This window comes from Massilibacterium senegalense, assembly GCF_001375675.1.
In the GTDB taxonomy this organism is placed as follows: Bacteria; Bacillota; Bacilli; order Bacillales; family Massilibacteriaceae; genus Massilibacterium; species Massilibacterium senegalense.
On sequence record NZ_LN831786.1, the window covers coordinates 1,333,261 to 1,390,931 of the forward strand.

At 35.2% G+C, this 57,671-nt stretch carries 55 protein-coding genes and 3 other annotated features (2 of these 58 only partly in view); of the genes, 8 read left to right on the plus strand and 47 right to left on the minus strand.

Features of this window, described 5'->3' with window-relative positions:
* The 3 genes from pheT to BN1372_RS10060 form a co-directional block, all read right to left on the minus strand.
* A protein-coding gene (gene pheT, locus BN1372_RS10050) for a phenylalanine--tRNA ligase subunit beta (protein ID WP_062199086.1) crosses the window boundary here: on the minus strand, window positions 1-2,350 show its 5' portion. 77 nt of this gene lie to the left of the window's left edge; the window shows 2,350 of its 2,427 coding nt (coding positions 1-2,350); it begins with the start codon at window positions 2,348-2,350; its stop codon lies off the left edge, out of view.
* A gap of 14 nt (window positions 2,351-2,364) precedes the next feature.
* The gene (gene pheS / locus BN1372_RS10055) at window positions 2,365-3,399 is read right to left on the minus strand and encodes a phenylalanine--tRNA ligase subunit alpha (protein ID WP_062199088.1); all 1,035 of its coding nucleotides are present in this window, start codon (window positions 3,397-3,399) and stop codon (window positions 2,365-2,367) included.
* 53 nt (window positions 3,400-3,452) lie between these two features.
* Window positions 3,453-3,675, minus strand: a binding site (T-box leader).
* Window positions 3,676-3,723: 48 nt separating this feature from the next.
* Window positions 3,724-4,479: a TrmH family RNA methyltransferase gene (locus BN1372_RS10060; protein ID WP_062199089.1), complete on the minus strand. Its 756-nt coding sequence runs from the start codon at window positions 4,477-4,479 to the stop codon at window positions 3,724-3,726.
* Window positions 4,480-4,598: 119 nt separating this feature from the next.
* On the opposite strand from BN1372_RS10060, the gene sspI reads away from it, so the two are divergent.
* Window positions 4,599-4,817, plus strand: coding sequence for a small acid-soluble spore protein SspI (gene sspI / locus BN1372_RS10065; RefSeq protein ID WP_062199092.1), 219 nt, complete (start codon window positions 4,599-4,601; stop codon window positions 4,815-4,817).
* Between the two features lie 85 nt (window positions 4,818-4,902).
* Here the strand turns inward: sspI and BN1372_RS10070 are convergent, their stop codons facing one another.
* From BN1372_RS10070 to BN1372_RS10200, 27 genes are all read right to left on the minus strand, one after another.
* Window positions 4,903-6,591: a methyl-accepting chemotaxis protein gene (locus BN1372_RS10070; RefSeq protein WP_062199094.1), complete on the minus strand. Its 1,689-nt coding sequence runs from the start codon at window positions 6,589-6,591 to the stop codon at window positions 4,903-4,905.
* 328 nt (window positions 6,592-6,919) lie between these two features.
* A complete protein-coding gene (locus BN1372_RS10075; RefSeq protein WP_062199096.1) occupies window positions 6,920-7,999 on the minus strand; it encodes a M42 family metallopeptidase in 1,080 nt (359 codons plus the stop codon).
* A 42-nt stretch (window positions 8,000-8,041) separates the two neighbouring features.
* The gene (gene panF / locus BN1372_RS10080) at window positions 8,042-9,511 is read right to left on the minus strand and encodes a sodium/pantothenate symporter (RefSeq protein ID WP_062199098.1); all 1,470 of its coding nucleotides are present in this window, start codon (window positions 9,509-9,511) and stop codon (window positions 8,042-8,044) included.
* Window positions 9,508-9,786 (minus strand): YhdT family protein, encoded by a 279-nt coding sequence (locus tag BN1372_RS10085; protein WP_062199101.1) that lies wholly within the window; start codon window positions 9,784-9,786, stop codon window positions 9,508-9,510. Before BN1372_RS10085 ends, panF begins: the two co-directional genes overlap by 4 nt.
* Before the next feature lie 14 nt (window positions 9,787-9,800).
* Window positions 9,801-10,286 (minus strand): dUTP diphosphatase, encoded by a 486-nt coding sequence (locus tag BN1372_RS10090; RefSeq protein WP_062199102.1) that lies wholly within the window; start codon window positions 10,284-10,286, stop codon window positions 9,801-9,803.
* A 113-nt stretch (window positions 10,287-10,399) separates the two neighbouring features.
* Entirely contained in the window at window positions 10,400-10,759 is a 360-nt protein-coding gene (gene rplT / locus BN1372_RS10095) for a 50S ribosomal protein L20 (RefSeq protein ID WP_062199105.1), read from the minus strand.
* Window positions 10,760-10,794: 35 nt separating this feature from the next.
* On the minus strand, window positions 10,795-10,998 hold the full coding sequence (gene rpmI, locus BN1372_RS10100; protein WP_062199106.1) for a 50S ribosomal protein L35: 204 nt from the start codon (window positions 10,996-10,998) through the stop codon (window positions 10,795-10,797).
* Between the two features lie 23 nt (window positions 10,999-11,021).
* Window positions 11,022-11,564: a translation initiation factor IF-3 gene (infC, locus tag BN1372_RS10105; protein WP_074018177.1), complete on the minus strand. Its 543-nt coding sequence runs from the start codon at window positions 11,562-11,564 to the stop codon at window positions 11,022-11,024.
* Between the two features lie 61 nt (window positions 11,565-11,625).
* Window positions 11,626-11,760, minus strand: a sequence feature (ribosomal protein L20 leader region).
* 57 nt (window positions 11,761-11,817) lie between these two features.
* Window positions 11,818-13,749, minus strand: a complete 1,932-nt coding sequence (gene thrS, locus BN1372_RS10110; protein ID WP_062199110.1) for a threonine--tRNA ligase — start codon at window positions 13,747-13,749, stop codon at window positions 11,818-11,820.
* A gap of 41 nt (window positions 13,750-13,790) precedes the next feature.
* Window positions 13,791-14,027 (minus strand) — a binding site (T-box leader).
* Between the two features lie 11 nt (window positions 14,028-14,038).
* The gene (gene ytxC, locus BN1372_RS10115; RefSeq protein ID WP_062199112.1) at window positions 14,039-14,926 is read right to left on the minus strand and encodes a sporulation protein YtxC; all 888 of its coding nucleotides are present in this window, start codon (window positions 14,924-14,926) and stop codon (window positions 14,039-14,041) included.
* A 104-nt stretch (window positions 14,927-15,030) separates the two neighbouring features.
* Complete coding sequence (gene mqnC / locus BN1372_RS10120; RefSeq protein ID WP_062199114.1) at window positions 15,031-16,140, minus strand: cyclic dehypoxanthinyl futalosine synthase; 1,110 nt, start codon at window positions 16,138-16,140, stop codon at window positions 15,031-15,033.
* 139 nt (window positions 16,141-16,279) lie between these two features.
* Window positions 16,280-17,218, minus strand: a complete 939-nt coding sequence (gene dnaI / locus BN1372_RS10125; protein ID WP_062199116.1) for a primosomal protein DnaI — start codon at window positions 17,216-17,218, stop codon at window positions 16,280-16,282.
* 39 nt (window positions 17,219-17,257) lie between these two features.
* Window positions 17,258-18,619 carry a replication initiation and membrane attachment family protein gene (locus BN1372_RS10130; protein WP_062199118.1) on the minus strand — a complete coding sequence of 454 codons (1,362 nt, stop codon included), beginning with the start codon at window positions 18,617-18,619 and terminating at the stop codon, window positions 17,258-17,260.
* 57 nt (window positions 18,620-18,676) lie between these two features.
* On the minus strand, window positions 18,677-19,138 hold the full coding sequence (gene nrdR, locus BN1372_RS10135) for a transcriptional regulator NrdR (RefSeq protein WP_062199120.1): 462 nt from the start codon (window positions 19,136-19,138) through the stop codon (window positions 18,677-18,679).
* Window positions 19,139-19,262: 124 nt separating this feature from the next.
* Window positions 19,263-19,646 (minus strand): adenosylmethionine decarboxylase, encoded by a 384-nt coding sequence (gene speD / locus BN1372_RS10140; protein ID WP_062199121.1) that lies wholly within the window; start codon window positions 19,644-19,646, stop codon window positions 19,263-19,265.
* Window positions 19,647-20,329: 683 nt separating this feature from the next.
* Window positions 20,330-21,355 (minus strand): glyceraldehyde-3-phosphate dehydrogenase, encoded by a 1,026-nt coding sequence (locus tag BN1372_RS10145; protein ID WP_062199123.1) that lies wholly within the window; start codon window positions 21,353-21,355, stop codon window positions 20,330-20,332.
* Between the two features lie 113 nt (window positions 21,356-21,468).
* The gene (gene coaE / locus BN1372_RS10150; protein WP_074018178.1) at window positions 21,469-22,077 is read right to left on the minus strand and encodes a dephospho-CoA kinase; all 609 of its coding nucleotides are present in this window, start codon (window positions 22,075-22,077) and stop codon (window positions 21,469-21,471) included.
* Window positions 22,078-22,095: 18 nt separating this feature from the next.
* Window positions 22,096-22,686, minus strand: a complete 591-nt coding sequence (gene ytaF / locus BN1372_RS10155; RefSeq protein WP_062199130.1) for a sporulation membrane protein YtaF — start codon at window positions 22,684-22,686, stop codon at window positions 22,096-22,098.
* Between the two features lie 62 nt (window positions 22,687-22,748).
* Window positions 22,749-23,579 (minus strand): DNA-formamidopyrimidine glycosylase, encoded by an 831-nt coding sequence (gene mutM / locus BN1372_RS10160; RefSeq protein ID WP_062199132.1) that lies wholly within the window; start codon window positions 23,577-23,579, stop codon window positions 22,749-22,751.
* A gap of 75 nt (window positions 23,580-23,654) precedes the next feature.
* Entirely contained in the window at window positions 23,655-26,291 is a 2,637-nt protein-coding gene (gene polA / locus BN1372_RS10165; protein WP_062199134.1) for a DNA polymerase I, read from the minus strand.
* Window positions 26,292-26,482: 191 nt separating this feature from the next.
* Window positions 26,483-28,246 carry a two-component system histidine kinase PnpS gene (pnpS, locus tag BN1372_RS10170; RefSeq protein WP_062199136.1) on the minus strand — a complete coding sequence of 588 codons (1,764 nt, stop codon included), beginning with the start codon at window positions 28,244-28,246 and terminating at the stop codon, window positions 26,483-26,485.
* 2 nt (window positions 28,247-28,248) lie between these two features.
* Entirely contained in the window at window positions 28,249-28,965 is a 717-nt protein-coding gene (locus tag BN1372_RS10175) for a response regulator transcription factor (protein WP_062199138.1), read from the minus strand.
* Window positions 28,966-29,113: 148 nt separating this feature from the next.
* Complete coding sequence (locus BN1372_RS10180; protein ID WP_062199140.1) at window positions 29,114-29,578, minus strand: hypothetical protein; 465 nt, start codon at window positions 29,576-29,578, stop codon at window positions 29,114-29,116.
* Window positions 29,579-29,678: 100 nt separating this feature from the next.
* Window positions 29,679-30,617: a malate dehydrogenase gene (mdh, locus tag BN1372_RS10185; protein ID WP_062199142.1), complete on the minus strand. Its 939-nt coding sequence runs from the start codon at window positions 30,615-30,617 to the stop codon at window positions 29,679-29,681.
* A gap of 34 nt (window positions 30,618-30,651) precedes the next feature.
* On the minus strand, window positions 30,652-31,923 hold the full coding sequence (gene icd / locus BN1372_RS10190) for an NADP-dependent isocitrate dehydrogenase (protein WP_062199144.1): 1,272 nt from the start codon (window positions 31,921-31,923) through the stop codon (window positions 30,652-30,654).
* Between the two features lie 122 nt (window positions 31,924-32,045).
* Entirely contained in the window at window positions 32,046-33,161 is a 1,116-nt protein-coding gene (gene citZ, locus BN1372_RS10195; protein WP_062199146.1) for a citrate synthase, read from the minus strand.
* Window positions 33,162-33,384: 223 nt separating this feature from the next.
* Entirely contained in the window at window positions 33,385-33,852 is a 468-nt protein-coding gene (locus tag BN1372_RS10200; RefSeq protein ID WP_062199148.1) for a DUF441 domain-containing protein, read from the minus strand.
* Between the two features lie 219 nt (window positions 33,853-34,071).
* Here BN1372_RS10200 and ytvI point away from each other — a divergent pair, with 219 nt between their 5' ends.
* Window positions 34,072-35,196, plus strand: coding sequence for a sporulation integral membrane protein YtvI (ytvI, locus tag BN1372_RS10205; RefSeq protein ID WP_062199150.1), 1,125 nt, complete (start codon window positions 34,072-34,074; stop codon window positions 35,194-35,196).
* 28 nt (window positions 35,197-35,224) lie between these two features.
* Here ytvI and BN1372_RS10210 read toward each other — a convergent pair whose 3' ends face one another.
* The 8 genes from BN1372_RS10210 to dnaE all read right to left on the minus strand — a co-directional run bounded on the left by BN1372_RS10210 (window position 35,225) and on the right by dnaE (window position 45,737).
* Window positions 35,225-35,623: an FxsA family protein gene (locus BN1372_RS10210; protein WP_062199151.1), complete on the minus strand. Its 399-nt coding sequence runs from the start codon at window positions 35,621-35,623 to the stop codon at window positions 35,225-35,227.
* Between the two features lie 2 nt (window positions 35,624-35,625).
* Window positions 35,626-36,042 (minus strand): acyl-CoA thioesterase, encoded by a 417-nt coding sequence (locus tag BN1372_RS10215; protein WP_062199154.1) that lies wholly within the window; start codon window positions 36,040-36,042, stop codon window positions 35,626-35,628.
* A 38-nt stretch (window positions 36,043-36,080) separates the two neighbouring features.
* The gene (gene pyk / locus BN1372_RS10220) at window positions 36,081-37,859 is read right to left on the minus strand and encodes a pyruvate kinase (protein ID WP_267902258.1); all 1,779 of its coding nucleotides are present in this window, start codon (window positions 37,857-37,859) and stop codon (window positions 36,081-36,083) included.
* Complete coding sequence (gene pfkA / locus BN1372_RS10225) at window positions 37,860-38,819, minus strand: 6-phosphofructokinase (protein WP_062199158.1); 960 nt, start codon at window positions 38,817-38,819, stop codon at window positions 37,860-37,862.
* A gap of 143 nt (window positions 38,820-38,962) precedes the next feature.
* Complete coding sequence (gene accA, locus BN1372_RS10230; RefSeq protein ID WP_062199160.1) at window positions 38,963-39,925, minus strand: acetyl-CoA carboxylase carboxyl transferase subunit alpha; 963 nt, start codon at window positions 39,923-39,925, stop codon at window positions 38,963-38,965.
* Entirely contained in the window at window positions 39,922-40,782 is an 861-nt protein-coding gene (gene accD, locus BN1372_RS10235; protein WP_062199161.1) for an acetyl-CoA carboxylase, carboxyltransferase subunit beta, read from the minus strand. The genes accA and accD overlap by 4 nt, the downstream gene beginning before the upstream one ends.
* Before the next feature lie 273 nt (window positions 40,783-41,055).
* Window positions 41,056-42,264 carry an NADP-dependent malic enzyme gene (locus BN1372_RS10240; protein WP_062201277.1) on the minus strand — a complete coding sequence of 403 codons (1,209 nt, stop codon included), beginning with the start codon at window positions 42,262-42,264 and terminating at the stop codon, window positions 41,056-41,058.
* Between the two features lie 146 nt (window positions 42,265-42,410).
* Window positions 42,411-45,737, minus strand: coding sequence for a DNA polymerase III subunit alpha (gene dnaE, locus BN1372_RS10245; protein ID WP_062199163.1), 3,327 nt, complete (start codon window positions 45,735-45,737; stop codon window positions 42,411-42,413).
* A 159-nt stretch (window positions 45,738-45,896) separates the two neighbouring features.
* On the opposite strand from dnaE, the gene BN1372_RS10250 reads away from it, so the two are divergent.
* Together BN1372_RS10250 and ytrI are read left to right on the plus strand one after the other, a co-directional pair.
* The gene (locus BN1372_RS10250) at window positions 45,897-46,208 is read left to right on the plus strand and encodes a YtrH family sporulation protein (RefSeq protein WP_062201279.1); all 312 of its coding nucleotides are present in this window, start codon (window positions 45,897-45,899) and stop codon (window positions 46,206-46,208) included.
* Between the two features lie 2 nt (window positions 46,209-46,210).
* Window positions 46,211-46,702: a sporulation membrane protein YtrI gene (ytrI, locus tag BN1372_RS10255; RefSeq protein ID WP_147515369.1), complete on the plus strand. Its 492-nt coding sequence runs from the start codon at window positions 46,211-46,213 to the stop codon at window positions 46,700-46,702.
* A 234-nt stretch (window positions 46,703-46,936) separates the two neighbouring features.
* Here ytrI and BN1372_RS10260 read toward each other — a convergent pair whose 3' ends face one another.
* The gene (locus BN1372_RS10260) at window positions 46,937-47,881 is read right to left on the minus strand and encodes a DHH family phosphoesterase (protein ID WP_062199167.1); all 945 of its coding nucleotides are present in this window, start codon (window positions 47,879-47,881) and stop codon (window positions 46,937-46,939) included.
* 124 nt (window positions 47,882-48,005) lie between these two features.
* On the opposite strand from BN1372_RS10260, the gene BN1372_RS10265 reads away from it, so the two are divergent.
* Window positions 48,006-48,311 (plus strand): YtpI family protein, encoded by a 306-nt coding sequence (locus BN1372_RS10265; protein WP_062199169.1) that lies wholly within the window; start codon window positions 48,006-48,008, stop codon window positions 48,309-48,311.
* Window positions 48,312-48,338: 27 nt separating this feature from the next.
* On the opposite strand, the gene BN1372_RS10270 is transcribed toward BN1372_RS10265, so the two are convergent.
* From BN1372_RS10270 to BN1372_RS10280, 3 genes are all read right to left on the minus strand, one after another.
* Window positions 48,339-49,646 (minus strand): DRTGG domain-containing protein, encoded by a 1,308-nt coding sequence (locus BN1372_RS10270; protein WP_062201282.1) that lies wholly within the window; start codon window positions 49,644-49,646, stop codon window positions 48,339-48,341.
* Between the two features lie 392 nt (window positions 49,647-50,038).
* Entirely contained in the window at window positions 50,039-50,827 is a 789-nt protein-coding gene (locus tag BN1372_RS10275; protein ID WP_062199171.1) for a DUF4097 family beta strand repeat-containing protein, read from the minus strand.
* 87 nt (window positions 50,828-50,914) lie between these two features.
* Window positions 50,915-51,598 (minus strand): metal-dependent hydrolase, encoded by a 684-nt coding sequence (locus BN1372_RS10280; RefSeq protein ID WP_062199173.1) that lies wholly within the window; start codon window positions 51,596-51,598, stop codon window positions 50,915-50,917.
* A gap of 225 nt (window positions 51,599-51,823) precedes the next feature.
* Here BN1372_RS10280 and BN1372_RS10285 point away from each other — a divergent pair, with 225 nt between their 5' ends.
* Window positions 51,824-52,918 (plus strand): M24 family metallopeptidase, encoded by a 1,095-nt coding sequence (locus BN1372_RS10285; RefSeq protein ID WP_062199174.1) that lies wholly within the window; start codon window positions 51,824-51,826, stop codon window positions 52,916-52,918.
* A gap of 752 nt (window positions 52,919-53,670) precedes the next feature.
* Here the strand turns inward: BN1372_RS10285 and BN1372_RS15695 are convergent.
* The 4 genes from BN1372_RS15695 to BN1372_RS10300 all read right to left on the minus strand — a co-directional run bounded on the left by BN1372_RS15695 (window position 53,671) and on the right by BN1372_RS10300 (window position 55,566).
* A complete protein-coding gene (locus tag BN1372_RS15695) occupies window positions 53,671-53,799 on the minus strand; it encodes a hypothetical protein (RefSeq protein WP_267902259.1) in 129 nt (42 codons plus the stop codon).
* A gap of 183 nt (window positions 53,800-53,982) precedes the next feature.
* On the minus strand, window positions 53,983-54,360 hold the full coding sequence (locus BN1372_RS10290; RefSeq protein ID WP_062199176.1) for a cryptochrome/photolyase family protein: 378 nt from the start codon (window positions 54,358-54,360) through the stop codon (window positions 53,983-53,985).
* A 40-nt stretch (window positions 54,361-54,400) separates the two neighbouring features.
* On the minus strand, window positions 54,401-54,760 hold the full coding sequence (locus BN1372_RS10295) for a hypothetical protein (protein ID WP_062199179.1): 360 nt from the start codon (window positions 54,758-54,760) through the stop codon (window positions 54,401-54,403).
* 41 nt (window positions 54,761-54,801) lie between these two features.
* Window positions 54,802-55,566, minus strand: coding sequence for an SDR family oxidoreductase (locus BN1372_RS10300; RefSeq protein ID WP_062199180.1), 765 nt, complete (start codon window positions 55,564-55,566; stop codon window positions 54,802-54,804).
* A 172-nt stretch (window positions 55,567-55,738) separates the two neighbouring features.
* Between BN1372_RS10300 and BN1372_RS10305 the strand changes: the two genes are divergently transcribed.
* Together BN1372_RS10305 and BN1372_RS10310 are read left to right on the plus strand one after the other, a co-directional pair.
* Window positions 55,739-56,188, plus strand: coding sequence for a universal stress protein (locus tag BN1372_RS10305; RefSeq protein ID WP_062199182.1), 450 nt, complete (start codon window positions 55,739-55,741; stop codon window positions 56,186-56,188).
* Window positions 56,189-56,307: 119 nt separating this feature from the next.
* Window positions 56,308-57,600: an ArnT family glycosyltransferase gene (locus BN1372_RS10310; RefSeq protein ID WP_074018179.1), complete on the plus strand. Its 1,293-nt coding sequence runs from the start codon at window positions 56,308-56,310 to the stop codon at window positions 57,598-57,600.
* Window positions 57,601-57,644: 44 nt separating this feature from the next.
* Here BN1372_RS10310 and arsC read toward each other — a convergent pair whose 3' ends face one another.
* Window positions 57,645-57,671, minus strand: the end of a protein-coding gene (gene arsC / locus BN1372_RS10315) for an arsenate reductase (thioredoxin) (protein ID WP_062199184.1). 390 nt of this gene lie beyond the right edge of the window; only the last 27 of its 417 coding nucleotides appear in the window; its start codon lies beyond the right edge, outside the window; its stop codon occupies window positions 57,645-57,647.

Here is a 57,671-nt window from a genome sequence, read left to right on the forward strand (position 1 = left end):
CTGTTAATGTACGTTCAGGGTCTAAGTATACGAGAGAAAATGCTAATGATTTTTTTCCATCTTCTAAATTCTCTCCTTCGTATACATCAAACAATTGCACATCGTGTAATAGCTTTCCGCCTGCTTCGATAATGACATCTTTGACTTCCCCTGCTACTACTTCTTTTCCAACTACTAACGCAATATCACGCGTAATAGATGGGTAACGTGGTAACAGTTGAAAACAAGTAGGTGCTACTTCTGTTTGAAGTAATGTCTCAAGATTTAATTCAAACACATATGCTTCTTTTACATCCAATTCTTTGGCGCGATTTGGATGAATAGCCCCAACAAATCCGATTTTTTCTCCGTCTAGTAATACTTTTGCTGTACGTCCTGGATGCATACCAACACGTTGTCCTTGAACAAATGAAATACGAGGTAATACACCAAGTTGATCAAAAAGGCCTTCTACTATTCCTTTTACGACATAAAAATCAACTGCTTTTTTCTCCCTTTGCCATAAGTTCACTTCATAAAGTCCGGTTAACACACCAGCTAATCGTTCTTGTTCTTTCGGTTGTTCTGTTAATTCTTTTTCTTTCGTTAAAAATACAGAACCCATTTCAAAAATAGCCACATTCTCCATTTGACGATTTACATTATATTTTACAACATCTAATAAATGTGGCACTAAGTTGATACGTAACGTGCTATGTTCTTCACTCATAGGCATCGATAAACGAACAGGCTCATATGGAGAAGATTCCTCTTGCCAGTCTCGAACTTTTTTCTCACTAGAAAGAGAATACGTAATGGCTTGGTATAATCCACAACCTTCTAAATAACGGCGAACAATGCGGCGATTTTTTTGGTAATCGGATAATTTTCCTGGTGTTGCCGTTTGAGTTGGTAATGTTTTCGGGATATTATCGTATCCGTATAAACGACCAACTTCTTCAATTAAATCTTCTACAATTGTACAATCTGGACGTCTTGTTGGCACTGTTACGATAAAACTTTCTCCATTTTGTTCATGTGAAAATTGCAAACGCTCAAAAATAGATTTGATTTCTTCTGTTTGAATGTCGGTTCCTAACACATCATTAATTTTTTCTGTTGTAATCGTAATCACATGCTCTTGTACTTGACGATGATCACTTGCTACAACACCTGCTAATACTTCTCCGCCAGCAAGTTGTTGAATTAATTGGCACGCACGTTTTGCAGCTTCTGTTACACGTACGATATCTAATCCTTTTTCAAAACGGGCACTTGATTCACTTCGTAAGCCTAGATCTTTCGAAGCATGACGCACAATTTGACTATTAAAGAGAGCAGATTCTAAAAGTACAGTCGTTGTCGTTGCTTGCACTTCCGATTCTTTTCCTCCCATTACCCCTGCAACAGCCATTGCTTTTTCGCCATTTGTAATCACAAGATGACCTGATTTTAACGTACGTTCTTCCCCGTCTAACGTTTGGATACTTTCTTCTTCTTTCGCATGACGAACAACTACTTCTTTCGAACCAAAACGGTCATAATCGAAAGCGTGAAGCGGTTGACCATATTCGAGCAATACATAGTTCGTAACGTCCACTACATTGTTAATAGGACGGATCCCACTTGCCATTAATCGAGTTTGTAACCAAAGTGGGGATGGCCCGATTTTTACATTTCGAATAATATGCGCACCATAGTACGGGCAATCTGCTTCATCTTCTACACGAACAGCAATATAATCAGATGTTTTTTCTTTTGCTTCTTGCACCGTTGGCTCTTGGAAAGTTGGTTTTTGTGCTAACACCGCTCCAACTTCATATCCTACCCCAATCATATTTAAACAGTCCGCACGGTTGGGGGTTAAATCAAAGTCTAAAATGGCATCATTTAAATTTAATAGTTCCATTGCATCTGTTCCTGGTGTCACTTCTTCTGGAAAAACAAAAATGCCTTCCGAATACTCTTTTGGTACTACTTTTCCTTCGATACCTAGTTCTTGTAACGAACAAATCATTCCTTCCGAAACTTGTCCACGAAGCTTTGCTCGTTTAATTTTTAAACCACCTGGAAGACGAGCACCTACTTTTGCCACAACAACTGTTTGTCCTGCTTGTACATTCGGTGCACCACAAACAATTTGTACTGGTTGTTCTTCCCCAATATCTACCGTAGTGACGTTTAATTTATCTGCATCAGGATGTTTTTCACAAGTCAAAACCTTCCCAACAACGATGCCCTTTAAATCCTGATTCAAGTATGTGACTCCGTCTACTTCAATTCCACTACGGGTTACTTTTTCTGCTAAATCATCTGCAGAAAGATTTGTTATATTTACAAATTCTTTTAACCAATTATATGAAACTAACACGCTAATTCCTCCTTTTATGCCCGTTTAAATTGTTTTAAAAAGCGTATGTCGTTCGTGTAAAAATGACGAATATCATGGATACCATATTTTAACATTGCAATCCGTTCTTGTCCCATTCCAAATGCAAATCCAGAATATTCATTTGGATCAAAACCTGCCATTTTTAATACATTTGGATGAACCATACCGCCACCTAATACTTCAATCCAGCCGCTTCCTTTACATACGTGACAACCATCCCCTCCGCAATGGAAACAAGAAATATCCATTTCAACAGACGGTTCTGTAAATGGGAAAAAGCTTGGACGTAAACGAATTTCCCGATCTTCTCCAAACATTTTCTTTGCAAACACATCTAATGTTCCTTTTAAATCACTCATTCGAATATTTTTATCAACTACTAATCCTTCGATTTGTGTAAATTGATGCGAATGTGTCGCATCATCCGTGTCACGACGATATACTTTTCCGGGACAAATAATACGAACTGGACCGACACCGTTATGTTTTTCCATTGTTCTCGCTTGTACTGGTGACGTGTGAGTACGCATTAATAATTCTTTTGTGATATAAAAAGAATCTTGCATATCACGTGCTGGATGGTCTTTCGGTAAGTTCAATGCTTCAAAGTTATAATGGTCTTGCTCTACTTCTGGACCTTCCGCTACTTCATATCCCATGCCAATAAAAAGATCTTCAATTTCTTCTACAACAGCCGTTAACGGATGAAAATTCCCTTGTTGTACAGGTCGACCTGGAAGTGTCACATCAATCGTTTCTGCTTTTAATTTCATTTCCACTTCTAATACTTCTAACTCTTTCCATTTTTCTTCTACTTTTTGTGCAATCGCGTTGCGTACTTCATTCGCTACTTGTCCAATAATTGGTCGCTCTTCTTTGGGAATTTTCCCCATTTGTTTCATCACATCCGTAATGGGGCCTTTTTTTCCTAAATACTCAACACGAATCGCTTGAATATCTTTCATCAATTTCGTTTGTTCTAACTTTTCTAGCGCTTCTTTTTGAAGCTCAAGCAAACGTTCTTTCATGGATAAATCCTCCTTTTTTATGTATCAGACAATAAAAAAGAGCCTCCTCCCTGGAAAGGGACGAAAGCTCGTGGTACCACCCTTTGTTAACAGCAACAATTATGCTGTTCACTTCATTCAGATAACGGTAAAGACCGGAACACTTTTTGCATCATGCTTTTTCAGTGTCAGCTCAGAAGCGAATTCGATAAACTCAACCAAAGAAATGCTTTCAGTCTATGACATTTCCTCCCTAATAGGCGAAATTTATGTACTACTCTTCCTCATCGCTTTCGATTTATTTGCATTTGTCACTATTATAGGAAATATAAAATAAACTTGCAACTACTCTTGCAAAGAATAAAGAAGAATTCCCGTTGCAACAGCAACATTTAACGATTCTGCTTTTCCAATAATCGGGATGTATAAATTTTTTGTCGTCACGTTCAGTAGCGATTCTTGCACTCCGCTCCCTTCATTCCCAACTAATAAAGCAAAAGATTCCTGTCTTTTTACTTCGCGGTAATCTATCCCATTTAAAAGAGAGGTCCCGTACACTGAAATACCTACTGCCGTTAAGGAAGAAATGACGTTTTCTAAAGGTGCGTACACTACTGGAAGATGAAAAAGAGAGCCTTGGGTCGCACGAATTACTTTATCATTATAAATATCCACTGTTCCATTATTTAAAATAACCGCATCTATCCCACTGGCATCTGCTGTACGAATAATCGTACCAATATTTCCTGGGTCTTGAACCTGATCCACTAACAAATATTTTTTTCCTTTTTCGAATACAACCTCATCATGTTGTATTTGACATACCGCGACAATCCCTTGTGGATGATCTAACGTAGAAATAGTCTTCATGACACCACTTGTTACTTCGATTATTTGAATCGTTTCTTCAACGGTGGGTAGTTGAATCCCTCTACCTTCTTCTATCCAAATTTCTAAAATCAATCTTCGATGCTTCATCGCTTCTTCAATTAAATGCATCCCTTCGATTAAAAATAGATGTTCTTTTTCGCGTCCCTTTTTTGTATGCAATTTTTTCAACTGTTTTACTCGTACGTTTTGTACCGATTCAATTCGTTTCATTTTTTATCCTCGCTTTTGGTATAACTTTACCCGTTTTTTTTATACTAATGAATATAGCGTTACTTTTCAATACATGTTGTTTTACGTATGACGATAAAAAAGATAAAGGAGCTATAACGATGAATTTTTCCTTACGACAAGCAGTCATTCAAAACTTACAAGGATCCAGCGCTTCTGATTTACATCATACCATTACGGACGCGATACAAAAAAATGAAGAAGTCACTTTACCAGGGCTAGGAGTATTATTTGAAATATTATGGAAAGAAAAAGACACTTCGGCTCGCCAGCAATGGTTAGCAACATTAGAACAATATTTTCAATCTAATCAACCATGATTCGCCTGCACCGCCAAACATTTTCTCCATTTTAAAAGCCTGCCTATAAGCGATTGTGACGTTCCCTTATTAGGCAGGCTTTTTTTTATTTAGTTTTAAATGTTTTTAATAACGTTTGAAGTTCGCCGGCAGTTTCTGATAACTCTTTTGCAAAATTCGTTATCTCATGCATGGCATCAATTCGTTGTTGAGCGGATTTCGCCACATTACTTACGCCTTCTCCTGTTTGTCTGGCCATTTTTTCTGTTTCATCCGATGATGCCGCTACTTCTTCACTTGTAGCAGAAATTTCTTCAATAGAAGCTGAGATATCTTCGATTTGACTAGAAATTTGTTCGATTTCATCCAGGATTTTTTTGAATGTATCTCCGGCAAACTGTACTACTTCAATTCCTTTTTCTACTTGCCCCATTTCAGTATCAGTTGCTTTCACTACTTCTGCTGTACTCGATTGAATTTCCATAATTAAATCAGACACTTGTTTTGTCGATGAAGCTGTTTGTTCTGCTAAATTTCGTACTTCATCCGCTACAACAGCAAATCCTTTTCCAGCTTCTCCGGCGCGAGCTGCTTCAATCGCAGCATTTAACGCCAATAAATTCGTTTGATTCGAAATTTCATCAATTACACTAATAATATTTCCAATTTCTTTTGAATTTTCACCTAATTGCTTGACGAGATTACTAGTTTTCGAAACAGAATGATGGATTTCATTCATTTGCACAACTGCTTTTTCTACCGTTTTATTTCCTTCTGTGACGTTTTGACTAGCTTGTCTAGCAAAATCAGCTACAGTTGTAGAAGATTCCGCTATTCTACTTACACCAATTGCCATATCTTCCATCGCAGTTGCCGCTTCGATTACTCCATTAACCGCTTGCGTCGTCAATTGTTGTACGTTATCTAATACATCTGCACCTTGTTCAGTAGATAAAGCAATTTCACTTGCACCGTTACTTACTTGTACAGAGGAAGTCGCCACATGATTTGCACTCGTTTGTACTTTATGTACTAAATCTAGTAAATTATGTTTCATTTGATTAAAGGCTTCCGCTAATTCTGTTAATTCATCTTTCGTATTAATCACAATATCTTCTTCCGTTAAGTCTCCATCTGCAATTCGCGAAGCACTATCTCGCATTTGTTTGATTGGAGAAGATAATTTATTTCCGTAAAAAATAGCCATAATAAATCCAACAATAGTAGCAATAACGACAATAACAAATGTTAAAATAATTAGTCGAGTAGCGGAATCACTAATATCAGCACTTTTTTGATTTGTTAAAGTGGTTTGTAAATCTTGTAGCGCTTGTCCTTTTTGTTGTAATAACACATCTACATCACGAATTTCTTCGTCTGTTTTCGCTATTCCAACAGCATCATTGTTTTTCGTAGCAGTAATCATTTCTTCTGAAATCTTATCTAATTCCTCTTTTGCAGCAACGATATCATCTAGTAGTTTTTTCCCTTCAACAGTCGATGCTTTACTTTGAATTTGAGAAAATAAATCTTCGTATCGCTTAGTTGCATCATTGTATGCATCCAAGTAAACTTGATTTTTGCTCATCGCGTACCCACGTAGCGCTTTTTGTTCGCGATTGAGCTGATTGAACATCTCCTTCACATCAGCCATTATTTCCATGTCATTTTTCACAAGTTGGGAATAGTTTTTGTCTGCTGCAATAAGTGCAGTAGCCGCAATTCCGACTGTAACAACCATTAAAACAATCATTACAGTAAAAGCGACAATTAATTTTCCTTTAACCGTCTTCATCCTTTTCATCCTTCCTATTTAACAAATTTCTGTTTCATCCCAAAGTAACATTTCCCTATTTAAAAAGTATTAGTCCTATTCTTCATAAAATATTCTAAAAATTAGTTATTTATACAATTCTTTTTATGCCTATATTCTGTTTTAACCTATAAAATACTCGTTCATCTTACCTTTTGCAAATTTAAGTAATCGATATTTTTTTTGTTTTATACACAATATCGTATTTTAATACTTATATTACCATTATTTAAAAGGTATTTATAAGCAAAAAACAGTAAAAAAGACTCACCTACAAATTTAAGTAAGTAAGTCTTTCTCTCTATTATGCTTAAAAAACGATGTTTTCGTATGTTTGTCTGTCTAACCGTTTAATGACTTCTACTACTAATTTTACTGCATGTTCAAAATCATCGCGATGAATCATCGTTGTATGCGTATGTAAGTATCGCGTTGCAATCGTAATCGATAACGCAGGTACTCCGTTTGCAGTTAAATGAATACTACCTGAATCTGTTCCGCCTCGGGCAACAGAATCTAATTGATACGGGATTCCTTCTTCATCTGCTACTTGTAAAACGAAATCACGAAGGCCAGTATGAGGAACCATTGATGCATCATAAATAATAATTTGCGGTCCTTCTCCTAATTTCGATAAAGCATCTTTTGCAGTTACGCCTGGTGTATCTCCTGGAATACCAGTATCAACAGCAAAACCGATATCTGGTTGAATCGCATAAGCAGCTGTCTTTGCCCCGCGAAGTCCAACTTCTTCTTGTACTGTCCCAACTCCGTACACCGTATTAGCATGTGGCACATCTTTTAATTGTTTTAATACTTCGATTGCAATCGCACAACCAATTCGATTGTCAAACGCTTTACACATTAACATTTTTTCATTGTTCATTACGGTAAATTCACTATATGGAACAATTTGACACCCTGGTTTTACTCCCCATTCATATGCCTCTTCTTTATTAGATGCAGCGATATCAATATACATATCTTTAATATCCGTTGGTTTTTTACGGCTTTCTGGTGTTAAAATATGCGGCGGTTTAGAACCAATTACTCCGACAACATCGCCTTTTTCTGTTACGATTGTGACACGTTGAGCTAACATTACTTGTTCCCACCAGCCACCAACTGTTTGGAAGCGAACAAAACCTTGATCATCTACTTGTGTAACCATAAAGCCCACTTCATCTAAATGACCAGCCACCATAATTTTTGGTCCAGCTTCATCTGTTCCGTTTTGTTTAGCAATTAAGCTTCCTAAACGGTCTGTTGTCATTTCATCCGCGTATGGTGCAATATAACGTTTCATTACATCACGCACTTCATGTTCAAAGCCAGATGTTCCTTTCGCTTCCGTTAATTCCTTTAACATTTTTAATGTTTCATCCATCATAACTCCCTCACTTTCCTATACTAATTATTATTCTACTATATTTTATGATACATACCAAAACTTTTCGATTATCCGTTCTTGTTGCTCTTTCATTTTATGACTCGTCAATAAACTAATCGTCACATACGCAACGAAAGAGAATAAAATAGCTGGGACGACTGGGTGCATACCTAATGGACGAGGATAATACAAACTTAATAAAATAAAACTTAACACCCCTACGAGCATTGAGGCAATCGCTCCGTATTTATTTCCCCTTTTCCAATATAGTCCAAGTACAATTGGCCAAATAAATGCTGCCTCAAGTCCACCAAAAGAATATAAGTTTAACCAAATTAATAAATTAGGCGGTTGTAAAACGAAGAAAAATACAGCTAAACCTAAAATAGCGGTAATTATCATCGTAATATGTTTGATTTGTCGATCTGAAATATCTGGTTTAATGTAACTAATATATACATCTTTTATAATAGTAGAACTAATCATTAACAACAAGGAACTAACAGTCGACATAATAGCAGCCATGGGAGCAGCTAGTACGATTCCCGCTAACCAATCTGGTAATACTTTTAACGTAATAAGCGGCATTACTGTATCTCCGACTTCAATTCCCGGCATAATCGCACGAGCAAAAACACCTATTAGATGCATACCAAGCATAATAAATCCAATCATCACCGTTCCGATAATAATAGCTTGATGCATCGCTTTAGAATCTTTATACGTCATCGCTTTTACGACCACTTGTGGTACACCAACGACACCTATTCCAACTAAAATCCAGAAAGATGAAACAAATGCCTTTGATAATGTACCATCAGCTCCAAATGGCGTAATTAAATTAGGATTTTCTTGTTTTAACGTATCTACAATGGATTCTATGCCACCACCAGCATAAACAACCGCAACAAAAATAATGATTGTACCAAAAAACATAATAATTCCTTGAATTAAATCTGTAATCGCAACTGCTCGAAACCCACCAATGGTCACATACACTAAAACAGCTAATACAAAAATAAATAAACTAACTTGATACGGTAAATTGGTAATCGATTCAATAAGGCGACCACCACCAATCCATTGTGCTGCCATCGCGGCAAATAAAAATAATACAATACTAATAGCCGATAAAATAACCACCCATTTGCTTTCATAACGAGCTTTTAAAAAATCAATAATCGTGACTGCTTCAATTTTTCGGGCAACAATCGCAAATTTTTTTCCTAATACACTTAATGTAAAATAACCTGTCACTAGTTGTGTCATCGAAAGTAGCACCCATCCAAGCCCGACTGTATAAGCGGTACCAGGACCACCGATAAAACTAGAAGCACTACTAAATGTTGTAACAATCGTCATCGCCAATAATAAGCCACCTAATTCACGACCACCAAGAAAATATTCTTGCAAAAATTGCGGCGCTTTTTTAACATGACGCGAGGCATAAATTCCAACGGCAAACATCGCTAGTAAATAAATGATAAGTGGAACAATGACACCAACATTCATTTTTTATCGCCTCCTTCTTCGAATGGAACCTCTTTAAAAAATAATTTCACCACCACTGTAACGATGAAAGAAAAAACGATAAAACCAACTACACAACTATAAAAAAACCAATCTGGTAATCCAAAAATATACGTATAATCTTCTACTTTTCGTTCTCCTAACCCATATCCAAAACCATACCACCATACGAAATTGGCGATTGCTAAAACAATCCCAATCATTGCTTCTTTATTTGCTACTTTATAACGGGGATCTATTCGTTTTTCTTTTTCCATCTTTCCCGTCTCCTTTAATAGCCTTGATTTTGACGCTCGTGATTTTTCTCATTTTTATCCACATATGCTTGTACTACTTCTTCTTGCGAAAACCCTAATGCATCCCCAAGTATGAAAAAACTTGTGCATAACTGATTGTACGTTTCTTTTGTTGCAGACTTGCGCATGTGAATGACACACTTATACATATGTAAAAATAACGTTGTAATACTACTTTCTGTCGATACCACTGCTATCATAGGATCTGTCCACCCTTTCTCTAAACCTAAAGATAAAATAAAATGTAATCCATCTACATATTCTTCTAAAATAACAGCGCGTTCTGATGGTCCTTTTTGACTCCAATATTTAAAACAACGTGTTTCATTTGCTAACTCTCCTAATTCGACTAGTAAGGCAAGTACTTTTTCTTCATATACATCTGTTTGTTCTAATTGATGTTCTTTTTTAATACGGTCATCTAACACTTTTTGCATGTCGAACAATCTTTCCAAATTCATTTCCCATTTCCCCTTCCGATTATTTTTTCTTTTTTTATTATAACAATCTAATGATTGTAGAATAGAAAAAAAGACGATTTTTCTATAAAGAAAAAATCGTCTTTTTTTCTGTCTTATTTGTTTAATGCTGTTTTTGCTTGTTCTGCAAGTGCAGTAAATGCTTGTGCATCATGAACAGCTAAGTCAGCTAACATTTTGCGGTTTACTTCTACTCCAGCGAGTTTTAAACCGTGCATTAAACGACTGTAAGAAAGACCGTTCATACGAGCTGCTGCATTAATACGTGTAATCCATAATTTACGGAAGTCACGTTTTTTCTGACGGCGATCGCGGTATGCATATTGTAATGATTTCATTACTTGTTGATTTGCTGTTTTGAATAATGTATGTTTAGAGCCGAAATAACCTTTTGCTAATTTTAGAACTTTTTTACGACGACGACGTGTCACTGTTCCGCCTTTTACTCTTGCCATAGTTTATACCTCCCGATTTCTAAAACGATTTAGTTTTAGTTTTTCTTGTAAGTTAAAAGTGTGCGAATGCGTTTGTAGTCACCTGAAGAAACAATCGCTGCTTTACGTAATTTACGTTTTTGTTTTTGGGATTTATTCCCGAATAAATGGCTTGTGTAGCCGTGAGAACGTTTTAATTTTCCAGTACCTGTTTTGCGGAAACGTTTTGCTGCACCGCGGTGTGTTTTCATTTTAGGCATGTGATTCTCCTCCTTGATAAACTTTACTTATCCTTTTCTGATTTTGGTGCTAAAACTAAAAACATGTTACGTCCGTCCATTTTTGGTTTTGATTCTACGACTGCGATATCTTTACATTCTTCAGCAAAACGATCTAACACTTTTTTACCGATATCAGAATGCGTAATCGCACGTCCACGGAAACGAATCGAAGCTTTTACTTTGTCGCCTTTTTCTAAAAACTTGCGACCATTACGTAATTTCGTATTGAAATCATTTTCTTCGATTGTTGGACTTAATCGTACTTCTTTGACGTTAATAACTTTTTGTTTTTTACGAGCTTCTTTATCTTTTTTCTGTTGTTCGTATCGATATTTTCCATAATCCATAATACGAGCAACAGGCGGTTTTGCATTAGGTGCAATTAAAACCAAATCTAAATTTGCTCGACTTGCAAGTTCTAAAGCCTCTTGACGTGTTTTGACACCAAGTTGTTCTCCATTCGTATCAATGACACGAAGTTCACGAGCACGAATGCTCTCATTGATAAACTGTTCTTTGCTAATCGTGAGCCACCTCCAAAAAATTAAACAAGTGTTGCATTAAAATCACACTAACAAAAAGTTCATTGAGGCTTGCTTGTGAAAACAATATAAAAAAATGTGGGTACTTTTGTACCCACATTCATTTAAACGAATTCATTCATTTTATGTTCAAATGATTTAACCTGTCAACAACTGATTAGCGTCAATCAGGCGAGAAGCGGGGCCTCTTCTTTTACACTTATTTATTCGATTCATACTTGAATATTGTACCCTATCTATTTCCCTTTGTCAACTATTATTGATGACTTTTTACTTGTTCATGTAAACGAGCAATAAATGCATCAATCGAAATAGTTTCTGATTGTTTTTCTCCGTATTTACGCACATTAACCGCATTATTTTCTACTTCTTTGTCACCGACAACAAGCATATACGGAATTTTTTGCATTTGTGCTTCGCGAATTTTATATCCTAGTTTTTCATCCCGATCATCCACTTCTACACGGAATCCTTCATCTAACAGACGTTCTTTTAATTGATCTGTAAAGTCATGATGCACGGAAGAAACAGGGATAATTTGTGCTTGAATTGGCGCTAACCAAGTTGGGAATGCACCTTTATATTCTTCAATTAAGAACGCAACAAAACGTTCCATTGTAGAAACAACCCCACGGTGGATTACGACTGGACGATGTTCTTTTCCATCTTCTCCAATGTACGATAATTCAAATCGTTCTGGTAATAAGAAATCTAATTGAACAGTAGATAATGTTTCATCTTTTCCTAAAGCAGTGCGCACTTGAACGTCTAATTTCGGCCCATAGAAAGCAGCTTCTCCTTCTGCTTCTACATATTCCGCACCTAAATCATCCATTGCTTGTTTTAACATCGATTGTGCTTTTTCCCACATCTCATCGTTATCAAAATATTTTGTTTTATCTTCTGGATCACGATAAGATAAACGGAAATAATAATTGTTAATATCAAAGTCTTTGTATACGCGTTGAATTAATGTGACAACTTTTGTAAATTCCTCTTGGATTTGATCAGGGCGAACGAAAATATGTGCATCATTTAATGTCATTGCACGAACACGTTGAAGCCCTGCAAGTGCTCCGCTCATTTCATAGCGGTGCATCGTACCAAGTTCCGCAATACGAATCGGTAATTCACGATAGCTATGCAATTTATTTTTATATACCATCATGTGGTGTGGACAGTTCATCGGGCGAAGAACCAATTGTTCATTATCGATATCGATCGGTGGATACATATCCTCTTGGTAATGATCCCAGTGACCACTTGTTTTATATAATTCGACGCTACCTAAATGCGGCGTATAGACGTGATTATATCCTAAACGTGTTTCTAGATCAACAATATATCGTTCTACAATACGACGAATGGTCGCTCCTTTTGGTAACCAAATCGGTAAACCTTGTCCAACTTTTTGAGAAATCGTAAACAACCCTAATTCTTTTCCCAGTTTACGGTGGTCACGTTCTTTTGCTTCTTCTAGTAAACGTAAATGTTCTTTTAATTCTTCGTTCGTACTAAATGCTGTACCGTAAATACGTTGTAACATTTTATTATTGCTATCCCCGCGCCAATACGCTCCTGCAATACTCATTAATTTAAATACTTTTAATTTTCCTGTAGATGGAACATGTGGACCGCGACAAAGGTCAAAAAACTCCCCTTGATTGTAAATTGTAATAGTTTCATCTTCTGGAATAGCACTAATAAGCTCTACTTTCAATTCGTCGTCTAACTTTTTGTACATTTCTAACGCTTCATTGCGAGACACTTCGCGACGAGACACTTCGATATTAGCTTCTACAATTCTTTTCATTTCTTTTTCGATTTTTGGAAGATCTTCCGGTGTAATCGCTCGTTCCATGTCAATATCATAATAAAAACCATTTTCGATTACTGGACCTACGCCCAATTGAATTTTTTCATCTTTAAACACGCGTTTAATCGCTTGTGCCATTAAGTGGGCAGTAGAATGACGAATAATTTCAAGTGCATCTTCATGATCAGGAGTCACAATTTCAAGTGATCCATCCACTTCAATTTCTCGTTTTAAATCAATTAATTGTCCATTTAATTTCCCGGCAAGTGCTTTTTTCTTTAATCCTGGACTAATCGATTGCGCAATCACTTCTGTTGTAATGCCGTTTTCAAATTCTTTCACGTTTCCATCTGGAAAGGTAATGCGTACCATGTGATCACTCCTTTATAAAAATAAAAAAACCCATCCCTAATAAAAGGGACGAGTTTATGCTCGTGGTTCCACCCTTCTTCCTGCACAAATAAAATAATTTCGTACAGCTTTAGAAGTATGATGAAATAACGGTTCATCTAACCGGCAATCATTACTGAATATTCACAATTGCTACTCCGAGGTGGTAAACTATTTTCACACGTTAGAAAGCTTGCAGCTAAAACTTTCCTCTCTGGGAACGTTTCAAAAATAATTCGTGTCCTCATCATTGTATATTATTATGTTCTTCCTAATTATAGGCATTAATCGTTAAAAAATCAAGCATTATCACATTTTCTTTTATGAAAGAATCGTCCTGATAAAAAGAGACAGACTCTTGAAAAATATTTTGAATCGTTTGGATAAATAACGCATCTCTTTCTTTCGTATAAATCATAATCTTTTTAGGAGCTAACGATAATAAACTAGCTAAAATTGGTGGTGTATGTTGCAACTCTATATATTGAAATAACCGTTTATCTATCCAACTCATGTTTTCCCCTAATGTTTGCTTTTCTTCCGGGTGAACAAACAAATGACATTCTTTTTTATGGTAGGAAAGATAAATAGTATGTATCCATGATGTTTTTGTTTGAACATACCTTCTCCATTCTTCGATTAAATTTTGATATTCTTGCTCCATTTTATATTCATCGATTGCGATTTCGAGAAAAGAACAGAGCAATGCTTTATACCTTTTTAATCGAAAACGGAAAAATGACGTAATATCAAAAAAAGACGTTTCCTGAAGTAGAATAAAAAAATCTTCTTCTAATAGTTTCTTGCGAATATCTTTCGGTTGATTAGGAATATTTTCCCTTTCCCCATTTACTAATTCATTCATCATAAAAATAATTTCATTGATTTCCTCTTTGTCATAATAATGGAACTTTTTTTGTAAAAGTTCCATCGTAAATGACTGTTCATAAAAACGAAGTACGTAATGCGCTAAAGCTCTTGAAATAGATTTTTTAATAAAAATAGTTGGAATACATTCTGCTTGTTTGCATATGTTTACAAATGCATCAGAAACGGTGACATGGACTTGTCCATCCATTTTTTGTTCCGCTAATATCTTCTTCATGTATGAAAAGAAATAAAGGGCCTCCGTTTCATCCTTTAAATCAATCGAAACCATGAAATGTCCTCCTTACTCCACAACATTTAATACATATATATGGAGAAAGCAAACTATCATGACACAAAAAAAGCTACCTCTTTCGCGTTAGAGGTAGCTTTCTATTAATTTTGCATCGTAAAATCTTTATTGGCCATTTCTTTCTCTTCAAAAGTGTGTAAAATGTTATATTTCGTATCGCGCTGTGCAGGGATTTTTCCTGCTTCCCGAATTAACTGTAAAATTAAATTTGTATTTACTTTATGTGTAGCACCCGCTGCTGATACGACATTTTCTTCAATCATCGTACTGCCAAAATCATTACATCCATAAGACAAAGACAACTTTCCGATTTCAGGTCCCATTGTTACCCAAGAAGATTGGAAGTTCGGAATATTATCTAAATACATCCGAGAAATAGCTAATGTTTTCAAGTAATCACGTGGTGTTTGCTTTTCTACATCACTCATATTTGTGTTTTCCGGTTGGAATGTCCACGGAATAAATGCTAAAAATGGTTCTGCTTCATCTTGTGCATCGCGAATTCTTTTTAAGTGTAAGGCTCTTTCTTCGTACGACTCTCCAAAACCGATAACCATTGTTGCGGTTCCGTGCATGCCTACCTTTTTCGCTGTTTTCATACATGCAATCCAGTCTTGCCAAGATGTTTTTATACGGCTAATTTTATTTCTAGTCCGTTCATCTAAAATTTCGGCTCCTCCACCTGGCAACGAGTCTAAACCTGCTTCATGCAATTGTTTTAATACTTCTTCAAGGGAAAGCCCGCTTACTTCAACCATTTTCCACACTTCTGCTGGTGAAAAAGAATGCATCGTTATGTCAAACCGTTTTTTTATTTCACGAAGTAAATCCGTATAGTAGCTAAATGGTAAGTTTGGATTTGTCCCACCTTGCATTAAAATTTCAGTACCACCAATATCAACAGTTTCTTGGATTTTTTGAAAAATGGTTTCGTTATCTAATACATATCCTTCCTCGCTACCAGGTGCCCGGTAAAAAGCACAAAAACGACAATACGTATCACATACGTTCGTATAGTTAATATTCCGACCGATGACAAAGGTTGTAATGGGTTCTGGGTGAAAGCGTTTCATCACTTCGTTCGCCACTTCTCCCATTTTTTCTACTTCATCACTTTCATATAATTGAATAACGTCTTGCTCGTTTATTCGTTCACCGTCTAATACACGTTTTAGAATATCATCAATTGCCATGATAACCCTCCATTACAGTAAAACTCCTGCTAGTATATTTTCTAATCGCACGTGCGCTTTGTACGTTTTTATTAAAGCGCTTTCTCTATAAAAATATTTATTTCATCGTATCATAAAAAACAAAAAAAGTCTGTGACAACTATTTATAAATGCGTCGGTTATCTCCTCCGATATATACCGGTGTTGTTAAGTGGCGAATCCGTTCCATAATCCGCTTTGCTTTTAATTCTTCAAAATCTCCTTGCATACTTACTTTAAAATGTTCTTCTAATTCCTTTAATGTTTTATTCGATGTATAAATGGTTGGTAATTTTTCCATCATACGATACTGCAAAATAACTCCAAGCACATCGTCCCGAATCCAACTGGACATCGATTCTGCCCCGATGTCATCTAACATTAAAATCGGTGCTTCTTTTACGACGTTAATTTTTTCTTGTAATGAATTATCTTTTATCGATTGTTTCATTTCTCTAAAAAACTCCGGTGCATACACGATAAGCGAGGATATATTTTTTTTGACTGCTAATTCATTCGCTAACGCACCGAGTAAATACGTTTTTCCAACCCCAAATTTCCCATAAAAATAAAGACCTTTAATAGGCTCCCCTTTTTCATATCGATCGACAAAATCCAATGCCTTCATAATAGCTTCCGAACGATGCGGGTCATTCAAATCCATATTTTTGAACGAAGCTTTACAAATTTCTTTTGGTATAAATAAACTTTGAATAAGCTGATCACGACGAACAATTTCATCGTATCGTACTTTTAATGAACATTTCTCATATGATATATGCATCATTTGATGATGAGAAATGAGATTAGGTGTATAACCTTGCATTAAATTAGGACAGTTATCCAACCCTGGACATTGTTCGCAATGTTCTTTTTCCATTTTATACTCAAGTAACTTCGATAAACTACGCCCTACTTTTTCGCGATTAATCTCTGGATGTTTTTCTAGAAAATCTTGAATTGGCCGGTACGATAAAATTTGTCGCTTTTGTTCTTCATACCGTTTACGAAACTCTTCGTTATTCATAAAATGCTTCAACGCATTTTGGATTGGTTCCATTATCTTCACCTCTATTCCTTTTGCTAAACAACGTTCACACTAAAGATTTTTAATTCTTTCTTCTAAAAGTTGTTTTTGCTGTTTCCAAGTTTCCTCGTCTACTTCTGTATCTTTTTCAGACATCCAATCGCCCATTTTTTCCACTTTCCGTCCCTTTTTCACAGATGGCATATTGGAATTTTTTTGCCATTTCTTTGACTTGTTATGTTCTTGTTGTGCAAAATCAATTGCTTCTTGCACTGTTTTAATTTTTTTCCGTGACCAGTGTGCGGCAATTTTTGTTACTAAAGGACCCGGTAATTTCCCATCATTTGTTTTCAAAACATAATCAATTAAGACATTGACAACTCCTGGTGTTAACTTTTGTTCAAACATAATGGTTTCTATTAGTTTCAAATCTACAAGTGCTGGTTTCCCACCATTTGCATAGGAACGTAACACATCATAAGGAGATAATGTTTCAAATTGATGTACGATTTTTTGTTTTTGTGTTACTACTTCCTCTTTTTTCATTTCTTTTAAGTTTTCTGGTTGATGTCGTAATGTTAAAAATGGTAACTTTTCTTGAATATTAATTTGATACCATGCGGCGATTTCCGTCCGTAAAAGGTCGATTGGAAATGATTCTTGATGTAAACAAACTTGTTGAATCATTTCACTCATTTGTTGTTCATTCAGGTGATAAATTGTCGCTAATTTCCAAATACTATCTCTTATTTCTTCAGTTAACCATTCTTTTGGTACAATCACGTCGGGAATCATCTCTAAACATAAATCTAAATGGAAAAATGACTCTTCTTCATATTCCACACCAGGTTCGACGCGGTCAACCAATTCATATCGTTCATCTTCCATAATCGCTTTCGTATCATCCGATAACACCAATTCGGACTCCATCACATTCGTAAACACTTCTGGAAAACTTTTTGTAATATCCTCATATCCGTCTTTTGGAATTTTATGCATTTGAAATTGTCTTTTTATCATTTGAAATTGCGTTTTCCCTAATCGATTAAACAAATAAGCAGCTAACCACTCTTCTTTAAAAAATGCCTGTGGGGATAAAGGTGGGCATAACTCGTAAATAAAAACTCGCTTTTCCTCATCTTTTTTTTGATAGACATGAAGCAACCCTAATCCTTCTAATTTTAACCTATCATGATAAATATCCGGTAATGTTTGAGATGACATCAACATTAAATAATGATGGCTGTGCGGTTTCGTTACGTAACTTTTTACATTTAACATTCCCCATAACGTCATATATAAACTGTAAGCAGAAGCCCCAATAATCGGTTGATATAATAACGTTAAAACTTTCTTGTCAAATTCATGTAAAATTCCATTCACCTTTACAATAAACGTATCTGTCGGTAATAAGTGCTTCCAAGAAGTAGTCATATAAAAACTCCTTCCAATCATGATGAAAAAAGAGCAAAACAGAGATGTTTAGCTCTTTTATGCTTTTCCTTTTTTAATTAGTTCTTTTAATTCTTGAATAAACACATTAATATCTTTGAATTGGCGATATACAGAAGCAAATCGTACATAAGCTACTTCATCCACCTCTGCTAATTTATCCATTACCATCTCACCGATATCTTGACTGTTCACTTCTGATAATCCTTGGGCACGAATTTTTTGCTCTACTTCTTCTACAATATTATCTAACTGTTCTAAAGAAACAGGTCGCTTTTCACAAGCTCGAACTAACCCGCGTAAAATTTTTTCACGGCTAAATTCTTCGCGAATCCCTTCTTTTTTAATGACAATGAGTGGCATTTCTTCTATCGTTTCAAATGTAGTAAAACGATACAAACACGATTCGCATTCACGACGTCTTCTAATCGAACGTCCGTCATGGATGGGTCTAGAATCTAGCACACGGGTACCGTTATGATTACAATTTGGACAACGCATTTATAATCAACTCCGATTTGTTTCAAACATCTTACTTCAATCATATAAAAAAGAGAAGTAAGTCGCAACCTAAAAAGAAAAAGAGATGCATAAAAAAGCATCTCTTCATTATCTATTTCCATTTTTAAAGAGCTGTTACTGGTGCCTTTTGAATACGAATTGGCCCCATGCCTCTTGGCACCTCTAGATGTTCACGCTTTGTTGAACCTAGTGCTTCAGCAATATATTCCGCAGCAACATTAGGATCAATTCGGTCACCACACGTGTAAACGTCTATACTTGCATATCCATGCTCTGGAAAACTATGAATCGTTAAATGTGATTCAGAAATAATCACCACTCCGCTTACACCATGAGGAGCAAATTTATGAAAAGCAACTTCCCGAATTTCAGCCCCTGCTTTTAATGCAGCTTCCACAAAAGTTCGTTCAATAAAGTCCATATCATTGATTTTGTCAAAGTCACAACCCCATAGTTCTGCAATAACGTGGCGTCCCATAGTATCCATATGCACTTCCCCCTTGTATGTTTAGTCATGCCTTCATTAAGCATGCAAGAATGTCCTTCTACCACGGGGGAAAGTTAGTCCAAAGAGGTCCTAACCCTTTAAGTAGATGCATTCTTTTTTTGCTTGTACCGAAGATTACGATATTTAGTATACTTAGTTTTTTTCTTTTTAGCAACATTATAATTGAATAATTTTCAGTACAATTATTCTATAATATGCCCTTAAACATAAAAAAATACCGTCTTCCATATTGGAAGACGGCCTATACCCCTTTTACTATTTTATATTAAATATAGTAAAAATAGGGGGTAATGTTCCTAAAACTAAAACAATGTCACCTATTGCACCTTCGTCATTCATTAAATAGGACAACTCCCCCCTTTGTTACATAAAATGTATAATAATATTATACATTTTATTCATATTTTGGATATAAAAAAAATTCCAAACGAAAAAATATAAAGTGGAGATAGGCTCGTTCACCGACAAAGCCATAAAGGAAGGATGAGAAAAGTGCCTCGTTGCCACTGGAAGCGGGTGACAATCGTTCACCTCTCGCAATTAGATTAAACTAAAACGCGAAAGACACTTGTTCACTGACAAAAAAAACGACCACACTCGAAAAATCCTGATTAATAAAAAAACATCCTGTTTAGAAAAATTCTCTAAACAGGATGGTGTAATTATTTTGTTACTGTTTCAAAAAGACCTTTTGCAACATGTTTTGTTAAATCAACCACACGGCAAGAATAGCCCCATTCATTATCATACCAAGCTAATATTTTTACTTTATTATCACCCATTACCATTGTAGATAATCCATCAACAATGGATGAGTTTTCATTTCCATTAAAGTCAATAGATACAAGTGGTTCTTCTGTGTATCCTAGAATTTCTTTTAACGGACCATTTGCAGCTTCTTTTAATACGTTGTTCACGTCTTCTACTGTTACGTCTTTTGCTAATTCTACAACAAGATCCACTAATGATACGTTCGGTGTGGGAACACGAAGTGCCATACCATTTAAACGTCCTTCTAAGTGAGGAAGTACTTTTGAAATTGCTTTTGCAGCACCTGTTGTTGTAGGGATAATAGATTGTCCACAAGCACGTGCACGACGTAAATCTTTATGTGGATTGTCAATATTTCGTTGGTCATTTGTATAGGAATGAACAGTTGTCATTAATCCGTCTACAATTCCAAAGTTTTCATCGATTACTTTTGCTACAGGAGCTAAACAGTTTGTTGTACAAGAAGCGTTCGAAATAATGTGGTGTTTTTCTGGAACGTAATCGTTTTCATTGACACCCATTACGATTGTAATATCTTCTTCTTTTGCCGGAGCTGTAATGACTACTTTTTTGGCACCAGCTTCAATATGGTAACCTGCTGTTTCTTTTGTTTTGAATTTTCCTGTTGCTTCTACAACAATGTCTACACCTAACTCTTCCCAAGGAAGTTCGCGTGGATCACGGTTTCTTGTAATTTTCACAAGTTTTCCATTTACTTTCAATTCATCTTCAGATACCACTTCGACAGGTGCTGCGAATGTTCCATGTATACTATCATACTTGATTAAATGTGCTAATGTTTCAGCTGGATAACTCGCATTAATTGCCACTACATCAAGTGTATTATCTAAAATTGCTTTACGAAAGACCATACGGCCAATACGTCCTAAACCATTAATCGCAACTTTTGCGTTCATAATAAAACTCCTCTCACATCATTATGTTACGCTATATTTGTTTTTATCAAAAAATAGTATAACATATATTACATATAAAGAAAGCGTTATTTTCAAAATTCAACACTTTTCTTTTAGTTTTCATCAATTATGTCCCAATTTCGTAAAATTTCAAGTAACTGGGTTTTTGTATTTTCTACTGAACCGTTATTATCAATGACTGCATCACTTAACGTTTTTTTCTCTTTTAACTGCATTTGTGATGCAATTCGACTGCGTGCTTGTTCTTGCGTAAAATCGTTTCGTTCCATCAATCGCTCCACTTGTGTCTCTTCGTCTACATAAATAAGTAATACTTTTTCTACCATATTCGTTAATTTACTTTCAAACAATAAAGGGATATCGAGAAAAATCACACTTTCTCCCGCTGCTATCCATTTTTCTTTTTTTTCGTTCATTCTTTTTCGTACAGCCGGATGAACAATAGCATTTAACGCTAACCGCTCTTTTTCATTATTAAACACAATTTCTCCTAATTTCGCTCGATTGATGGTGTGATCTTCTAATAAAATATCTGAACCAAAATGTTCCACAATTTTTTCGTACGCTTCTTCTCCTACTCTTACCACTTCTCGTGCAATCAAATCCGCATCAATAATAGGAAATTTCATTTCTTTTAACATGGTCACAACAGTGCTTTTGCCACTCGCAATGCCACCTGTAATTCCAACAACTTTCGTCACGACGAACACCCCTATTAGTTAAATTAACCGTATTAATCCTAAGATAAAAAAGAAAATACTCGGCAAAAAAGACAATTTCATAATCCATTGGAATCTTATCATAAAGCGACCACAAATCATACCAACATACAAGAAAAAGATGGTCATAATTGGAACAAGAATCCAAATCAATACAACAGATTGGCCGATTAATAAACTTGCTATTCCAGCGCCGAACGCATCTAGTGAGAGCGCAACACTTAAAAAGAACGCTTCCATACCTGTAATTTGTCCAGAATGATCAAAATCTACTTTTGTCGGTTCCTGTAAATATTCCCATACAAATGTTTTGTGATCAACAGTTGTTGTTTTTGCATTTTTTGTTGCTAAAAAAGATAAAAATGCGATGCAAATAAAAATAATCCCACCTAACCGTTCTAAAAAGGAAGCGGGAAGCAACATTTCCACCCAAGTGCCAACCGTAAACGCAACCATTAGCACAAATGCAGACATACACATAATAACAACCATCGACCAAAACGGAACATAAACTTTCCGCATCCCATATGTCATGCCAACAAACAAGCTATCAAAACTAACGGCAATAATAATCCATGCTATTGTCAACATAAAAAACGCCCCTTCCCATACCACTTTTTATATGTATATGGAAAAGGGCGTTTGTTGGTACATTATTTGTTTGGCTGACAAACAGGACAAAAATGCGTTCCCCGCCCACTGACTTTTATTTTTTCAATCGTTGTCTGGCAATGAGTGCATGGTTTTCCTTCTTGTCCATACACGTTTAGTTTCACTTGAAACATTCCCATTTGACCTTGGCTATTTACATATGACCTAATAGTACTTCCACCCTGTTCGACAGCTTCTTGTAATGTTTCTACAATCATTTCATGTAATAGCATTACTTGTTCTTTTGATAATGTTTGTGCAATCGTTTCTGGATGAATAGACGCTCGAAACAACGCCTCATCCACATAAATATTTCCTAAACCAACGACAATTGCTTGATCTAATAAAGTTGGTTTAATTTTTCTCGTCGTTTTTTGGAGACGTTCATATAAAAGCTCGGCCGTAAACGATGGGGAAAAAGGTTCTGGACCTAATCCTTTTAATGGCGCAATTGTTTCCTCCTCTCCTTTTTTAAATAAGTGCATCGTTCCAAATTTTCGTACGTCATGATAGCGTAATTCTGTCTCATCTTGAAAACAAAAACGAACGTGTGTATGTTTGTCATACGGAATTTCTTTTTTATCTAATCGATACTTACCTTCCATTCGTAAATGAGAAACAAGCACATAATCATCTAAAATAAATTTTAAAAACTTTCCCCTTCTATCGATTTGATGAATCGTTTGACCAACTAATGCACCTTGAAATTGTTCTACTTCTAGCGGATACTTCACTATTTTTGGATATAATACAACCGTATCTTGAATTGTTTTTTCTACTACAAGTTGTTCTAATGTTTTACGTATTGTTTCCACTTCCGGTAATTCTGGCATCCTATTCACCCTTACTTTTTTTCATATTAGCTAGAAAAGACATGAGTGGTACCTACCTACCCCATGTCTTTTCTTTTATTTTGCATCATACCAAGATGGCCCAAAGTCATAATCTACTTTTAATGGTACGTCTAACTGTACTGCTTGTTCCATTACTTCTGGTACTACTATTTTTAACTTCTCGATTTCATCTTCTGGAGCTTCAAAAATCAATTCATCGTGCACTTGTAATAATAGTCTTGCACGCAATCCTTCTCGCTCTAAACATTGATCCATTTCAATCATTGCTTTTTTAATAATATCCGCTGCACTTCCTTGAATAGGTGTATTCATTGCCGTACGTTCAGCAAAACTTCGAATATTAAAGTTCCGACTATGAATATCTGGAATGTATCTTCTTCTGTGTAAAAGTGTCGTTACATACCCTTGTTCTTTTGCTACTTGAACAATTTCCTCCATGTATATTTTTACACCTTTAAAAATTTCGAAATAGCGCGTAATAAAATCTGCCGCTTCTTTTCTCGGAATCCCTAGATTCTGTGACAATCCATAATCACTAATGCCATACACAATGCCAAAATTCACTGCTTTCGCTTGTCTTCTCATTAAAGGTGTTACTTCTCCTTCAGAAACATGAAAAACATCCATCGCCGTTTTTGTATGAATATCCATTCCTTGTTTAAATGCAGCAATCAATCGCTCATCTTGCGACATATGTGCTAAAACCCGAAGTTCAATTTGCGAATAGTCCGCCGCAAACATCATCCAATCTGGTTCAGAAGGAACAAATGCTTTCCGTATTTTCCGTCCTTCTTCAATCCTAATCGGAATATTTTGCAAGTTGGGATCTGTAGAACTAAGACGTCCTGTTTGCGTTAAGGCTTGATTAAAACGGGTATGAATATGTCCTGTTTTAGTGTTTACTTCTTTTAATAATCCTTCTACATATGTAGAATTTAATTTTCCTAATTGACGATAATCAAAAATAAGCGGGATGATTTCATGTTGATGCTGTAATTTTTCTAATACATCCGCACTCGTTGAGTAACCAGTTTTTGTTTTTTTAATTACTGGTAATTGTAACTTTTCAAATAAAATTTCTCCTAACTGCTTAGGTGAATTAATATTAAATGAAACACCTGCTAGCTCGTGAATTTGTTTTTCAATTTCTTCTAAACGTTCATCTAATTCTTTGCCCATTTGTTTTAAAATTTCCGTATCGATGCAAACACCTTGCTCTTCCATTTTCGCTAAAATCGTACTTAATGGAATTTCTAAATCATTTAATAAGGAAAGTTGCTCGTTTTCGCGTAAACGTGCAATCATTTTTTCTTTTAACGCATAAATCGTCGCTGCTTTTTTTACTGTATGAAGCGCAATCACATCTTCCCCTGGAAGATGTCTTTTTGCCCCCTTTCCATACACAACATCATGATGTTCGACATCTGTCATTTGGAACAAAGGAGCAATGTCTGCTAAATCATTTTTTGTTTCAGCAGGATTTAACACATAAGATGCTAACAATACATCAAAGTTAATTCCTTTAAGAGGTGCTTTTTTCCAATGCAGCGCTACGATTTCCTTTTTCGCATCAAACACCCATTTTTTCTTTGATTCATCTTGTAGCCATTGAAGAAATGGTTCACTTGCTAACGCTACATCGGTTGGGATAAAAAATAATCCTTCTTTGTTTTTTAAAGCAAAACCGCGAATCGCTGCATCATGATAATTTTCTTTTTCTACTTCTACGACAAGGGCAGCTTCTTCTTGTAAATGTTTGTCTTCAATTGCTGTAACTTTTTCATACTTCCATTCTTTTTGTTCTTTTTCAGTAACGGTATGTTGTTTATCATTGCTAATCCGTTCAATAAGAGAATTAAAATCCATTTCCCTAAAAAAAGATAACAGAGTTTCTTTATCGTACCCATCATATTTTAAATCTTCAAAAGATAAAGGTAACGGCACATCACGAAAAATCGTTGCGAGTTTTTTGCTTAATATCGCATCTTCTTTATAATTTTGTAAGTTTTCCTTTAATTTTTTTCCAGAGATCTGCTCAATATTTTCTAAAACAGCTTCAATCGAACCAAATTCATGTAAAAGTTTTAATGCTGTTTTTTCACCAATACCAGGAACACCAGGGATATTATCTGATTTATCGCCCATTAATCCTTTCATATCAATAATTTTTTCCGGAGATAACCCGTACTTATCTTTTATCGCTTCTACTGTATAAATATCTAATTCACTAATTCCCTTTCTAGTAACACAAACGGATACATGCTCATCTACGAGTTGCAGTAAATCTTTATCTCCTGAATAAACGATAACCTCTACTTCTTCTTCACCCTGCATTTGTTTCGTCATTGTGCCAATTATATCATCACCTTCAAAGCGATCTAATTCAAACCATTTCATATTCATTGATTCAATTAACTGACGAATAAAAGGGAATTGCTCAGATAACTCACCAGGTGTTTTTGCTCGTCCACCTTTATATTCTTTGTATGTTTCATGACGAAAAGTTGTTTTTCCGGCATCAAATGCCACTAATACATGAGTCGGTTTTTCTTCTTCAATCATTTTCATTAAAATAGTCGTAAATCCATAAATCGCATTCGTATGAAGTCCGCGATCATTACTTAAAAGTGGAAGTGCAAAAAATGCGCGGTATGCTAAACTATTGCCATCTATTAAAACTAATTTACTCAAAGTATGAGCCCCTCTCTATCCTTCATAATATTTTCATTTTATCAAAAAGCATAAAGAAGAACAAAAAAAGGACGAGTACCTATTATAGGTCTCGTCAAAAAGTAAGGAGCCATATGCACCGTATGATGAAGGGGTCTTCCTTTATTATATTAACTGATGAACGTAAAGAATAAATAAAGGCTTTGTAAAGATTATGTTAAGTGTTCCTTTTTTTCTATTGGATTCTTAAAAAAGGTAATAGTAAAAGTAGAACCTTTTTCTTTTTCACTTTGTACAGAAATTTCTCCATGATGTGCTTCTACTAAATGTTTTACAATAGCTAAACCTAATCCTGTTCCCCCAGAATTACGACTCCTTGCTTTATCAATACGATAAAATCGTTCGAAAATACGTGAAATTTCCGACTCCTCCATCCCAATACCTGTATCTTTTACTACAAAGTCCACTTGTTCCTTTTTTTCTATTAAAGATACTTCAACTCTCCTTTGTGCAGGAGTATAATTAATGGCATTTGCGATAATATTTAACATGATTTGTTTGACACGTTCTGGGTCTGCTAACACAATTGTATCACCAACAATATTTTTCGTTAGCGTAATTTCTTTTTCTGTCACTTTATGATGAAGGATAAATAACACATCTTCAAATGTGTTTGTTAAATCAATGGTTTCCCAATTTAATTGAAAGTATTCTTGTTCAATTTTAGAAAGGTCCAGTAATTCTTGAATTAAATTTTGAAGTCGCTCGCTTTCTTCTAATATAATCGTCAGAAATTGCTCACGTAATTCTTTTTGTTCCATCGCACCATCTAACAACGTTTCGGAAAATCCTTTAATAGACGTGATTGGTGTTTTTAATTCATGACTAACATTGGCAACAAAGTCTTTACGCATTTGTTCTAATTTTTTTAGTTCTGTAATGTCATGAAAAACTAAAACAATTCCTTTTAATACATCACCAGCTCCTAGAATAGGAGCGCTATATACATCGAAATGGCGTCTCTCAATGCCAATCGGTAAAAGCATTTGTTGACGTACATTTTGTTCTGTCATAAAAATCTCTTCAATCATATTAACAACTTCATCATATGGAATTACTTCGTAGTACAGTTTATTTAACCAATCCGAAACTTCAAAATGAAACATTTCTTTACACGAACGATTCACTAACGTAATATATCCACGGTCATCAATTAATAGTAATCCGCTTCCCATATTTTCAATTAATGTTTCCAACCGTTCTTGTTGCATTTCATATGATTTCGTCATTTGCTGCAAATTTCGTGCTAATACATTAATTGATTGGCTAAGTTCTCCTGTTTCATCTACATTTTGTTCATACGTTCTTGCTTGGAAATTCCCTTTTGCTAATTCCCTAGAAACACGCGTAACATCTTCAATTGGTTGAATAAATTGTCCAGTAATTTTCGCTAATAATAAAATAAGCATAATACCAGCAATGGATAACGTAATTACTATTAAATTCCATATTTTTTTATTAACATCGTTTAATTCTGTATCTGAAATACATAATCGGATAAAACCAATTGTTTCATTTTTCTCGGTAATTGGCAATGCGTAATACAGGACATTTTGATTTTCTTCTCGTTGGAAATACGTAGTGTTTGTTTTATAAGAAAAATCAACATTTTTCACGATAATGTTATCCGGATTGCCATTATAATTGGCCATCACTTGTTGATCCGTTGAGAAAACCGTAATCCAAGCGTTTAATTCTTGACTTAGCTTTCGTACTTCTTGTGTTACATTCGTATCCGTTATTCCTTGTTGCTCCATCACTTCACGAACTAATAATGTTTTCATATGTAGCTCATCATTTAATTTTGCTTCGTATGTTATTTTTAATATTTGGCCTAATATAAATCCAAGACCAAATAAAACAAGTAAGATGAGAGAAATAGAGGCCATAATAAAGCGGGATCGTAACTTTACCATTGTTATTTTGGTTCCTCTAGTTTATATCCCAAGCCGCGGATTGTTTTAATATACATTGGTTTTTTCGTATTCTCTTCAATTTTCTCACGTAAATGGCTAATATGTACATCGACAATTCTTGTATCTCCTGTAAAATCATAATTCCAAACAGCACTTAATAATTGATCTCTCGTTAACACGCGATTTTTATGATGAGCTAAATATAATAGCAATTCAAATTCTTTCGGTGTTAAATCTAATTTTTGTTCTTGGTAGGACGCTTCATATTGATCGGGATAAATAATTAAATCTTTGATTTTTATTTTTTCTTGTGCCATCACTTTATTTTTCTCTACATCTTGTGTACGAGTTCCTGTTGTTCTGCGAATAATCGCTTTTACTCGTGCAACTAGTTCACGTGGGCTAAATGGTTTTGTCATATAATCATCTGCCCCTAATTCTAAACCTAGCACTTTATCAAATTCATCATCTTTTGCAGTTAGCATTAAAATCGGTGTTTCAATATGTTTTAAACGCATTTGTTTACATACTTCCATCCCATCTAACTCAGGGAGCATTAAGTCTAAAATCATGACATCTGCTTGTTCTGTTTCTGCTAATTCCAATGCTTTTTTTCCATCCATTGCAGTTAAAACGTTAAATCCAGCTTGTTCTAGATTATATTGGAGCAATGTTACAATTGATAACTCATCATCTACAACTATTACTTTTTTTGACATGTATATCCCTCCACAAAAACGTTTTCTCATGCCTTTTTATTTTTTGTTGACATGATACAATTTTTCCATTTTTAGAGGAAAAGTTCCCCTTTGTTAAAACCCCTTCATCTTTTGCTCCAAAAATAGATGATTCTCTTTATGCTTATGTTTATTTTTGTATGGATTCATGTACTTCTGCTATTTTATTGTACGCACCATCTAAAATTTCGACTCCTTCTTCTAACCATTCCTTCTGTTCCATGTTTTCATCATAATAACCTTGAATGAGTGCTAGCGCTTTTTTTCTTTCTTCAATAGCAGTTTTTAATTTTGTGTATTCTTTTTCATTGTCTTTCGTAACATAATTGTTTCTCATCATATCTTCCGCGATTCGGTCGTTAATTGTAACCGCAATTCCGATTTGGTTAGATGCTTTTACTGAACTATATTCTCCAGTGTCTGTCATGTTAATTGTTTCTTTTACATTTTTTTGTGTAGATGTTGCTTCGTCATACACGTATTTTACAAATTTTTCGAAACTTTCATTTGTTTTTTCTGTATAAACTTCCTCTGAACATCCTGTCATCATTGATAGTAAAAGAATAAGTATGAGTGCATAACTCCACCTTTTCATATTAACCTCCTAAGCCCTCTATGTACACTTTCATCATACTATATTGGTGACAAATAAAAAAGGACTCAGAATTAGTTATCTGAGTCCTTTTTTCATATAATTAGCCTAAAATAGCCATTACGCTCCGTACAGCTTCAGCCGATTGATCTAACGCAGCTTTTTCATTTGCCGTTAAATCGAGTTCGATGATTTGTTCAATTCCATTAGCACCTAGAATAGTAGGTACACCTAGGTAAATACCTTCATAACCATATTCACCTTCAAGATATGCGATAGCAGGTAAAACACGACGTTGGTCTTTTACCATTGCTTCTACCATTTCTACGATAGCTGCTGCTGGTGCATAATATGCAGAACCGTTTCCTAACAGGTTAACGATTTCTCCACCACCAACACGAGTTCGTTGAACGATTTTTTCTAAACGATCTGCTGGAATTAACTTTTCTAATGGAATACCACCAGCGTATGAATAACGCACTAATGGGACCATTGTGTCACCGTGTCCTCCAAGAACAAAACCTGTAATATCTTTAACAGAAAGGTTTAATTCTTGCGCAACAAACGTACGAAAACGAGCAGTATCAAGTACACCTGATTGTCCGATTACGCGTTCTTTCGGAAATCCTGATTCTTTCCAAATTGTATACGTCATTGCATCTACTGGATTTGTTAATACAACGATAATCGCATTGGGAGAATACTTGGCAATTTCAGCTGCAACAGATTTCATAATTTTAGCGTTTGTATTCACTAAATCATCTCGGCTCATACCTGGTTTACGAGCGATACCAGCTGTTACTACAACTACATCAGAATCTTTCGTATCTTCGTAGTTTGATGTACCGATTATATTTGCATCAAACCCTTGAACGGGGCTAGCTTCTAACATATCTAGCGCTTTCCCCTTCGTTGGGTTTTCTGCTTGAGGGATGTCCACTAATACAATATCACCAAGCTCTTTTTGAGCTGCTAAAAATGCAGTCGTTGCACCAGTAAAACCAGCACCTATTACTGAGATTTTTTTTCGGTTTAATGCCATGGTTCATTCCCTCCTATAGTTGTATGGGCTATGATTAGTCCAAGTTTTTGATTAATTCATCAGCAAATTGAGAACATTTCACTTCTGTTGCACCGTCCATTAAACGAGCGAAGTCATATGTTACAACTTTAGAAGCAATTGTTTTTTCCATTGATTTAACAATTAAATCTGCAGCTTCTTTCCATCCTAGGTGTTCAAGCATTAATACACCAGAAAGAATAAGAGAAGATGGGTTAACTTTATCTAAACCAGCATATTTAGGAGCTGTACCGTGTGTTGCTTCGAAAATAGCATGTCCAGTTACATAGTTAATGTTCGCACCTGGAGCGATACCGATACCACCAACTTGTGCTGCTAATGCATCAGAAATGTAGTCACCGTTTAAGTTCATTGTTGCAACAACATCGAACTCTTTTGGACGAGTTAAAATTTGTTGTAAGAAGATATCAGCAATTGAATCTTTTACTAAAATTTTACCAGCTGCTAATGCTTCTTCCTGTGCTTTATCTGCAGCTTCTTGACCTTGTTCAGCTTTGATACGATCGTATTGATCCCAAGTGAATACTTTATCGCCAAATTCTTGTTCAGCTACTTCGTAACCCCATTTTTTGAACGCACCTTCAGTAAATTTCATAATGTTACCTTTATGAACTAATGTAAGGCTTTTGCGTCCTTCAGAAATTGCGTAGTTAATTGCTGCACGAACTAAACGTTTTGTACCTTCTTCTGAAACTGGTTTAATACCGATACCTGAAGTTTCAGGGAAACGGATTTTACTTACACCCATTTCATTTTGTAAGAAGTCGATGATTTTTTTCACTGCATCAGAGCCTTTTTCCCATTCGATACCCGCATAAATATCTTCAGTGTTTTCACGGAAAATAACCATATCTGTATCTTCAGGACGTTTAACTGGAGAAGGTACTCCGTCGAAATAACGTACTGGACGTAAGCAAGTAAATAAGTCTAACTCTTGACGAAGTGCAACGTTCAACGAACGAATTCCTCCACCGATTGGAGTTGTTAAAGGACCTTTAATTGCGATTATGTAGTCGCGAATAACTTCTAATGTTTCAGCAGGCAGCCATTCACCAGTTTGGTTGAATGCTTTTTCGCCAGCTAATACTTCTTTCCATACGATACCTTTTTTACCGTTGTATGCTTTTTCAACACCTGCTTCTAAAACACGAGATGCTGCAGCCCAAATATCTGGACCTGTTCCGTCACCTTCGATAAATGGGATAATTGGGAAATCTGGTACATTTAATACACTGTTTTTTACAGTAATGCGTTCTCCTTGTGCCACACTACATACCTCCTAACATGGATTTGAGCTATTATATATATTTTTATCATGATACAGGGAGGTCTAGCCTCCCTATATATTCATACTATTTATTTCTCTAAATTGCAATATTTCAAACATAATTAACGATTTTCAACTGGAACCCACTTTTGATGAGATTCACCAACGTATTCAGCACGTGGACGGATTAAACGGTTATTTGCATATTGTTCTAAAATATGTGCAATCCAACCAGACATACGGCTCACAGCAAAGATTGGTGTAAATAAATCATGATCAATACCTAAGCTGTGGTATACACTTGCAGAGAAGAAGTCTACGTTTGGTGGTAATCCTTTTTCTCCAGTCACGATGTCATTAATTTTAACAGACATTTGGTAAAGTTCTGGTTCACCTGTTAAATGTGTTAATTTTTCTGACATTGCTTTTAAATGTTTTGCACGTGGGTCACCTGTACGATATACACGATGACCGAATCCCATGATTTTTTCTTTGTTTGCTAATTTGTTGTGAATATACGTGTCAACATTATCAAGAGATCCGATTTCTGTTAACATTTTCATTACTTGTTCATTTGCACCACCATGTAAAGGCCCTTTTAAAGCACCGATAGCTGAAGTAACACCACTGTAAATATCAGAAAGTGTTGCTACACATACACGTGCTGTAAAAGTAGATGCATTTAATTCATGGTCTGCATGTAATACTAATGCTTTGTTAAATGCTTCAACTGCGATTGCTTCAGGTTCTTTTCCTGATAACATATATAAGAAGTTTTCAGCAAATGATAAATCTGCACGTGGAGCGATAGGTTCTTGTCCACTACGAATGCGAGAAAACGCTGTCACAATTGTACTTACTTTTGCTTGTAAACGAATTGCTTTGCAACGGTTTGCTTCTTCGCTCATATCATCAGCTTCTTCATCATGTAACCCCAACATGGATACAGCTGTACGTAATGCTGCCATTGGATGAACTTTGTCGATAGGGAACGTTTTCATAAAATCAATAACTTCTTGTGGAAGTGCTGCATTTTCTGCCAGTTCCTTTTTAAAACCATCCAGTTCTGCTTGGTTCGGTAATTTGCCAAACCATAATAAGTAAACAACCTCTTCAAAGCTAGCATGTTCTGTTAAATCATCAATGCTATAACCTCTGTAAGTTAACATATCATCAATAATTGAACTAATGGAAGATTGAGTTGCTACTACCCCTTCAAGACCGCGTGTTGTCGTCATTATTATCTCTCCTTTTTTTAAAATTTTGAATTCCCCTGTGTTTAATATCAGCTTTTCTGTAGTTAAGGCGATTAAAAGTTCGCCAGTAAACTATGTAGGAAGAAGTGGTACAGTTTATATTATATACAATTTCAAACGTTTTGTGAATGAAAACGTAATATTTCATGTATCTTTTATTTTTTAAAAATAGAAATTAACTGTGTTTCTTCTGCTTTATTGCTGTTCATAGCGGAAAAAGATACTGTATCATTTTTAAAAACATGTAAGCGATTCCAGCTGCTATTACAGGACCAACTGCTACTCCTTTAAAAAACACAACCGCTAATATAGTACCAAACACTAATGCGGTAGTTAAATGTGGATCAACAGCTAACAAATCAATCCCACGCGCACCGAGAAGTGCTACAGCGATACCAGCACCAAGAGCCACCCATCCTGTTAACGTTTTCATTGCATCCGCTAATTGTTTGAATCCTATTTCTCCTGTCGCAATTGGGATTAAAACGGCAATTGTAATAATGGTGACACCCCAATTGATTCCTTTTTTCTGGATAACTGGAAACAATTTTTCATCTAATTGAAAAATTTTAATAAGAAATAAAAAACAAACAGCCACAAGCAATGATTGGTTTTTCGAAATTATTGCTATGATGAGTAGTAATAGTAAAAAAAGTGTTGCTTGTGAAAACATGTTGTTACTCCATCCTTCCTTACATAGCTCGGAAACAATTTTATTTTATCACATAAATATAAAAGGACCAAAAATAATGAATTATGATTCAGTTTTTATTTTTTCCATGCTTTAATTTGTAGAGGAGGATATTTTTTTCTTTTGGATGTAAAATTGAAAATTTTCATGAAAACAAGTAAACTATTTACATAATCATACAGAAGGAGGTGGCTCAACCCCTTGAATAAAAATTACATTTATCAATGGTTACGTGCTCTTAACGTATTATTCATTTTGACTTTAATTTCTGTTGCTACATATTATTTATGGAAAGTAACCTATCCATTCGTATTTGCTATTTTATTCGCATTTATGATGAATCCAATTGTAAATTTTCTAGAAAAGAAAGTAAAGTTACCACGCGGACTTTCTGTTTTTACGACAATGGTTTTAATTGTTGGGGTCATTGTCGGGCTTGTTTCTTTATTAATTGCAGAAATAATTGCTGGAACAACTTACTTAGCAGCAGTCGTACCAGAACAGTTCAAACGATTAGTAAAATACATTGAAGAATTATTTACAGCACAAATTATTCCTTTTTACAATCGATTAAATGAGATGTTTAATACATTAAGTTTAAATCAAAAGGAAACAGTAATTGACAACATCCAAAATGTCGGATCAAAAGTAGGGACTAGTGTGGCAAGATTTTTACAGGAGATATTAAATGGAATCCCGACGCTCTTAGCTAAAATGCCAAACTTAGCAACTGTTTTTATTTTCACCTTACTCGCTACTTTTTTTATTAGCAAAGATTGGTACAAATTAAAAATTCGTGTTAAGCAATTAATGCCGCACCGCGTTTCTAAAAGTACAGGACATGTTATTGACGAACTAAAAAAAGCACTGTTTGGTTTTATGAAAGCACAGCTGACCTTAATCTCCCTAACGTTTGGAATCGTGCTAATTGGATTATTTATTTTACGTGTAGATTATGCATTTACGATTGCTCTTATACTCGGTATTTTAGATTTATTACCTTATTTAGGAGTAGGGACTGTTTTAATTCCATGGGCACTGTATTCCTTTTTCTCTGGAAATATTGGATTAGGATTCGGATTATCGATTCTTTATATGGTAACAGTTATTCAACGCCAACTTGCCGAGCCAAAAATATTATCGTCTAAAATCGGAATAGATCCACTAGCAACGTTAGTTTCTTTATTTATTGGTTTTAAATTATTAGGTTTCTTAGGGCTTATTGCCGGTCCTATTACATTAGTCATTATTCGTACGCTCCATTCCGCGAATGTTTTTCGTGATCTTTGGAGTTACATCGTTGGAAAAGAAAAACCTACTGCATAAAAAAATCCTCTTCTATAAGAGGATTTTTTTATGGTCTTCGATACGTATATACAACTGTTTGGCGAATCATTTTTTGTTTAAAATAGGAAAGCATCCATTGACGCACTTTCACTCGTGTAACAGGGAGTAATAATAGTAATCCGATAGCATCGGTGAAAAATCCAGGAGTAATTAGTAAAATACCACCGGCTAAAATGAGCGCACCATCTATTAAAGAATCTCCTGGCATTTGCCCATTTTGTACATTCTGTTGCAAATCACGCCAAGCTTTCAATCCTTGAGATTTTGCTAAATAGCCACCTATAATTCCTGTTGCTAATATAATAGCTAACGTCCACATCACACCGATTGTTTTCCCTGCTAACATAAACAAAAACACTTCCGTTGTTGGCACGACAAAAATGGCTAACATGATGAATTTAAACATTGCTACTCCTCCATGAGTTTCTTTATTTCATTATGCAACGAGGGATGATGTTTCTTCAAGGAAACTGGCTTTAAATCTTTATTTGTCCAAGCGTGTTTCGTTTCTCCTATTACTAATCGTTCATCCGTTCCTTTTTTATATACTTCATAATAAAAATGAATTCGAACGTTCGTACATTCTTTCATTGTTGTTTTGACGACAACAATATCATCATATTTTGCTGGTGACTTATATCGAATGGATGATTCATAAAGCGGTAATAACAACCCAGCTTTTTCTAAATCTGCATACGACATTCCTAACTTCTCACGAATCCATTCTGTTCTCCCTACTTCAAACCAAGAAAAATAATTTCTATGGTGAACAACGCCCATTTGATCTGTTTCACTATAACGAACTCGAAACTCTGTTTCTGTCATCTCTTTCCTCCATTCAAAAAGAAATGTTCCACATTTGCTTATAATACACTTGCATGTCCTTGATAAATAGAACCGCGTTGACTATCAACAGTAATCTCTTGACCATCTTCAAAAATTTCTGTTGCGTTTTTTACTCCTACAACAACAGGAATGCCGATACTAAGACCAACAATTGCTGCGTGGCTTGTTAATCCACTTTCTTCTGTTATAATCGCCACTGCTTTTTTCATCGCTTCTACCATATCGATATCCGTTGTTTTTGTTACAAGGATACTATGTTTATCCATTTTTCTTAACGCTTCTTCTCTGCTATTTGCAACAACTACTTTCCCATAGACAGATTGACGTCCTACGCCTTGTCCTTTGGCCAATACATCTCCCACTACATGCACTTTTAAAAGGTTTGTTGTCCCAATTTCATTAACAGGAACACCAGCAGTAATGACGACTAAATCACCGTATGTAATCATTTCTGTTTTCAATGATTCATCCACTGCGCTGTCAAGAAGTTCATCTGTTGTATGCACTTTTTTTCCCAACGTAGCATATACACCCCAAAGTAACGATAAACGTCTAAGTACTGGCTCATGGCTAGTAACTGCAATGATTGGAGATTGTGGACGATATTTTGAAATCATTCGTGCAGTATGTCCACTTTCTGTTGCTGTAATAATCGCTTTTGCTTTTAAATTATAAGCAGTATGAGAAACTGATTGGCTAATCGCATCTGTAATAGTTGGTAGAGTTGATTTTGTTCGATTGTTTAGCATTTGTTTGTATGGTAAAGCTGCTTCTACCCTTTTGGCGATTTTATCCATTGTACTAACTGCTTCTAAAGGATATTTCCCAGCTGCTGTTTCTCCACTTAACATAATGGCATCGGTGCCGTCAAAAATCGCATTCGCGACATCGCTTGCTTCCGCTCTAGTTGGACGTGGATTCCGTTGCATCGAATCTAACATTTGTGTAGCAGTAATAACTGGTTTGGCCCGTTCATTACATTTTTGAATTAACTCTTTTTGTACAAGTGGAACTTCTTCGGCTGGAATTTCTACTCCTAAATCTCCACGAGCTACCATTAGGCCGTCTGATACTTCTAAAATTTCGTTAATATTATCTACCCCTTCTCGATTTTCGATTTTAGGGATAATTTGAATATGAGTAGCATTGTTTTTCTCTAAAATTTTTCGAATTTCTAATACATCTTTTGCCCGTCTTACAAACGATGCTGCAATAAAGTCAATGCCCTCTTCGATACCAAATTCAATATCAGCTGCATCTTTTTCTGTCATTCCTGGTAAGTTAATACGAACATTCGGAATATTAACTCCTTTCCGATTTTTTAATACTCCAGCATTTTTTACAACAGTAATAATTTCTTTTGTTTCTTGATGTTTTTTTGTTACCTCTAATGCAATTAATCCATCATCTAATAAAATGGTAGAACCTACTTCAATATCGTTAATTAAGCCTGGATAAGACACGGAAATTTCTTTTTCATTGCCTACGATTTCTTCCATGGAAACACGCAACGTTTGATCAACATCTAACGTGATTTCTCCTTTTTCCAACATTCCAGTCCGAATTTCAGGTCCCTTTGTATCTAATAAAATTCCTACTGTTTGATTCGCTATTTTTGCTGCTTCTCTAATATTTTTAATTCTTGCTCGGTGTTCTTCATGATTTCCATGTGAAAAATTTAAACGAGCAACATTCATTCCCGCTTTAATTAGTTCAACGAGCATTTCAACGGACTCACTCGCTGGTCCAATGGTACAAACAATTTTTGTTTTTCTCATCTGTTTGTTCCTCCTCATTTATATTGAAAGTTGTTTTGCAGCTTGATACGTTTGTTCTAGCACATCATATTTTTTATTCCAAATATGTTTAAATGGATGATGCACTAATTGTGGACCTTGTATACCAATCATAAAACCTGATTTTCCTTGTAAAAGCATTTCTACTGCTTCTACTCCCATTCTACTGGCTAATACGCGGTCAAATGCAGTCGGAGATCCACCGCGTTGGATATGTCCTAAGACAGAAATACGCGTTTCTAAGCCCGTTGCTTTTTCAATATAATCCGCTACTTCTTTGCTGTTTCCAGCACCTTCTGCCACTATAATAATACTATGACGCTTTCCTCTTTCATATCCTCGCACGACACGTCTCGCAATGGTTTCTAATGATTCTGTTACTTCTGGAATAACAATCGATTCTGCACCAGCAGCAAGGCCAGACCATAACGCAATATCTCCATTACCTCTACCCATTACTTCGATTATGTATGTCCGTTCATGACTTGTAGCTGTATCACGAATTTTATCAATTGCCTCAATGACTGTATTAATCGATGTATCGAAACCAATCGTAAACTGTGTTCCTAACACGTCGTTATCAATCGTCGCTGGAATACCAATTGTTTTTATTCCTTGTTGGTGCAAAGCATGTGCCCCTTTAAAAGAACCATCGCCACCAATAACAATCACTGCATCGATACCGAAAAAAGATAGTTGCTCCAATGCTTCTTGAAACCCTTCTTCCGTCATAAATTCTTTACTTCTTGCTGTGTAGAGCATCGTACCACCGCGATGAATAATCCCCCCTACATCTCCAAGCTGTAATGGTTTCACATCTCCTTCAATAAGACCTTGATAGCCACGATAAATACCGTACACGTCTAAATGTTCGTATATACTTTTACGTGTAACTGCTCGAATGGCTGCATTCATTCCAGGTGCATCCCCGCCGCTCGTTAATACAGCTATTTTTTTCATTGTAAATCCCCCATCTCTCTTTCTTACTCTACCAAAGAGTGCATGTTCACTCAAACTACTTTCATACTCCTTCTTTTATTGTTACCCACTTTTTAAAAAAAAGAAAAGAAAAAAGACGCATATGCGCCTTTCTTAACAATATCTTAATATTCTAACAAAGCATATTGTCCTATTTGTTTATATTTATTATATCGATCTTCTATTAATTGTTCTGTAGTGAACGACATTAATTCGGTTAGCGCTTTCCCGATTGTTGCTTTCACTTTCTGTGCTTGTTCATCGTAATTTTGATGAGCACCGCCTTTTATTTCTTCGATAATACCGTCAATAACCTTTAACTCTTGTAAATCTTGTGCCGTAATCATCATCGATTCCGCTGCTTGTTTCGCATATTTTGCATCTTTCCATAAAATAGATGCTGCACCTTCTGGAGAAATAACAGAATACGTTGCATTTTCTAACATGTACATTCTATTTCCTACACCAATACCGAGTGCACCACCACTTCCGCCTTCTCCGATAATGATTGTAATAATCGGAACTTTAAGTCCTGCCATTTCAAATAAATTTTTCGCAATTGCTTCACTTTGCCCACGTTCTTCTGCTTCTTTTCCTGGATAAGCGCCTTTTGTATCAATAAATGTAATAATTGGTCGATTAAATTTTTCTGCCTGTTTCATCAAACGTAATGCTTTTCGATACCCTTCTGGATGTGGCATTCCAAAATTACGGCGAATGTTTTCTTTTGTTGTTTTTCCACGTTGATGACCAATAACCGTTACAGGAATGCCGTTAAATTTGCCAATCCCACCAACGATTGCTTCATCATCCCCGTATACACGATCCCCATGCAATTCAATGAACGTATCAAAAATACGTTCAATGTAATCTAATGTTGTTGGACGTGTATGTAAACGAGCAATTTGTACACGATCCCAAGGTTCTATATTACCATATATGTCATCTTCTAATTTTCTTAATCGCTCTTCTAATTGAAGGATTTCATTAGATAAATCGATTCCTTGTTTTAATGATAACTCTTTTAATTCGATAATTTTTTGTCTTAACTCTTTGATTGGACGTTCAAATTCTAATTCTACACTCATTTTTTTTCCTCCTTTGATACTTGAATATCAAGGACTTGATATAACGTCTGTTTCATCTCTTTCCTTGGAATTATTTTATCTAATTGTCCGTGTTTTAATAAAAATTCTGCTGTTTGAAAATCATCCGGTAATTTCTCGCGAATAGTTTGTTCAATAATCCGTCGACCAGCAAAACCGATTAACGCTTGTGGTTCAGCAAAATTATAATCTCCTAACGAAGCAAAACTTGCGGATACGCCACCTGTCGTTGGGTACGTCATAACAGAAATAAACAATCCACCACTTTCACTAAATGCTTTTAGCGCCACACTTGTTTTTGCCATTTGCATTAAGCTTAAAACACCTTCTTGCATTCTTGCTCCACCAGATGCAGTAAAAATAATAAAGGGAATCTGTTTTTCTTTTGCTTTTTCAATTGCTCTCGTAATTTTTTCTCCTACTGCTGAACCCATGCTTCCCATACGGAAACGAGGATCCATGACTGCAATAGCTGTTTGGATACCATTAATCGTGCCTTCCCCTGTTACAACTGCTTCATTTAATTTTGATTGTTTCATATCCTTTTTAATTTTTTTATCATATCCCGGGAACGATAATGGATTGGCAGAAATAACATCTTGATCGTATTCTACAAAACTTTCTTCATCAAGAACAGACGCAATCCTTGCCTGTGCCGGCATTTGATGATAGTGCCCACAATGTAAACAAATATATGCATTATTTTCGATATCTTTTGTATAGTGTATTTTTTTACAGCTCGGACATTTCACAGCCAAACCTTCTGGAATATCAATTCGTTCTGTGTTAGCCTTTACTTTTACATACTGTTTCTTTTTAGGAAATATATTTCGAATCAATCTTATCCCTTCTTTCCTTTTCATTCTTATACCTTACATATTTATTCGTTATTATTCAGTATTTATAGAACTCTTTTTTAAAAAAATGTAAAAAATCGTTCTTTATCTTCAAATTTTATACTTAAAATTTAAAACTCGCAACCGCCATAAAAAGAAAACGTATTTTTATAAGGAAATCTTCCTTCCAGTTTATAATGAACAGCACACTATTCTACCAAATACGAAAAATAAAAGTACGAAACCATGGTTGATTTCGTACTCTATTTTTCTTCTTTATTCTTTTCCTATTTGTGTTAAACAACGTGTTTTTTCTGCTACTTCTTCTGGGTCTACTTTTCGTCGTGCCACTCCTGTTTCCATCGCTGTTTTTGCTACTGCTTTCGCAACTTCCGGTGCAACGCGAGGGTCAAATGGCCCAGGAATAACATAGTCTTCGTTTACTTCTTCTTCTGTTACAAGACCTGCCAATGCTTCTACCGCTGCCATTTTCATTTCATCGTTAATATGCGTTGCAAATACATCTAATGCCCCGCGGAAAATACCCGGGAAAGCTAATACGTTGTTCACTTGATTTGGGAAATCAGAACGTCCCGTTCCCACAATCTTTGCCCCAGCTTCTTTCGCTTCATGTGGCATAATTTCAGGTGTTGGATTTGCCATTGCAAAAATAATCGGATCTTCATTCATCGATTGCACCATTTCTTTTGTTAATGCTCCCGCAACAGACACCCCGATAAATACGTCCGCTCCTTTAATAACATCTTCTAAAGATCCTTTTTCCCGTTCAATATTCGTATATCGCGCCACTTCCTCTTTAATAGGATTCATCCCATTTGGGCGTCCTTCGTAAATAGCACCTTTCGAATCACACATAACCATATGATGGACACCAAAAGCATACAGAAGTTTAATAATCGCAATGCCAGCTGCCCCAGCTCCACTTGCGATTATTTTTATTTCGGACAATTTTTTTCCTGTTAATTTAAGTGCATTTAATAAGGCTGCCACTGTCACAATTGCTGTTCCGTGTTGATCATCATGAAAAACAGGAATACTCATTTCTCGTTTTAATCGTTCTTCAATTTCAAAACAATTAGGCGCTGCAATATCTTCTAGGTTAATGCCGCCAAACGCAGGCTCTAACGATTTAACCGTTTGAATGATTTCTTCTACACTATTACTTTTTAGGCAGAGTGGAAAAGCGTCAACTCCGGCAAAGCTTTTAAATAATACTGCTTTCCCTTCCATTACTGGGAGGGCTGCTTCTGGTCCTATATTTCCTAAACCTAATACAGCTGTACCATCGGAGACTACCGCTACTAAATTCCCCTTCATCGTATAATCATAGACATATCGTTTATCTTCATAAATTTCTTTGCACGGTTCAGCAACACCAGGAGAATAGGCTAAGCTTAAATCTTTCCCATTTTTAACCGGTACTTTTGATACTGTTTCTAATTTTCCTTGATTTAATTTATGCATGTGTAAAGCTTCTTCACGTAAAGTCGTCAATCTATCCACTCTCCTTTATTCATGACAAAAAACAAGGGTTCCATCCCTTTTTATTTCTTTTTATTGTGATTTATTACATTTATAAGTATCCACAATTCACATGGAGGAAAGAATATTTATTGAATTTTCACATTTTCTTCCCCAAGGTACTTCTTTAATTGCCATAAAGCGTGTTCAAAAGGGAATATATTCAAATCTGATGATAGTTGAATGATTTGTTTTTTAGAAACGTAATATAGTCGAACAGGCATGTACCCTGGAAAATGAGCAATAATATTTTTTAGTGCTCCTAATAGGGATGGATGTTCCTGATTCGGCTCGATTTTCAAAAATAATGTTTGGTTGTTTTCGTGTTGATCTACCACAACTTGTAAAAGCATCATCTGTTTAATGACACATTTATTTTTATATGTAGACTGAAAACGAATATATACTTTATTTTTTTCTTTTAATAACGGTAAACATTCAAAGTATTGATCTGGGAAGATTACCGCTTCTATTTCATTCGTTTCATCACTAATCGTAAGAAAAGCCATCCAATCATTTTTTTTCGTTTTAATTGTATGAATACGTTCAATATAAACGACCGCATCTACTAGCTGCTTGGTAGGACGGAGTGTGGATAAAGTAGTGAGTGGAAAACCTTCCACTCTCTCTTTTTCTAGTTGTATCGGATGACTAGTTACATAAAAACCAAACACTTCCTGTTCTTTTTCTAACTCATCTTCCACGTCCCATGGTTCCATTTCTACATAGCGGGGCTTTAATACATCATCAAATGGAAACAAGGAGTCTCCTTCATTTTCTGGAATAAGTTGTACGTAATCCATCGCACTTTGGATGGTGGCTAATAAAGACGCTCGATTCCGTTGAAATTCATCAAAACAACCCGCGATGACGAGTGATTCTATTATTTTATTCGAAATATGGTAGGGAGAAAGTCGTAAACAAAAATCAAAAAAGTCTGTAAATGTTTTTTTCTTTCGTTCCTTTAAAATAGCCGATACAATCTGCCCACCTGTATTTTTAATTGGAAGAAAGCTCATTCTGATTTTTCCATATTCTGGAATATAATAAAAACTACTTTTATTGATTGAAGGTGGTAAAATCTCTATGCCAATTTGTCTTGCTTCCATCATATATCGTTTCGTTTTTTCTGGTTGAGATAACACATTCGTTAGTAACGCCGTATAAAAATATAGCGGATAATGTACTTTTAAATAAGCTAATCGATAACTTAATGTACTATATGCAACAGCGTGGCTTCTATTAAAACCGTAATTAGCAAATCGTACAATTAAAGCATAAACATCTTCCGCTACTTTTTGGTCATATCCATTCTGTAAGCATCCTTGTACAAAATGTTTCCGTTCTCGCTCTAATAACTCACGTTTCTTTTTACTTACTGCCCGCCTTAATAAGTCGGCTTCCCCTAAACGAAATCCAGCCATCGTAGATGCTAATTGCATAATTTGTTCTTGGTACACAATAATCCCATACGTCATCTCTAAAATAGGTTTCAAATCAGAATGAAGATAAGAAATGTGCAGTGGATTTTTTTTATTTGCAATAAATTGATCAATTTGATCCATCGGTCCTGGACGATATAACGCGTTCACCGCAACAATATCTTCAAAATGAGTTGGTTTTAACTTTTGCAGTACTTCTCTCATACCTTGTGATTCTAATTGAAAAATTCCCGATGTTTCTCCGCTTGCTAATAGTTGAAACGTTTTCGTATCGTCAAATGGAATTTGATCCAGTTTGATTTCTTTTTTTTCAAACGTTTGAATAAGGGTTAAGATTTCTTCTATAAAAGACAAAGTACGCAATCCGAGAAAATCCATTTTTAATAATCCAAGTTCTTCTAAATATTCCATAGAAAACTGTGTAACGGTCGTTCCATCACTCGTTTTTTGAATAGGCGTAATTTTTGTCATCTGAATATCACTAATGATAACCCCTGCTGCATGGATTGATATATTTTTTGGTAGTCCTTCTAATGCTTTTGCTACTTGAAACACTCGTTTTGTTTCTTCTGATTGTTCTATCCACCTGGAAAATTCCAGAGATTGTTCAACTGCTTCTGATAACGTCATTTTTGGTCGTGCTGGGATATATTTAGCACCACGGTCAATTACTTTTACATCGACATTAAAAATTCTCCCGACATCACGAATGACTTGTCTTGCACCTAACGTACCGAATGTAATAATTTGCGCGACATATTCCTCTCCGTACTTTTCTTTTACGTACTCAATGACTTCTTGTCGTCTTTTATCGTTAAAATCGATATCAATATCCGGCATGGTAATTCGTGCTGGATTTAAAAATCGTTCAAATAATAAACCATATTTTATCGGATCTACTTTTGTAATCCCAAGTACATAACTAACAAGAGAGCCTGCCGCTGAACCACGACCAGGGCCTGTTAAAATGTTTTGTTTATTAGCAAAGCGCATAAAATCCCAAACGATTAAAAAATAATCATCAAACCCCATTTGATGAATGACTTGTAATTCATACGTTAATCGTTCTTCCATTGATGGTGTAATTTGTTGGTATCTTTTTTCCAACCCTTTATGACAAAGTTGGTGTAAAAACTGCTGACTTGTCACCCCTGTTGGCAATGGATAAGAAGGAAGATGATTTTCATGAAAAGAGATGTCTAATTGACAGCGTTTTGCAATTTCTACCGTCCGTTGCAACGCTTCCGTTTCATGCTGAAACATATCCATCCATTCTTCTTTTGATTTCAAATAAAATTCTGTAGAAGATAAACGCGTTCGATTTTCTGTAAACACTTTTTTATCTTCTTTTAAACAAAGTAAACAATCATGAAAGTATGCATCTTCTTTGTTTAAATAAAACACTTCATGCATCGCTACAAGAGGAATATTATGTTCTTTTGCTAATTCTTTTGTTGTTAACCAAAGCACTGCTTCCTCTTTAAGTCGATGATTTTCTAACCCTAAATATAGATTATTTAGAAATGCTTGTTGGTACATCTTTAACACTTTTTTCAATTGATCGGTTCGGTCATGAAATGCTTGAACTAAACCATTTCTTCCAGTTGCAATTGCAAGTAGGCCATCTGTATGTTGAAAAAGCACGTCACTTTTTATATAACCGTCCTCACCTTGCTGAATCACACTAGATATTTCCATTAATTGTTGATATCCGTCCATATTATATGCTAATAACACTAGTGCATGGATAGTCCCATCTGTTTCTTGTACGGTTGTATCTAATCCGATAATCGGTTTTATCCCTTCTTTTTGACACTTTTTATAAAAGGAAAGAGCACCATACATAACGTTTTTATCTGTTAGTGCTAACGTGTCGTATCCTAATTGCTTCGCCCGTTCCACCAGTTGTTCTATTCTACAAGTAGATTGTAACAAACTGTATTCGCTATGAACTCGAAGATGAACAACATTCATCTGTAACACATCCTCTATTCCATCTTTCCTTTATAGTACACGATTTTCAATAAAACACATAATAGAAAGGAAAAACGCATAAGAATACTTGAAGAATAATTTCACCTTCATTCCAAAATGTAAGGAGCGATTTCATTGTCGTCCCATGATGTAAAAATTATGATTATCGATTTTTTCATTTCCTTTGGTGTCATTATCGGTGGTTCGATCATCGGCGGTATCGGTTTTTACCTTGTCCATGAACGACCATTAACAGAGATTAACGAATTAGCAGGTCGTTTAAAAATTTGGGCCATCATTGCTGCCATTGGCGGTACATTTGAAACTTTTTATACGATTGAAAAAGGTCTGTTTTATGGAACGATGGACGAACTCATTCGCCATTCTTTATATATTTTTTCCGCGATGCTAGGCGCTCACTGTGCGACCATTCTTATTCAATGGTTAACAGGTCGTGATTTGACACTATGAGAATGTCGCCAATCTTTCATCACAAAGAGGCAAAACGATGGTTTAGTATTTTTTTTATAGGGATGCTTTTCGGTTGGTTCTTTTTTCTGTTAACATACGGATTAATTTATGAACGCCAAGTAGAGCGAATTAAACAACAAGACGAGCAGCTAAATGCGTTAAAAAAAGACTTAGCTATTTGGCGTGATGAAATAGAACAAAAAAATGCTGCTTATGAGAAACATTTATATTTACAACATATTGAAATTAAAGTAGAAAAAGCAGACAACCTTGATAGTTTAACTATCCACAGCATTAAAGAAAAAATGAAAGAACAACTACGCCCCTTATTAAAAAAAGAAATCAGTCAAATCGCTTCGAACAAAGAATTTATTTTTCAATCCATTGAAAAAAGTGTCATTGAACTTGATGATGAAACGTATGAAGTGCAGGTTGTGCATCTTTATTTATTCACGACACTCGAACTTCACGTTATCATTAAAAAAATTGTTTGATATGACAGAAAATTCACAAAAGTATTAAAGTTTTATCATTATTATAATGGATTTTTTAAAATTGTGAAGAGGCAAACTAGGTTTTTTCTAAATGTAAACGTTTTATTTCGAAATAAGCAAAAAATAATTATTTTTTCCTTTTTCTTTATCATCATTGCGATACAAAAACTCCCATTAGTTGAGGTTTTCTATGTATGTACCAAGGATAAAAAAATCTCTAGGTTCCCCTAGAGATTATTTACGATATAGTCTTGCTACATCATTTAATTCTGCTACTACTTTTTCGAGGTCTTCCCATTGATAAATTGTAGCACCAGAAGCTAACGGATGACCTCCACCATTATATTTTTCTGCAATCATGTTAATAACAGGTCCTTTTGAACGGAGGCGAACACGAATTTGTTCCTCTTCTTCTACGAAAAAGGCCCAAGCTAAAATACCATCAATATTTCCGAGCGTATTGATTAATTGTGAAGCTTCAAATGTCGTAATTTGAAATTCATCCATTAATGCTTTTGTTAGTTTCACGAAAGCAACACCATCTTCGGATAGTGTAACATGTTGTAAAATGTATCCTTGCAACCTAGCAACGTGCATCGGTGTTCGGTACATATCATCATATAGTGCTTTTCTTTCGAAATTATATTTCACTAATTCTCCCGCATATTGGAATGTTTTGGTCGTTGCATTCGGAAATAAAAAGCGCCCTGTATCTGCGACGATCCCTGCATATAATAAACGTGCGCCTTCGTCGTTTAATCTATACCCTTGATTTTTTCCTTGTTCATACAATTCATAAATTAATTCACTAGTAGAACTTGCCCCCGTGTCTACCCAACAAATATCCCCAAATGGTTCACGATTAGGATGGTGATCAATTTTTATCACTTTTTTCCCTGTCGCATATCTACTATCATCTACTCGTTCGGTATTTGCTGTATCACACACAATGACTAAAGCTTCTTTAAAAACTTTGTCTTCTACTGTATCCATTTTTGTTAAAAACGTTAAGTTAGGATTTTCCTCTCCAACGATATAAACGTTTTTTTCTGGAAACGTTGTTTGAATGATTTGTGCTAGTCCACCTTGTGACCCTAATGCATCTGGGTCAGGACGAACGTGGCGATGAATGATAATTGTATCGTGTTCTTTTATTTCCTTTAAAATTTGTTGCTTCATATGTAATCGCTCCTTTTATGAACCATAACTAATCATGGACAATTTTCACAACTATTTGTACAATTAGTATAGTTCAAAACTCTTTTTTTATCTTACCATAGTCTATACAATGGAGGAATTTTAAATGCCTGTGTTTGGTTTTTTAGCAGTGTTTGCAATTGGGCTATTTATTTTTTATCGTGCGAAAACATTATTCCGTTCGTTACCACCGTATGAATATGCTTGGACACGCGCAAAAGCACAAATTACATTAGCTGCTTTTCTTATCTTTTTTGCGACGAATCAATTGCTTCATTTAACAACAAAAGTAGCGTTAGTCGTCAATATTATTTTTATGGTTTTAGGAATCGCTAGTGCAATCCAAGGTATTAAAAAATATCGTTATTATACACCACTAGCTATTGACGAGGCACAAAATAAATCAGAATAAAAAAGTTCGGGATAATCCCGAACTTTTTTAATGGCGATCGATTAACTGAGCAGTCATTAACGCTTTCCCAACAATAGTTCCTTCTAAATATAACTCAACGTCCACTTTTCCAAATTTCCGACCTACTTCTAACATTTTAGGTTTTATATCTAGTACGCTATCAATTTGGACCGGTTTCATAAAATAAATGGTTAAATTCTCAACGACTAAATCTCCTTTTTTATATTGACGGAGGACACGATTTCCAGCCACTGTAATAATGGTCGTTAAGACACCATATGAAATTGTCCCTAAGTGATTCGTCATTTGTGGTGTTACTTCAAAACGATACGTGTTCTCTTCCTGTTCATCTTCTAATCGAGAATTAATTACGTCATCAATTGTTTCCCCAACCTGTGGTTGATTTTGAATCATTTGTAATGCCTTTAATACATCTTGTCGACTAATGACGCCTATTAAACGTTGTGATTGATCAACTACCGGTAATAGCTCAATTCCTTCCCAAACCATCTGATGTGCTGCTGTCGCAAGGGACGTCTTTTCATTCACAGTAATCACATTTTTCGTCATCACTTTTTCAATGAATGCTTCTTTATCTGCTTCTAAAATATCTTTACTCGTCACGATTCCTTGGATTTTCATGTTTTCATCTACGACAGGATAACGACTATGACTTGTTTGTTCATTTAATTCGTACCAACGCATCACATTTTCGGTTTTATACATAAAATTCGTTTTATCAATTGGAATTAAAATATCCGATACTAACACAATTTCTTTTTTAATTAATTGGTCATAAATAGCACGATTAATTAACGTTGCAACAGTAAACGTGTCATAACCAGTAGAAATAATCGGTAGCTGTAACTCGTCTGCTAATCGTTTCACTTCATCATTTGTATCAAAGCCTCCGGTAATTAACACTGCAGCACCGGTTTCAAGGGCAAACTCATGCGCTTTTTCACGGTTCCCAATAATTAATAAGCTTCCAGCATCAATATAGCGCATCATGGCATCTAATTTCATCGCACCGATTACAAATTTATTTAATGTTTTATGCAATCCTTCTTTTCCGCCAAGTACTTGACCGTCAACAATTTTAACTACTTCCGCAAACGTTAACTTTTCAATATTTTCTTTTTGCTTTTTCTTAATACGAATTGTTCCTACACGTTCAATTGTACTAACATATCCTTGGTTTTCCGCTTCTTTAATTGCCCGATAGGCCGTGCCTTCACTAACAGATAATTCTTTTGCAATCTGTCTCACGGAAATTTTCGTTCCAACTTCTAAAGAATCGATATAATGTAAAATCTGTTCATGTTTTGTGGCCAAAAAAATCACCATACTTTCAATCTTTTACTTGTTTCTTTTCTGTTTAACACCCGCTTATTCGGTGTGTATCATATGATTATACTAGGATATTTAACTGTTATATATAAAATGTTTTTCTATACATAAAGATAACCGATTATAGTTGAAATATCAACTTTTTCCTGTTATGTTATAGCATAAAAAAGAAACGATAAAAGATGAAAAGTAGGTCGGTCACATTTTACCTGTTATAATCAAACAAACTATTTTCATTCTAACTGTCTCTTTTTGATTGCTTAAAAAATGAGCATACGGATTGATTTTTTCCTCATTAACGTGAAGTAAGGCCCCCATTTCAAAACGTTAAGATAAGTGTGGAAATATTTTACAAAATTCACTTATAGCCGATTTCTTTATTTATCTGTAATGTTAATATCTCCCGTTCTCGTTCTAGCATAAACAGAAATAGCGCCATTCTTATGAATGTTTCCCTTTTCTTGAAAAACGTCGACCGAACCGACGTCTGTTTCAACGATAAAAGATACATCTTTTGGTTTTTCTTTTAATCGCATCGTAATATCCCCAACCTCTGTTGTGCACAACAGAGGTTTAGTAATGGTTGCTCCTTCATATGTAATATCTCCCGTTTTTGTTTCTAACTGTCCTTCTCCCGTTGTATCCACTGCTTCTATATCTCCTACTAGTAAACGAACAGAAAATGTTTCTGTCGTTCCATTTTTTATTTTCATATCACCTGTTGTAGAAATAATCGAAAGATCTTTCGTCACAATTGTATTAGCTGAAATATCCCCAACATTATTTTGTAAGTGAATGGCTTGAAACTCTTTTGCTGGAAGATATAGTCTTAAAGGAATTTCACTTTTATTTCGTTCAAGATTAAGCCCTTTTTTTACATCAGCTTTCCCTTTCGCAATAAGTTTTCTTTTTTCCATTTTTACTTGAACAGGTGCCTTTTTATCTTCTTTCCATTCTACTTTTATGAGTGCATCTTTACTTTGCTTAATTTCTATATCCGATACATTCAAATGAACGAAAATCTCCTCTACTTTACGAGCATCAAATGTTTGGGAACGGACGTTTTGACCATCTTGTTCTTGTAGGCGCCAAGCAAATAATATGCCAATAACGCCAACAGAAATCAATATAATTCCTATTATCCACGACTTTTTCTGAATCTTCATCTCTCTCAACACCCTTCTTTTTTCTACTCATCTACACAATTGTAAATAAAAAAGTTGGGTATTCCCCAACTTTTTCATCCTTTTCTGTTATACTTCTAATTTTTCTCCAGGCTTCACAATTTTTCCTTGATTTTTTTCTAAACGTTCTACAAATGCTAACGGATCTACTTCAATAACAGGGAATGTATCATAATGTATAGGAACGACTGTTTTTGCTTGAAGCCATTTAGAAGCAATAACTGCGTCTTTTATTCCCATTGTAAAATTATCCCCAATCGGTAAAAACGCAACGTCAATGTCGTTTAATTCTCCAAGCACTTTCATATCGGAAAATAAAGCGGTATCTCCCGCGTGGTAAATGGTTTTTCCTTCTGAAGTAAACAAAATTCCACAAGGCATTCCCATGTACGTAATCGTTTTCTTTTCTTCGTCCACAATGCTAGAACCGTGAAAAGCTTGTGTTAATTTTACTTGACCAAAATCAAACATATGAGAGCCACCAATATGCATCGGATGCGTACGTAATCCTTGAAAACCTAAATATGTAGCTAATTCAAAAGGAGCAACTACTAAGGCATCGTGCTTTTTGGCTAACATTTCTGTATCCCCGACATGATCGCCGTGCCCATGTGTGAGAAAAATAACATCTGGTTTAACTTCGTCCGCTGTTACAGGACTTAATCCATTTCCTGTAATAAATGGATCGATTAAAATGGTTTTATCGTTTGTTTCAATTTGAAGTGCTGAATGACCAAAATAAGTAATTTTCATGCTATACACTCCTTCTATTTGTTCCTTTTCCTCTTATTATCCATTGTATGTCCCTTCTTCTTTTTCTTCAACAACGTTGAACAAAATCCTGTCTTTCGATACAATTTGACCACCCTTTCTATTTTTTATTTATGAACTTTGTCTTATTTATTAAAAACGTTTATTCTAGTAAAGTAGCCTAAGTACCTAATAACAAAGGATTCTACGGAGGAGAGATAAAGTAAAATGAACAAACGACTAATAAAATTAATCGATTATTTACAAGAACAACATATAGATGCAGCTTGGATTAGCTCAACAGCAAATGTCTTTTATTTTACAAACTTTTATTGTGATCCACATGAACGCTTGTTATCACTTTTTGTTTTTAGCAACGGGGAGATAAAACTTATTTGCCCCAAAATGGAGGAGCAACGAGCGAAAGCAACCTTTACAGATGGTGAAATTATTAGTTATACCGATACAGATGATCCATTTTTCTTACTAACACAGTCTATTCAAAAAGCAAGTCTACCAACAAACAAAATGGCCATTGAAAAAGAACATTTATCGTTTAAACGTTATGAAAAATGGAATCATTTTATACATGAAACTTCATTTTGTTCCGTTACAGAAGTTTGTCAACAACTAAGGATGGTAAAAGATTCGGAAGAAATAAAAAAAATGCAAGTAGCTGCTACATTGGCAGATGAAGCAGTAGAAATCGGAATTGATGCATTAAAAGAAGGAAAAACAGAACTTGAAATCATTGCAACGATTGAATTTGAAATGAAGAAAAAAGACGTAGAATCAATGTCTTTTCCAACGATGGTGTTGTTCGGAGAGAATAGTGCAAATCCACATGGTATTCCAGGTACAACGACTCTTCAAAAAGGAGATTTTGTTTTATTTGATTTAGGTGTAGTCGTAGATGGATATTGCTCTGACATTACCCGTACAATTAGTTTCCATCATGTCAATGAACAACAAAAAGAAATATATCAAATCGTACAAACTGCTAATGAGCGCGCTATCGCCCATGCCAATGTCGGCACTAAAATAAATAAACTCGATTGGATTGCACGTTCGTGGATAAAAGAGAATGGCTACGGTGACTATTTTCCACATAGACTTGGTCATGGAATCGGAATTGACCTTCATGAAGCACCATTTGTAACAGCAACAAATGCAAGTACAATTCAAAATCAAATGACCTTTACGATTGAACCAGGAATTTATCTTCCGAATGTAGGAGGAGTTCGCATTGAAGATGACGTACTTGTAACAGAAACAGGTGCAAAAACACTTACTTCCTTTCCAAAACATTTAATCATCAAATAACAGATTATAATAAGTCCCCGATACGATATGTTTTAAAAGCCTAACGTATCGGGGACTGTTTGTAGTTTACTGTATTATCGCACTTCTTTCGGAGGGAAGTTAAAACTTCTGATTTTTGACGAAGTGCCTGTTTCTTTTCTTCCTTCATCCGCTCCCATTATCGAATGGTCATCATCATTCTCTGATTTTCTTGTAATTTTTCTTGATGACAATCAATAAAATATCAACACAACGCATTAAATGGACAATCATCCTCTTCCAGTTGATGAACAACATTAAAAGGACACTCTTGACAGTAAGTACTCATTTTTTTGAATATAATTTTCTAAAGCGATATGAGGTTTCGTCGCTAGGCGACCGCCATCTACAAAAAGGGCCATTCCAATTACATTTGGTACGACAACCTAATCGTGTGCATCGATATACATGTCATAAAACCAGTCTGTTGTTTTTTTGGTGAAATACCAAACAAATTAACAAAGTTCTCAGGAACCATGAGACAAGGAAAATCGGCTTTATGTTGAAAAAAATTAGAGCAGGCCGATAAGATGGCATCACTTTTAAATAAACAGTCCGTATGTACTCTCCCCATCCGAGAATTTGGCGAATAACCCCCTCTACACTTGCAACCGGATCTTTTCTTGTTGTATACGCCAGTTCTCAGCTTCTTTGAGAGTTAGTAACCCCATATTGATAGAAGCAGAAAGAAGCGAATGCGACATAAACGATTCTTCTACTAACATCGCACTTTGCTAACGACCAAACGTAGGTAAACGTGGTTCGATGAAATGACGAAAAGAAGAAAGTGCTTGCTCACGAGTAACAGGCCAAGCAAAATAATCGATATTACCTGGATGATGCGAAAAATGTTTTTTGCACATTCTTCATGACGTCAGACGTTATCGCATCTGGTGAAAACCATTGCAGTGCAGAAAATCGTCATATGACCATTTCCCTTCAATTGATTTTCTATCTTCCTATAAAATGTATTTCTTGTATCTTTCGGTAAAAAAACATTTTTCATACGCCATTTCCAGGTAACATTGCATAAGCTTCTTCTTGCGTTAACAAAAAGAGGGGACGATCACTTCTATGTCATCAATCAAAGAACGTTCCCATTTTTCCAGCGCACGATTCATCCGACTATCCGTCACAAAAGTTCTTTTAATCATCGTTGGTTGAAACTCTACTAAATGTGCTTTCCATGCGTCTGAGAACGAATCAGCTTGCCTATAATCAACTGTTAAACCATCTGCACGCAATTCTTCAGCAAAATGGCGCATCGCAGAAAAAATGAATACTAATTTTTGTTTATGATACTTTTGCCATTTCAAACGAGACATGGCTTCAATGAAAAGAATCACATCTGTCTGTTTATTTACTTCTTTTATAATTGGCAATGCATGGTTTAATTGGTCTCCTAAAATCCAGCGTGTAATCATCTGGTCACATTCCTTTTGCATCCCCAAATGGGAGTATCCATTACTTTTTCCATACCCATGTATATAGTTTCCCATCTTCATTTGTAAATCGAACATCTAACTTTTCTACTTCATATCCTGCTCGTCGAAGCATTTCTACCATCGATACGACCGTCTGTTTTTTATGAATATGAAGAGTTTGTAGCATCATTTCTACTTTTTCTTTCGCTTCCTTTCCTTCATATACAATGTCTCCTTGTTGATACATAAAATGTCCTTTATCGTACGCGAACATTTCACGATTACCATCTTTTACTAATTCCACAAAAATAACATACTCTTTTTGTGCATACGACACATTATTTCCGATAAAAAAACAAAAACATACAAAAAATAAGAGAAACATTTTATCGTAGCGCATTTCCATTCACCTCACTATTAGTATGTGAATGGAACAAAAAATTATGAACGATAACGATGAATCACATCAATTCCACCTGTCACTTCTACAACGGAACCTGTAACCATATCTGAATCTTCATGACATAAAAATGCGACCATTCTCGCAATGTCTTCTCCCGTTCCAGATCTTCCTACTGGTGTATGTTCATCTTGAATCAGACGTGCGTCTCCAATGGTAGCTTCTTTCATTGCTCCAACAATATTTCCCGGGCAAACCATATTTGCTGTCACCCCATATTTCGCTTCTTCTATGGCAATTGTTTTTGTTAATGACACAAGTCCTACTTTCGCAGCAGCAAATGCAGAACGATGAATCCAAGCAGGGGCACCTTGTGCTCCTTGAAAACCATATGTAATAATTCGACCGTATTTTTGTTTTCTCATATAAGGAATTGCTTCTTTAAACAAATAAAAGACACCACTTAAATTCCCTGAGATCATCTCTTCCCATTCTTCATCTTCATAATCTGCTAATTTTTTCCGTTCGAAAATGTAGGGGCCTGCGTTATTAATTAAACAATCAATTCGACCAAAACGATTCAAAATTAACGGCATCATCTTTTTACAATCTTCTTTTTTCGTTACATCACCTTGAAGAAGTTGAATATCAGAAGCACATTCTTTAAAGTCAGTTAATAATTGCTTGGCAGCTTCTTCATCACTACGAAAATTAACGGATACACTATATCCATTGCGGAGAAATTCCTCCGTTACTTTTCGTCCTAAACCTTTCGTTCCCGCGGTTATAAAAGCATGTCGTTTCATTTTTCCACCTCACCCCTTATTCTCTTTCTCTATCGTACTTGATGATAAAAAAAAATACAAAAAGAAGGTCCTAGAAAAAGAAACACTAGTAAAATCTATCTTTTTTCCTAGTTTTCTTTTACAATGAAAAGGGTATACATAATCTAAATAATATTTTTAGGGGGAATTTAATATGACTTCACAATACAAAAATATTTTAGTTGCTGTTGACGGTTCAGAAGAAGCAAAAAAATCATTCAATAAATCACTTGAAATTGCAAAAGCAGACAGTGCCAAACTTTTCATCACATATGTCATTGATACTCGTACATTTGCTTCTATTGATGCATACGATCGCACAATCGCCGAACGCTCTCGTTTATTCGGGGAAGAATTATTAAACGAATACAAAGAAACAGCTGAAAAAGCTGGAGTGACTAACGTAGAGACAATTTTAGAATACGGTTCACCAAAAGTGGAAATCCCACGTGAAATCGCCCCAAAACAAGAAATAGACTTAATCGTTTGTGGTGCAACAGGATTAACTGCTGTAGAACGTTTATTCATTGGTTCTGTATCGGAGCATATTACACGTTATGCTAAATGTGATGTGTTAATCGTTCGTAACGAAGAAACAAAATAAGTTCCAATATTCGACTAGCCCCTTTCTACACATAGACAGGGGCTAGTTCTTTTTTTACCTTTCCATTATACTTTTGAGTATTAGTAGTTATAGCTGTATTAAAAGAAAGGAGATGCCACGTGTATCACTATCTAAAAAAGTTACCATTATCATTATATATCATTTTAATGACTGCTCTTCTTCTCCATCTACTATTTATTCTAAAAAACCCTGGCTATGCTTTTAATGAAGTACCCGAAGTAAAGTATGGAGCAGTAGATGCGGATAACTATACGATGACAGCAGAAAAATTATTAAAAAAAGGTGTATTCGGTTATGTTTATTTAGAACCAGGACTATATCCAGAAACATTTCCTGAAAAAAATGCTTACATTACTCCCGGACAACCTATTTACTTAGCTGGAGTATTATTATTATCCAAAATACTTCCAATTTCTTATTATCATCTTGGCATTACATTGAATATTTTATTTGATCTTGGAACAATTTTTCTTATTTATTTGATTGCAATTACATTATTTAGAAATCGATTATATGGAATTATTGCTAGTGGGCTTTTTACAACTTCACTTGGAATGTACCATTATTTCCGCACATTATTAACAGAACCACAAGCGTTATTTTTATTTTCGCTCGCTCTTTACTTATTTATTTTAGCTGTGAAAAAAAACACAAAGAAATTACATATTTGGTTTGGTATCGTTACTTCTATTTTACTTATGTTTCGCCCAAACCCAGCTCCAATATTGTTAATAGGTGTTATCATTGTTTTATATAAATTTGGAATAAAAACATCGCTAAAAATTGCTTCTTGGTGGATTATTGGACCCATCCTAATTATCGGCCCATGGGTACTTCGAAATTGGATTAGTTTACATCAATTTGTTTTATTTTCAACACAGGGTGGCAATCCGTTAATTGCTGGAATTGACCCATTTAATAAAAAAGGACTAGAACAAGTGGGACGAGAAATGGCGGAATCTGGCTTTACTGATTCAAAACAATATGCCATATACGCCATTAAAAATGGTTTTACACATGATTTTACTTATTGGTTCTCATGGTTTACAGTTGGCAAAACATTAGAATTATACAAACAACCTGCTGAAACATTTAATTATTATTACTATCCATTTTATCCATTTATTAAAAGCTTACATATTTTTACGATGCTTTCCGCACTCATAACATCAATTTTTTGTTTATTACAAAGTCAAAAATATAAAATAGTAACTATGCTATTTGCTGCATTTTTTATTTATACAGCTTTTTCTAATATTTTCTTAGCTATTGACCGTTATGGTTATTTCATTTCACCAATTATTTGTTTAATTGCATCCTTTGGAATTTCCTCTACCGTACTTTGGATCAGACAATCCTTTTTTCATCCAATTGGTACTAAACATGCCTAAAACAAAAACAGTACTACATGCAATAATCATGTAGTACTGTTTTGTTACTTCCCTTCTAACGCAAATTCCTT

Bases quoted from the DNA above. Each gene is read 5' to 3' on its own strand.
- pheS (WP_062199088.1), bottom strand. From the start codon at position 3,399: ATGAAAGAACGTTTGCTTGAGCTTCAAAAAGAAGCGCTAGAAAAGTTA.
- BN1372_RS10060 (WP_062199089.1), bottom strand. From the start codon at position 4,479: ATGAAACGAATTGAATCGGTACAAAACGTACGAGTAAAACAGTTGAAA.
- sspI (WP_062199092.1), top strand. From the start codon at position 4,599: ATGAATTTTTCCTTACGACAAGCAGTCATTCAAAACTTACAAGGATCC.
- BN1372_RS10070 (WP_062199094.1), bottom strand. From the start codon at position 6,591: ATGAAGACGGTTAAAGGAAAATTAATTGTCGCTTTTACTGTAATGATT.
- BN1372_RS10075 (WP_062199096.1), bottom strand. From the start codon at position 7,999: ATGATGGATGAAACATTAAAAATGTTAAAGGAATTAACGGAAGCGAAA.
- panF (WP_062199098.1), bottom strand. From the start codon at position 9,511: ATGAATGTTGGTGTCATTGTTCCACTTATCATTTATTTACTAGCGATG.
- BN1372_RS10085 (WP_062199101.1), bottom strand. From the start codon at position 9,786: ATGGAAAAAGAAAAACGAATAGATCCCCGTTATAAAGTAGCAAATAAA.
- BN1372_RS10090 (WP_062199102.1), bottom strand. From the start codon at position 10,286: ATGAATTTGGAAAGATTGTTCGACATGCAAAAAGTGTTAGATGACCGT.
- rplT (WP_062199105.1), bottom strand. From the start codon at position 10,759: ATGGCAAGAGTAAAAGGCGGAACAGTGACACGTCGTCGTCGTAAAAAA.
- rpmI (WP_062199106.1), bottom strand. From the start codon at position 10,998: ATGCCTAAAATGAAAACACACCGCGGTGCAGCAAAACGTTTCCGCAAA.
- thrS (WP_062199110.1), bottom strand. From the start codon at position 13,749: ATGGTACGCATTACCTTTCCAGATGGAAACGTGAAAGAATTTGAAAAC.
- ytxC (WP_062199112.1), bottom strand. From the start codon at position 14,926: ATGGTTTCGATTGATTTAAAGGATGAAACGGAGGCCCTTTATTTCTTT.
- mqnC (WP_062199114.1), bottom strand. From the start codon at position 16,140: ATGGCAATTGATGATATTCTAAAACGTGTATTAGACGGTGAACGAATA.
- dnaI (WP_062199116.1), bottom strand. From the start codon at position 17,218: ATGGAACCAATCCAAAATGCGTTGAAGCATTTTATGAATAACGAAGAG.
- BN1372_RS10130 (WP_062199118.1), bottom strand. From the start codon at position 18,619: ATGACTACTTCTTGGAAGCACTTATTACCGACAGATACGTTTATTGTA.
- nrdR (WP_062199120.1), bottom strand. From the start codon at position 19,138: ATGCGTTGTCCAAATTGTAATCATAACGGTACCCGTGTGCTAGATTCT.
- speD (WP_062199121.1), bottom strand. From the start codon at position 19,646: ATGGATACTATGGGACGCCACGTTATTGCAGAACTATGGGGTTGTGAC.
- BN1372_RS10145 (WP_062199123.1), bottom strand. From the start codon at position 21,355: ATGAACGCAAAAGTTGCGATTAATGGTTTAGGACGTATTGGCCGTATG.
- ytaF (WP_062199130.1), bottom strand. From the start codon at position 22,686: ATGTTGACAATAGCATGGATTATTATTGCCGTTAGTTTTGATAGCTTG.
- mutM (WP_062199132.1), bottom strand. From the start codon at position 23,579: ATGCCAGAATTACCGGAAGTGGAAACAATACGTAAAACATTAGAACAA.
- pnpS (WP_062199136.1), bottom strand. From the start codon at position 28,246: ATGGTAAAGTTACGATCCCGCTTTATTATGGCCTCTATTTCTCTCATC.
- BN1372_RS10175 (WP_062199138.1), bottom strand. From the start codon at position 28,965: ATGTCAAAAAAAGTAATAGTTGTAGATGATGAGTTATCAATTGTAACA.
- BN1372_RS10180 (WP_062199140.1), bottom strand. From the start codon at position 29,578: ATGAAAAGGTGGAGTTATGCACTCATACTTATTCTTTTACTATCAATG.
- mdh (WP_062199142.1), bottom strand. From the start codon at position 30,617: ATGGCATTAAACCGAAAAAAAATCTCAGTAATAGGTGCTGGTTTTACT.
- citZ (WP_062199146.1), bottom strand. From the start codon at position 33,161: ATGACGACAACACGCGGTCTTGAAGGGGTAGTAGCAACTCAATCTTCC.
- BN1372_RS10200 (WP_062199148.1), bottom strand. From the start codon at position 33,852: ATGTTTTCACAAGCAACACTTTTTTTACTATTACTACTCATCATAGCA.
- BN1372_RS10210 (WP_062199151.1), bottom strand. From the start codon at position 35,623: ATGTTTAAATTCATCATGTTAGCCATTTTTGTCGTGCCAACAACGGAA.
- BN1372_RS10215 (WP_062199154.1), bottom strand. From the start codon at position 36,042: ATGACAGAAACAGAGTTTCGAGTTCGTTATAGTGAAACAGATCAAATG.
- pyk (WP_267902258.1), bottom strand. From the start codon at position 37,859: ATGAGGAGGAACAAACAGATGAGAAAAACAAAAATTGTTTGTACCATT.
- pfkA (WP_062199158.1), bottom strand. From the start codon at position 38,819: ATGAAAAAAATAGCTGTATTAACGAGCGGCGGGGATGCACCTGGAATG.
- accA (WP_062199160.1), bottom strand. From the start codon at position 39,925: ATGAGTGTAGAATTAGAATTTGAACGTCCAATCAAAGAGTTAAGACAA.
- BN1372_RS10240 (WP_062201277.1), bottom strand. From the start codon at position 42,264: ATGCATAAATTAAATCAAGGAAAATTAGAAACAGTATCAAAAGTACCG.
- dnaE (WP_062199163.1), bottom strand. From the start codon at position 45,737: ATGAATGTTGTTCATCTTCGAGTTCATAGCGAATACAGTTTGTTACAA.
- BN1372_RS10250 (WP_062201279.1), top strand. From the start codon at position 45,897: ATGATTATCGATTTTTTCATTTCCTTTGGTGTCATTATCGGTGGTTCG.
- ytrI (WP_147515369.1), top strand. From the start codon at position 46,211: ATGTCGCCAATCTTTCATCACAAAGAGGCAAAACGATGGTTTAGTATT.
- BN1372_RS10260 (WP_062199167.1), bottom strand. From the start codon at position 47,881: ATGAAGCAACAAATTTTAAAGGAAATAAAAGAACACGATACAATTATC.
- BN1372_RS10265 (WP_062199169.1), top strand. From the start codon at position 48,006: ATGCCTGTGTTTGGTTTTTTAGCAGTGTTTGCAATTGGGCTATTTATT.
- BN1372_RS10275 (WP_062199171.1), bottom strand. From the start codon at position 50,827: ATGAAGATTCAGAAAAAGTCGTGGATAATAGGAATTATATTGATTTCT.
- BN1372_RS10280 (WP_062199173.1), bottom strand. From the start codon at position 51,598: ATGAAAATTACTTATTTTGGTCATTCAGCACTTCAAATTGAAACAAAC.
- BN1372_RS10285 (WP_062199174.1), top strand. From the start codon at position 51,824: ATGAACAAACGACTAATAAAATTAATCGATTATTTACAAGAACAACAT.
- BN1372_RS15695 (WP_267902259.1), bottom strand. From the start codon at position 53,799: ATGTGCAAAAAACATTTTTCGCATCATCCAGGTAATATCGATTATTTT.
- BN1372_RS10290 (WP_062199176.1), bottom strand. From the start codon at position 54,360: ATGATTACACGCTGGATTTTAGGAGACCAATTAAACCATGCATTGCCA.
- BN1372_RS10295 (WP_062199179.1), bottom strand. From the start codon at position 54,760: ATGCGCTACGATAAAATGTTTCTCTTATTTTTTGTATGTTTTTGTTTT.
- BN1372_RS10300 (WP_062199180.1), bottom strand. From the start codon at position 55,566: ATGAAACGACATGCTTTTATAACCGCGGGAACGAAAGGTTTAGGACGA.
- BN1372_RS10305 (WP_062199182.1), top strand. From the start codon at position 55,739: ATGACTTCACAATACAAAAATATTTTAGTTGCTGTTGACGGTTCAGAA.